This window comes from Photobacterium minamisatsumaniensis (assembly GCF_050336695.1).
Classification (GTDB): Bacteria; Pseudomonadota; Gammaproteobacteria; order Enterobacterales; family Vibrionaceae; genus Photobacterium; species Photobacterium minamisatsumaniensis.
This window is the reverse complement of record NZ_JAKJSI010000017.1, coordinates 115,344-166,468: the sequence shown is the minus strand read 5'-3', so window position 1 is coordinate 166,468 and position 51,125 is coordinate 115,344. Positions and strand designations below refer to the sequence as shown.

Annotated in this window: 40 protein-coding genes and 4 pseudogenes (1 of these 44 only partly in view); 19 read left to right on the top strand and 25 right to left on the bottom strand. The window is 42.2% G+C overall.

Features of this window, described 5'->3' with window-relative positions; genetic code table 11:
- The 4 genes from L4D78_RS09410 to L4D78_RS09395 form a co-directional block, all read right to left on the bottom strand.
- Positions 1-955: L-lactate MFS transporter (locus L4D78_RS09410; protein WP_428466672.1), on the bottom strand; the 955-nt coding region annotated here is incomplete at its 3' end.
- Between the two features lie 174 nt (positions 956-1,129).
- Positions 1,130-2,083, bottom strand: a complete 954-nt coding sequence (locus L4D78_RS09405) for a PfkB family carbohydrate kinase (RefSeq protein ID WP_428466671.1) — start codon at positions 2,081-2,083, stop codon at positions 1,130-1,132.
- Positions 2,073-3,095 carry an ADP-ribosylglycohydrolase family protein gene (locus L4D78_RS09400; RefSeq protein ID WP_428466670.1) on the bottom strand — a complete coding sequence of 341 codons (1,023 nt, stop codon included), beginning with the start codon at positions 3,093-3,095 and terminating at the stop codon, positions 2,073-2,075. The genes L4D78_RS09405 and L4D78_RS09400 overlap by 11 nt, the downstream gene beginning before the upstream one ends.
- 112 nt (positions 3,096-3,207) lie before the next feature.
- The gene (locus L4D78_RS09395; protein WP_428466669.1) at positions 3,208-4,488 is read right to left on the bottom strand and encodes a nucleoside permease; all 1,281 of its coding nucleotides are present in this window, start codon (positions 4,486-4,488) and stop codon (positions 3,208-3,210) included.
- Between the two features lie 463 nt (positions 4,489-4,951).
- On the opposite strand from L4D78_RS09395, the gene fabG reads away from it, so the two are divergent.
- Positions 4,952-5,731 carry a 3-oxoacyl-ACP reductase FabG gene (gene fabG / locus L4D78_RS09390; RefSeq protein WP_428466668.1) on the top strand — a complete coding sequence of 260 codons (780 nt, stop codon included), beginning with the start codon at positions 4,952-4,954 and terminating at the stop codon, positions 5,729-5,731.
- Positions 5,732-5,811: 80 nt separating this feature from the next.
- Here fabG and L4D78_RS09385 read toward each other — a convergent pair whose 3' ends face one another.
- The 3 genes from L4D78_RS09385 to L4D78_RS09375 form a co-directional block, all read right to left on the bottom strand.
- Positions 5,812-7,443 carry a polysaccharide lyase 6 family protein gene (locus L4D78_RS09385; protein WP_428466667.1) on the bottom strand — a complete coding sequence of 544 codons (1,632 nt, stop codon included), beginning with the start codon at positions 7,441-7,443 and terminating at the stop codon, positions 5,812-5,814.
- 62 nt (positions 7,444-7,505) lie between these two features.
- Positions 7,506-8,762, bottom strand: coding sequence for an alginate lyase family protein (locus L4D78_RS09380; protein WP_428466666.1), 1,257 nt, complete (start codon positions 8,760-8,762; stop codon positions 7,506-7,508).
- Positions 8,763-8,790: 28 nt separating this feature from the next.
- Positions 8,791-10,569 carry a sodium:solute symporter family protein gene (locus tag L4D78_RS09375; RefSeq protein WP_428466665.1) on the bottom strand — a complete coding sequence of 593 codons (1,779 nt, stop codon included), beginning with the start codon at positions 10,567-10,569 and terminating at the stop codon, positions 8,791-8,793.
- Between the two features lie 679 nt (positions 10,570-11,248).
- On the opposite strand from L4D78_RS09375, the gene L4D78_RS09370 reads away from it, so the two are divergent.
- From L4D78_RS09370 to L4D78_RS09355, 4 genes and pseudogenes are all read left to right on the top strand, one after another.
- Positions 11,249-11,419, top strand: a complete 171-nt coding sequence (locus tag L4D78_RS09370; RefSeq protein WP_428466664.1) for a hypothetical protein — start codon at positions 11,249-11,251, stop codon at positions 11,417-11,419.
- A pseudogene (locus L4D78_RS09365) lies at positions 11,398-11,460 on the top strand (hypothetical protein); the annotation flags it as partial. The gene L4D78_RS09370 and the pseudogene L4D78_RS09365, both read left to right, overlap by 22 nt.
- A 249-nt stretch (positions 11,461-11,709) precedes the next feature.
- Positions 11,710-12,044, top strand: a pseudogene (locus L4D78_RS09360) (transposase); the annotation flags it as partial.
- Positions 12,041-12,250, top strand: a pseudogene (locus L4D78_RS09355) (oligogalacturonate-specific porin KdgM family protein); the annotation flags it as partial. The pseudogenes L4D78_RS09360 and L4D78_RS09355, both read left to right, overlap by 4 nt.
- Positions 12,251-12,397: 147 nt before the next feature.
- On the opposite strand, the gene L4D78_RS09350 reads toward L4D78_RS09355, so the two are convergent.
- The gene (locus L4D78_RS09350; RefSeq protein WP_428466663.1) at positions 12,398-13,189 is read right to left on the bottom strand and encodes a porin family protein; all 792 of its coding nucleotides are present in this window, start codon (positions 13,187-13,189) and stop codon (positions 12,398-12,400) included.
- Positions 13,190-13,227: 38 nt separating this feature from the next.
- A complete protein-coding gene (locus L4D78_RS09345; protein WP_428466662.1) occupies positions 13,228-14,151 on the bottom strand; it encodes a polysaccharide lyase family 7 protein in 924 nt (307 codons plus the stop codon).
- Positions 14,152-15,110: 959 nt separating this feature from the next.
- On the opposite strand from L4D78_RS09345, the gene L4D78_RS09340 reads away from it, so the two are divergent.
- Positions 15,111-16,667 (top strand): polysaccharide lyase 6 family protein, encoded by a 1,557-nt coding sequence (locus tag L4D78_RS09340; protein WP_428466661.1) that lies wholly within the window; start codon positions 15,111-15,113, stop codon positions 16,665-16,667.
- Between the two features lie 736 nt (positions 16,668-17,403).
- Here the strand turns inward: L4D78_RS09340 and L4D78_RS09335 are convergent.
- The 3 genes from L4D78_RS09335 to L4D78_RS09325 all read right to left on the bottom strand — a co-directional run bounded on the left by L4D78_RS09335 (position 17,404) and on the right by L4D78_RS09325 (position 22,673).
- Positions 17,404-19,155, bottom strand: a complete 1,752-nt coding sequence (locus tag L4D78_RS09335; RefSeq protein WP_428466660.1) for a hypothetical protein — start codon at positions 19,153-19,155, stop codon at positions 17,404-17,406.
- Positions 19,156-19,560: 405 nt separating this feature from the next.
- Positions 19,561-21,465: a methyl-accepting chemotaxis protein gene (locus tag L4D78_RS09330; RefSeq protein ID WP_428466659.1), complete on the bottom strand. Its 1,905-nt coding sequence runs from the start codon at positions 21,463-21,465 to the stop codon at positions 19,561-19,563.
- 251 nt (positions 21,466-21,716) lie between these two features.
- Positions 21,717-22,673 (bottom strand): IS1595 family transposase, encoded by a 957-nt coding sequence (locus tag L4D78_RS09325; protein WP_428466658.1) that lies wholly within the window; start codon positions 22,671-22,673, stop codon positions 21,717-21,719.
- 76 nt (positions 22,674-22,749) lie between these two features.
- On the opposite strand from L4D78_RS09325, the pseudogene tnpA reads away from it, so the two are divergent.
- The 4 genes and pseudogenes from tnpA to L4D78_RS09305 form a co-directional block, all read left to right on the top strand.
- Positions 22,750-23,025: pseudogene (gene tnpA, locus L4D78_RS09320) on the top strand (IS66 family insertion sequence element accessory protein TnpA); the annotation flags it as partial.
- A 57-nt stretch (positions 23,026-23,082) separates the two neighbouring features.
- Positions 23,083-23,364: an IS66 family insertion sequence element accessory protein TnpB gene (gene tnpB / locus L4D78_RS09315; protein ID WP_428466657.1), complete on the top strand. Its 282-nt coding sequence runs from the start codon at positions 23,083-23,085 to the stop codon at positions 23,362-23,364.
- Positions 23,365-23,448: 84 nt separating this feature from the next.
- Positions 23,449-23,589 carry a hypothetical protein gene (locus tag L4D78_RS09310; protein ID WP_428466656.1) on the top strand — a complete coding sequence of 47 codons (141 nt, stop codon included), beginning with the start codon at positions 23,449-23,451 and terminating at the stop codon, positions 23,587-23,589.
- Between the two features lie 214 nt (positions 23,590-23,803).
- Positions 23,804-24,535, top strand: coding sequence for a FadR/GntR family transcriptional regulator (locus tag L4D78_RS09305; protein WP_428466655.1), 732 nt, complete (start codon positions 23,804-23,806; stop codon positions 24,533-24,535).
- A 79-nt stretch (positions 24,536-24,614) separates the two neighbouring features.
- On the opposite strand, the gene trmY is transcribed toward L4D78_RS09305, so the two are convergent.
- The 4 genes from trmY to L4D78_RS09285 form a co-directional block, all read right to left on the bottom strand.
- Entirely contained in the window at positions 24,615-25,211 is a 597-nt protein-coding gene (gene trmY, locus L4D78_RS09300; RefSeq protein WP_428460292.1) for a tRNA (pseudouridine(54)-N(1))-methyltransferase TrmY, read from the bottom strand.
- A gap of 425 nt (positions 25,212-25,636) precedes the next feature.
- A complete protein-coding gene (locus L4D78_RS09295) occupies positions 25,637-27,385 on the bottom strand; it encodes a sodium:solute symporter family transporter (RefSeq protein ID WP_428466654.1) in 1,749 nt (582 codons plus the stop codon).
- A gap of 73 nt (positions 27,386-27,458) precedes the next feature.
- Positions 27,459-29,609 (bottom strand): heparinase II/III domain-containing protein, encoded by a 2,151-nt coding sequence (locus tag L4D78_RS09290; protein WP_428466653.1) that lies wholly within the window; start codon positions 29,607-29,609, stop codon positions 27,459-27,461.
- Positions 29,609-31,750 carry a heparinase II/III domain-containing protein gene (locus tag L4D78_RS09285; RefSeq protein ID WP_428466652.1) on the bottom strand — a complete coding sequence of 714 codons (2,142 nt, stop codon included), beginning with the start codon at positions 31,748-31,750 and terminating at the stop codon, positions 29,609-29,611. Before L4D78_RS09285 ends, L4D78_RS09290 begins: the two co-directional genes overlap by 1 nt.
- A 310-nt stretch (positions 31,751-32,060) precedes the next feature.
- Here L4D78_RS09285 and L4D78_RS09280 point away from each other — a divergent pair, with 310 nt between their 5' ends.
- The 4 genes from L4D78_RS09280 (at position 32,061) to L4D78_RS09265 (ending at position 35,901) form a co-directional block, all read left to right on the top strand.
- The gene (locus L4D78_RS09280; protein WP_428466651.1) at positions 32,061-33,827 is read left to right on the top strand and encodes a sodium:solute symporter family transporter; all 1,767 of its coding nucleotides are present in this window, start codon (positions 32,061-32,063) and stop codon (positions 33,825-33,827) included.
- Positions 33,828-33,915: 88 nt separating this feature from the next.
- On the top strand, positions 33,916-34,245 hold the full coding sequence (locus L4D78_RS09275) for a cupin domain-containing protein (protein WP_428466650.1): 330 nt from the start codon (positions 33,916-33,918) through the stop codon (positions 34,243-34,245).
- Between the two features lie 68 nt (positions 34,246-34,313).
- On the top strand, positions 34,314-35,246 hold the full coding sequence (gene kdgK / locus L4D78_RS09270; RefSeq protein WP_428466649.1) for a 2-dehydro-3-deoxygluconokinase: 933 nt from the start codon (positions 34,314-34,316) through the stop codon (positions 35,244-35,246).
- Positions 35,247-35,277: 31 nt separating this feature from the next.
- Positions 35,278-35,901: a bifunctional 4-hydroxy-2-oxoglutarate aldolase/2-dehydro-3-deoxy-phosphogluconate aldolase gene (locus L4D78_RS09265; protein WP_428466648.1), complete on the top strand. Its 624-nt coding sequence runs from the start codon at positions 35,278-35,280 to the stop codon at positions 35,899-35,901.
- 475 nt (positions 35,902-36,376) lie between these two features.
- Here the strand turns inward: L4D78_RS09265 and L4D78_RS09260 are convergent, their stop codons facing one another.
- The 5 genes from L4D78_RS09260 to L4D78_RS09240 all read right to left on the bottom strand — a co-directional run bounded on the left by L4D78_RS09260 (position 36,377) and on the right by L4D78_RS09240 (position 43,364).
- Positions 36,377-37,123: a 3'-5' exonuclease gene (locus L4D78_RS09260; protein ID WP_428466647.1), complete on the bottom strand. Its 747-nt coding sequence runs from the start codon at positions 37,121-37,123 to the stop codon at positions 36,377-36,379.
- A 28-nt stretch (positions 37,124-37,151) separates the two neighbouring features.
- Positions 37,152-39,029, bottom strand: coding sequence for a putative nucleotidyltransferase substrate binding domain-containing protein (locus tag L4D78_RS09255; RefSeq protein ID WP_428466646.1), 1,878 nt, complete (start codon positions 39,027-39,029; stop codon positions 37,152-37,154).
- A gap of 388 nt (positions 39,030-39,417) precedes the next feature.
- Entirely contained in the window at positions 39,418-40,299 is an 882-nt protein-coding gene (locus L4D78_RS09250; protein ID WP_428466645.1) for an NAD(P)-dependent oxidoreductase, read from the bottom strand.
- A gap of 317 nt (positions 40,300-40,616) precedes the next feature.
- Positions 40,617-42,695 carry a DUF4962 domain-containing protein gene (locus L4D78_RS09245; RefSeq protein WP_428466644.1) on the bottom strand — a complete coding sequence of 693 codons (2,079 nt, stop codon included), beginning with the start codon at positions 42,693-42,695 and terminating at the stop codon, positions 40,617-40,619.
- Positions 42,696-43,088: 393 nt separating this feature from the next.
- Positions 43,089-43,364 (bottom strand): hypothetical protein, encoded by a 276-nt coding sequence (locus L4D78_RS09240; protein ID WP_428466643.1) that lies wholly within the window; start codon positions 43,362-43,364, stop codon positions 43,089-43,091.
- A gap of 426 nt (positions 43,365-43,790) precedes the next feature.
- Between L4D78_RS09240 and L4D78_RS09235 the strand changes: the two genes are divergently transcribed.
- Positions 43,791-45,905 carry a methyl-accepting chemotaxis protein gene (locus L4D78_RS09235; protein WP_428466642.1) on the top strand — a complete coding sequence of 705 codons (2,115 nt, stop codon included), beginning with the start codon at positions 43,791-43,793 and terminating at the stop codon, positions 45,903-45,905.
- Between the two features lie 66 nt (positions 45,906-45,971).
- Here L4D78_RS09235 and L4D78_RS09230 read toward each other — a convergent pair whose 3' ends face one another.
- From L4D78_RS09230 to L4D78_RS09220, 3 genes are all read right to left on the bottom strand, one after another.
- On the bottom strand, positions 45,972-46,421 hold the full coding sequence (locus L4D78_RS09230) for a dCMP deaminase family protein (RefSeq protein ID WP_428466641.1): 450 nt from the start codon (positions 46,419-46,421) through the stop codon (positions 45,972-45,974).
- A gap of 100 nt (positions 46,422-46,521) precedes the next feature.
- Positions 46,522-47,709, bottom strand: coding sequence for an MFS transporter (locus tag L4D78_RS09225; RefSeq protein ID WP_428466640.1), 1,188 nt, complete (start codon positions 47,707-47,709; stop codon positions 46,522-46,524).
- 92 nt (positions 47,710-47,801) lie between these two features.
- On the bottom strand, positions 47,802-48,260 hold the full coding sequence (locus L4D78_RS09220) for a cytochrome c (protein ID WP_428466639.1): 459 nt from the start codon (positions 48,258-48,260) through the stop codon (positions 47,802-47,804).
- Positions 48,261-48,398: 138 nt separating this feature from the next.
- On the opposite strand from L4D78_RS09220, the gene L4D78_RS09215 reads away from it, so the two are divergent.
- The 4 genes from L4D78_RS09215 (at position 48,399) to L4D78_RS09200 (ending at position 50,757) form a co-directional block, all read left to right on the top strand.
- Positions 48,399-49,019 carry a cytochrome b/b6 domain-containing protein gene (locus L4D78_RS09215; protein ID WP_428466638.1) on the top strand — a complete coding sequence of 207 codons (621 nt, stop codon included), beginning with the start codon at positions 48,399-48,401 and terminating at the stop codon, positions 49,017-49,019.
- Positions 49,020-49,044: 25 nt separating this feature from the next.
- A complete protein-coding gene (locus L4D78_RS09210) occupies positions 49,045-49,473 on the top strand; it encodes a MarR family winged helix-turn-helix transcriptional regulator (protein WP_428466637.1) in 429 nt (142 codons plus the stop codon).
- 121 nt (positions 49,474-49,594) lie between these two features.
- A complete protein-coding gene (locus L4D78_RS09205; protein WP_428466636.1) occupies positions 49,595-50,272 on the top strand; it encodes a type 1 glutamine amidotransferase domain-containing protein in 678 nt (225 codons plus the stop codon).
- 44 nt (positions 50,273-50,316) lie between these two features.
- Complete coding sequence (locus L4D78_RS09200; RefSeq protein WP_428466635.1) at positions 50,317-50,757, top strand: VOC family protein; 441 nt, start codon at positions 50,317-50,319, stop codon at positions 50,755-50,757.
- A gap of 220 nt (positions 50,758-50,977) precedes the next feature.
- Here L4D78_RS09200 and L4D78_RS09195 read toward each other — a convergent pair whose 3' ends face one another.
- A protein-coding gene (locus tag L4D78_RS09195; RefSeq protein ID WP_428466634.1) for a LamG-like jellyroll fold domain-containing protein crosses the window boundary here: on the bottom strand, positions 50,978-51,125 show its 3' end. 2,378 nt of this gene lie beyond the right edge of the window; 148 of the gene's 2,526 nt are visible here — the last part of the coding sequence; its start codon lies beyond the right edge, outside the window; the stop codon is at positions 50,978-50,980.

Below are 51,125 nucleotides of genomic sequence, written 5' to 3'. Positions count from 1 at the left end.
CCCCAACAATTAACCAAAAACTATTGTCATAGTTTGCAAACAACATCATGTTGATACCTTGCAGGGCAAAGGCCAGCGTCAGTGTTCTGACCCCACCAATTTTGTCTGATAACAACCCCGTTGCCAGTCGTCCACCTGAATTAAATATGGCTAGGGCTACGACCAAATAGGCAGCATCGGTAATGTCAGCCTGAATCGCAGCAATCGATGTAATATTAGCAATCACCATTAAGCCCGCGGCGGATGAAAACGCATACATTAGCCACAAAATATAAAACTCACGCTTTTTAACCATACTACGCCATGGAACATCGAGTGTAGGCTGTTCATTGCTTGCAGACGCGTTTATTCCATTACTCGGTTGTTGGGGGGCTTCTGGCACATAGCCTTTGGGCGGATTATCAATAGTACATGCCAGTGGAAAAGCTATCGCCAGCAGCGCAAAGCCTAAAATCAGAAAGCTCTGATTAATACCGTATTGCTCAATTAAATAAGTAACGAGTGGCGCAAGGTAAATAGAAGCAACGCCAAACGCCGTTGCAATTAACCCATTCACAATCCCTTTGCGAGATGGATGAAACCACTTCATTGCAACTGGGTTTAAGCACGCATAGCCAAATCCGATTCCACAGCCGGTCAGTACACCAAATGTGACACTTAGCACCACGGGTGACAACGTCACTGATGACAACAACATCCCCGCACCTGCCAGCAAGGTGCCAGTCATTAAGACTTTGCGAGGACCGATTTTATCTTGGACGACACCAGCGGCCAACACTGCAAGTGAGAGTACAACAATTGAAAGCGTATAAGGAAATGAGGCCTCTGCATTCGTCCAGCCTTGCTCAACCACTAATGCATTTTTAAAGACACTCCAAGCATACAAAATACCAATGCATAGATTAACGCCACAGCTCGCCAATAGAATACGAACGGCTTTCGCTTTTAGATTCATAAATATAACCACGGTATACCAGCTAATACCTAACAGAAGAAGCAACAGCTCATCACCACATACGGCAGCTTATTCAGATAGGTATTATTTGAAGTAAGTGAAAGAAAGAGAAGCACAAAATCGGGCTTCTCTTTCTTATTTGTTTATTTGAAGTAGTGACTAACTCAAATGATATTAATAACGTAATAAGTAATCAGATATTTCTTTTTGACTTGGCGCGCAATCACCACCTTGATGGCTAACAACATAGGACGCTACAGCATTACCAAGGAGCATGGCATCAGGCAGTTCCCAACCAGAAGCGAGTCCGGCGAGTACTCCACCAGCATGAGAATCACCGGCACCAATGGTATCAACAACATTGGCTTTAAATGGCAGCACGCAACCCGAGGTTTTTTCATCTGCAAACAAAGCGCCATCACTATCAATGCGTAGAATCAATGGACACTGGTATTTTTGATACCAGCTCTGAGTAAAGGCCTCTGATGACACCATACCTAAAACTTCAGCTTCTTGGCGGTTTAGAGATACTATCGGTTTCAATGCTAGCAAGCGAGAGAATAACTGAGGTGGGACATCAGCAATACGAGGACCGAAATCAACAAATATATCCGTTGCTTCAGGCTGACTCTCTAACCACGAAACTAATACATCACCGGACTCAGACGCTAACTGATAACCCGACACATAAATCAATGCATCATCATTCAATTCGATACTGGTCAGTAAATCAGTATCCCACTGGTTTTCAACCCCACTTACCGAGATAAAGGTACGTTCACCGTCGGGTTCAACCAACGCCATGCACCAGCCATTATCTGCACGCTCGTTTCGTAGCATGCTGACAATACCTTTCTCCGCCATGGATTTCTCAATTAAACTCGCCCAATTACCTTTGCCTAATGGCAGCGCATTAAGTGACTCAACCCCAAGGCGATTCAAGGCAATGGCAATATTTAGTGCGCACCCACCAATGTGCAGTCCTTTCTCAGCAACTTCGATATCACCTCCCCGCGTTGGCAACGCGGGAGTATCAGTAACGATATCAATAACAGCCGCCCCAATTACGCACAGCTGGCGCTGATTACGCAATGTAGGAATGAGCTGCAATAATGCGTTATGAGGCATAATTGCCCTCCTTAGCGGCACGAAGCTCGGTAAAGGCTTTGCTGTATTTGGTAAAGTCTAACTGATTGGCAGCATCAAGCTGGGCTTTCAGCTCAGTATCAATGCTATCTATACCGTTAATCGCACCACAAATTGCCGTGGCCATTGCGCCAATAGTATCGGTGTCGCCTCCTAGGTTGGCACATAGAATCGCACAACGGTTAGGGTCGGTTTTCGCAAGCTCTACCATCGCAATAGCAGCCGGCACCGATTCAATGGTACTTGTACCTGTACCAACAAGATCGTAGATCTTCTGCATTGTCGTTTCGACACCCGTTGTCTCACGTACTACTGATAAAGCTAACTCTATACGCGATCCCATTGATGCACTGAATGTGGTGATGTTTCTATTCTGAGCGGCATTAGCAATCGCAGGTAATTGATCGCTAATATTTTGCCAGCTTTCGCCATCAACCGCTTTTGATACCGCCCAAGCAATTGCAGTAGCACCAGCAACTGCAACATCAGATTTATGCGTCGGGCTAGATGCCAACCATACTTGCTCTATAAAATCGTCAAGTGAACACGTCGGCATCAAACAACCCAATGGTGAAACGCGCATTGCCGCCCCATTGGTTACACCATTATTCTCAAGCTCAGCAATTGGCGTGCCTGCCTTAATCGCTTTCATTGCTGCTTTTGAAGAAGGCCCAAAAACATTCTTGTTAAACGCATCAAAACCATCGGCCCAAGTCATCACATTACGAGCGATTACATCTGGGTTTATTTGACCTTCACACTCTAAAATCGCATCGGCAAGGGCAAGGGCCATTGATGTATCATCGGTGAAATGACAGGCTTCAAAATAACACGCTGCATTATTTTCTGCTGGACCCGGAAGAAAGCGGTCAATCCAACCGAAGTGTGCTTTTACACGGGTGCGAGGCCATAGTTCAGAAGGCATTCCCATTGAATCACCCAAAGCCTGACCATAAAACGCACCAAGAATTCGATTTTCTGTATTGTTATTCATTCTGACTACACCTAAAAAACTAAAATTTGAACGTCGCCCGCCTTAAACTAACCAGTCTAATTTGAGATAAGGCGGGCGGAATACCAGCTACGTATTCACAATATTACTAAGGTTATGCGTTAGCTGTTTTTTGCTTTACTTCGTTATCGCCTTCAACTGAAATTTCGCTGATCTCGCCATCTGATTCGCGGAAGAAGAACATAAACACAACGAGGATGACAGCTATCATGACGCCACCGAAGCCCCACATACCTGACCAATTAAACGTCAATCCATTAACCGGCTCTTCGTAAGCAAACATCTTCTCCATCATCACACCACCAAGGCTATAACCCAGTAGGCTACCTAAACCCTGACAACAAAGCGTAATTAAGCCTTGTGCGGCGGTACGCATGTGTTTTGGTGCTTTTTTGTCTACATAAATGTATGCAGTCACGAAGTAGAAGTCATAGCTCACACCGTGAAGCAAAATTCCTGCGAATAGTAATGAGTACAGGTACCACTGATCAGCACTACCGTAGACAAAGAAGCCATAGCGGACAGCTGCGGTAAATAGACCAAGCATTAATACCTTTTTAATACCATATCGTTTGGTAAAGAAAGGTAGCGCTAGCATAAAGAAGATTTCAGAGAACTGGCCTAAAGACATCCAACCAGTAGCATTACTCATACCAACTTCTGTTAAGTAACCGTTGGCAAAAATGTAATAGAACGCGAGTGGCATGCTGAACATGAAAGAACAAACAAAGAATGCTAAAAAGTTTTTGTCTTTCAGGAGCACGAGTGCATCTAGACCAAGCATCACTTTTAAGCTCAGTTTACCTGTGCTTTGTGGTGGTGTGTTTGGCAACGTCAGTGCAAATACGCCTAACAGTGCCGAGCTTGCTGCAGTCACAAGTAGCGGGATATTCGTTGCCGAGATGTCACCGTAGCCTAACCAACCCGGTAAGAAGCCACAGACAATACCTGACGCAATCCAACCGATAGTACCAAGCACACGAATACGCGGGAAGTCACGCTCTACATCTTCTACATGTGAGAATGCAATCGTATTCGTCAACGCAATTGTCGGCATGTACGTTAGTGCATACAGCAACAATATCGGGAAGAAACTAGAGAACTCCGTTTGCTGCGCAGCGAGGTACATTAACCCAGCTCCCGCGAGTAGAAGTGCTGCTAACACTTTCTGGGCGGGGAAGAATCTATCTGTAATTGAACCAACCAAAATCGGAGAGATAATCGCCGCAATAGCCGTACATGCATACGACCACGCAATTTCTGTTGGGGTAAATCCACTGGTATTCAAAAACTGCCATAAGGGAACAAACCAAGCTCCCCAGATGAACCATTCAATGAACATCATGAATGACAGCTTTGTATTTGTTTTAGTCATTATTATTTCCTTTAGTAGTAGGGCAAGACCAAAGTTATTACTAAAGTAATACCAAAGCAATACCAGATAGCTCGAAGAGTGATCACTGTTGTATTTTTAATATTAGAAATATCAACAAACAATGACTTAGCTTTACTTCTCTTCTCGGCTATTTGTTAAGTGTAGGATTCAAAAAATGGAACTGACACGCTTTACCCTCTATAGGGGGTTGGGCTACAAGATAAACAACTTTGGCTGTTCACGCAGGGAGTCTATAGAAGGCACACTGTGAGGCTAACAATTAAACACATCTAAATCGACTATCGCCGCACCGACTTTTAATAGGTGGGAGCTATATGCTAAATCCATATATAACAGTTACTTATTACCATAAGTTGAATTAAGAAATTCTTACAAAGTAGCTAATGCAATTATACTGCCACTACAATAGCATGCACTCAAACACATAATGAGAGAGTCAGACATGCTTACACCAATTAAAGATCAAGTTGTTATTGTTACAGGCGGCAGCAAAGGCATTGGCAAAGGGATCGCACAAGTCTTCGCTCGCCAAGGGGCAAAAGTAATAATTGTGGCTCGAGGTAAAGAAGCGTCACAAGCCGCCGCTGAAGAAATACGTAACAATGGCGGCTCAGCTGAATACTATCTTGCTGATGTAAGCAACTGGCAAGAGATGAACAAAATGGCAGAATCGGTCCGTGAAACACATGGCCGTATAGACGTACTGTGCGCCAATGCTGGTATTTTCCCACAGACTAGCCTAGCTGATATGGACCCGGAAGACTGGGACTTAGTGATGAACACCAACTTAAAAAGCCTATTTTTAAGTGTGAAAGCCGTAACACCATTTATGAAGGAACAGGGTAAAGGGCGCATTGTCGTGACTTCTTCTATTACAGGCCCTGTTACTGGTTTTCCAGGATGGTCACACTACGGTGCATCAAAAGCAGGCCAGTTAGGATTCATAAAAACAGCGGCCATTGAGCTTGCACGCTCAGGGATTACAATTAATGCCGTAATGCCTGGGAATATTTACACCGAAGGTCTGCAGGATTTGGGGCAAGACTATCTGGATACGATGGCCTCATCTATTCCACAGAACCGCTTAGGAAGTGTTGACGATATTGGTAATACCGCCCTATTCTTTGCCTCAGATGAAGCGGGCTATATAACAGGGCAAACAATCGTTGTGGATGGCGGTCAAATTTTGCCTGAATCTTTAGAAGCGCTTGACGGTCTATAAATAGATTAAGCCAAAAAATGTCGTGCTTAAAGCACGACATTTCCTTTATCTCTTAATAAATGTACTTAGAGGTAACTTGATTATTGGAAGCGGTAAGTCGGCCCTACCTCATCAGCAGTTAGTACATTTAGTTTGCTCACATCAGCACCAACGCCATCAAATTGATAAAAACCGTTGACCATTTTATAGCTTGGCTTCTCTGTTGAAATCCCCACAGGCAGAGCGTCCATACCGTGCGTAGCACCGTAGTACACTTCATCGCTATACGAAGGGTTCGTTAATTCAGCCTTTGGATCTGCGCGCAATGATTGCAGATTATCTTCTACGTTAAATACAACATTTTGACTAAATGCAACCTTATCACCAGTAAATGTATTCTCAACTTGGCTATTATCAAACAGGCTTACACGGTGAGTTTGGTTACCATGTACCATGCCATATTCAACATCAACCAACGTATTGCTTTCAACTGATATATTTTTCGGTGTCCACTGCTTATTCAGCTCTTTGCCTTTGACTGACTGATCGAGTACTTCACCATCTTGAACATTGATGATACCGGTATTAATGACTACCCCACCGCGAACGTCAGCATTACCCGCAATTTGGCCACCAGCACCACGTAGACCCATTAGGTAGTTGTTACGAACAATATGATTTTCATCATAAATACGGATGCCACCAGTATGTTGCTTATGGTTACCGAGTACGACATTATTTTCAACGATGTTGCCTTTACCATGACGTAACGAGATCATCGAAGCGCTTTCAAAAATGGTGTTTCCTGCAATTCGGTTTTCGCCCGATTTAACAGAAATCAGCTCTCGCTCGCCATCTGAATCAACTAACAAGTTATTAATGAACTGAGTACGTGACGGCCACTGACTGCTCTTTGAATCACCAATGCGGATCGCTTCCCAGCTATTCCCGTTGTAACGAACAGCTTCTTTAATATCGAGTTCGTTAAACTGGTTTTTCTTCTGAGAATAAAAAATATTGTCAGAGATAATATGATTATCGGCCTTATCATCGATATTTTTCTGAATACCAATTAACGTGCCACGCTTATGTTTTCCTTCAAAGCGATTGTTAATCACCTTGCCATCTTTACCCCATAGCGAAACCCATAAGTATTTAGGGTACTCACTGCGGCGCTCATCAGGCTCATAAGCATAGTCTTCAATGAAATAATGGAATGTCGAATTCTTTAGTGTATTCCGGTTACCTTCAAGCTTAATGCCACCCATGCGTTCTGCTGGGCCGCCTTCAGTAAACACTAGGCTGTCTAAAGTAATATCGTCGCCTTGTGTGATTAACTGAACTAAACCAGTAAATAATGCCGTACCTTCTTGTGCCGCTTTTACAGTCACGCCATTAGCCGTTATTTTTACCACACCTAAATTGGCATAACGTCCAACTGGTATCTCTACAACATCGCCATCTTTAGCGTTCACTAATTGATCTTTTAACGCAGCGACAGCAACATCACTTACTTGCGGAATATTACTAATATCAACCAATGTTCGAGTTGTACCAGCAACAAGCTGTTCGCTACTCAGTTCTTCAAGAACCATGGCTGATGAAAGTGTTGTATTTGCAGTCACGACGTTTTGTTGTACTGATGCTACATCACTAGTATTTGCCGCAACCTGAAAAGTAGCCAAAGACATTGTTGCAGCAAGAGCTGCAGCAATTGGGGTTAGTTTATTCATGGGAAGTTCCTTGCTCTGGACTAAAACAGCCCAGAGCGTTCATTGATAAGAAGGTTTAGCGATTACAGTTTTGGATAAAGCAGGTATGCATCGCGCTCTGCCCAAACTTGTGAAAGGTTGCTCAAATCTGCATTACCAAAGCCAATCTGCTTAATCACGTCATCATAGTAATTCGTGCCCCAAGCAAGATCTGCTTTACGGTAAACGGTTAGCATGCGATATGTTTGGAAACGCCCTTTCTTCACATCATTATCTTTATGTGGCCACTCTTCTGCTTTCTGGAACTGAGCAACATAATCAATACCCGATTTCATGTTACGCCCTCGGTAGTCATGATTCCAAATATCGACATCCATCTTGTCACCAAGCTGCGCAAGATATGCCATTGCATCCAAGTTAAAGTAGCTATAGTGGTATCCGCGCGTACGCGCTAATTCTTCTGGCTGCGTACCTTTGCTATCAAGCTGTTCACGGATACGCCACTTCGTGTTAGCAACCGCCACTTTTGCGATATCTTCACGGCCTAGATAGTAAGCAATACCCGCAATTTGTGCCTGCATCCACGTTCCATGATTATTGGGTGAATACATCTCAGCAGTACCTTGCTCTGACGTAATTAACCAATCAAGGAAGTCTCCTAACCATGCACGCATCGCCACATCATCTTCAGCAGTCCAATGCTCTGAGGTCTCAAGCAAAGACAATGCATCAACTAAACGGTCTGAAAAGCTGCGTGAATCAATCATGCCACTTCGGCGCTGATCATCGACCCCAGGTACTGCTTGCGCATAACGCACATTTGGGTTCATGCGAGTGTCGGAATTAATGAACCAATGACGCAGCATTTTTGTTGCTTGCTCTGCGTATTTCTCTTCACCCGAGAAATAGTAAGCAACCCCAAGCGCACGTACAGAGCGGGTAAATAAACCAATCCGAACAGAGTCTGTGGCATCCGTTTTTGAATCTGGGTTGGTATTCCCATCATGACGGATCCAAGGTAGACCATCTTTAGTATCTGGATTTGGCCACCAATATGGGCTTATCGAGAAGTAATCATTTTTATCACCACTTGGCGGTAGTAACGTTTTATCTGTGACAGAAAGTAGACCAACAGACATTGCTGATTCAGCTTCTTCAATTAAACGCTCATAGCTTGCTTGTGCTTCAACCGTTGCAGTGTCGTTGTGAATACGCGCTTTACTTTCTGCAATCAATTCTGCATCAAAGAAAACGGTATTTGGTAAGGCATCGCTCGCATATAAAGGCGCTGCAAACATTGCGCTGGCTATCACAACACTACTAATTGCTTTGTTCAACATTTTGAAACTCCGATATTCAAATTGTAAATTATTTTTGCTCTGTCGCTAAGTCTGCTGATTCAACCGAATCATCAACAGCTTTAACAAGCAACAAACCAACAGCTAATACAATGGCACCACACAATACGAAGATCAGGCGTCCCCACATTGGGTTAGGTAGCACGAACATCGCCATTACACCCACACCTGCGACAGCAATCAGTGAACCAAGCATGCGACGTTGTTTATTATCTAATTGCTTTTGTTCAGTTGATTCAGCAACAATTGGTGTTGCAAGGTTATTGAAGAATCGATCAACATCGTTCTGGCGCTCTTCTGGAAGAGGCTTATAGAACACCGTTGTCAGAATAAAGAAGCCAGCGGTGAATACCAGGTGAGCAATTAGGCCAATAGCAACTTTCAAGTCTGACCATTCACGGCCTGTTAGCGGCTCTAGGTTAAACCAGCCCTGTACCATATCTGCAGTAATAACAAAGCCAACAAAATAAGAAACAATACCACCGACAACAAGCGTACCCCAGCCAGCCCAATCCGGTGTTTTCTTAATGAAGAAGCCACAGAAAGCAGGAATAGTCATCGGGAAACCAATCAATGCACCGACATACATCATGGTGTCAAACAGGCTAAGTCCTTTGAGCGAGTTGATGAACAGAGCAACCAGAATAATTGCAATACCAAAGAACGTTGACGTTAGTTTAGAAACAATAACTAGCTCTTTTTCATTCGCGTTAGGACGCAGAATTGGCTCGTAGAAGTTCTTAACAAAGATACCCGAGTTACGGTTTAGGCCTGAATCCATTGAAGACATGGTTGCAGCAAACATTGCAGCAATCAGAAGACCAACCATACCCGCTGGCATATATTCCTGAACGAAATATAAGTAAGCAAAATCACCGGCTTTAGAACCCGCATCTGGGTATTGAGCGACTAAGTCAACACCTTGGCCCGCGATAAACCATGAAGGCATGAACCAAATCAGTGGACCCATTGTCATGAGGATACAAGCTAATAACGCTGCTTTTTTTGCATTTTTTGAATCTTTCGCCGCTAGATAACGGTATGAGTTCAACATGTTGTTAGTAATACTGAACTGCTTGAAGAAGATGAAGAACGCCCAAAGACCAAAAATGCTCAAGTAATTTAGATTGTTACCAGAAACAAACGAAGCACCTTCTTGAACCGGGAAGTTATTAACAATTTCACCAACGCCCCCGCCTTGGATTATCGCAACAACAGCACAAGTTACTGTTACAGCCATAATAATGACCATCTGCATAAAGTCAGATGCGATAACCGCCCAAGAACCACCAGTAACCGACATAATCAACACAACAAGACCGGTCAAAACAATCGTCGTGGTCATATCAAAGCCGAAGATACCTGACGCTATAATGGCAAGACCATTTAACCAAATACCTGCAGTAATCACACTGTTAGGCATGCCAGACCAAGTGAAAACTTGCTCGTTATGCTTACCGAAACGTAAACGAATAGCTTCAATGACTGTAACCACCCGCATTTGACGGAACTTCGGTGCGAAGTATAAGTAGTTCATCAGATAACCAAAGGCGTTTGCCAAAAAGATTATCGCAACGGCGAAGCCATCGTCATAAGCTTTACCTGCAGCACCTGTAAATGTCCACGCACTAAATTGCGTCATAAATGCTGAAGCACCTACCATCCACCACAACATGCTGCCGCCTCCACGGAAGTAGTCACTGGTAGTATTCGTAAACGTTCGGAACATCCAACCTATTGCAATCAAGAATAGAAAGTAGATGCCGACGATACTTGTATTAAGATCCATCGTTATTGTCCTTTGTAGTTTTAATGTCTGTATTCACTATAAAAAAAACCAACCAGAACTTGTACTACAATAAGCTTTATACGTGATCCGGATCTCTAATAAAAACAAACAAAAGTAATACAAAACATTTAAATAACTAAAAACATACACTTAAATTAATTCATCAACACCTACCCCTTCGCGATAAACATACAGAAATAATTATAAGTATTATTTAATATGATCTTAATCACACAACAAATATACCAACCAATAAATTATAAAATAAAACACCAAACATAAAGCATTGATAAATATTCATTTGAATATTTAGCGTGCGCCAAGTCACACCGATAGCGATCACAAAAGCAAAGATACCCACTATGAAGATAATAAACAGCTTAATAATATTGTATTACTTTATTCGTAATGATAATTAGGATACCTATATTATGTTTAAACATTCTCGCCTAATGCTTCTTGTCGGTTCAGCACTTATTGCTGGTCAAGTTAGCGCTGCTTCTATTGATGTACGTCATGAATACAAAGTAAGCGTCTAATTACCCCCCACATTCAAATCACAATAATACTTTGTCATAGTTTTTCCAATCTAACGGAGGAACTATGACGCAATCAGAAACGCTATGTTCCCTTCAGTTGTTGCTGTACTTAAAGTAAGCGTCAACTGGAGGGAATGTTTATGCTCCAAGCTCACTTTCGTAAACTAGTCATCCAACTGGGTGAACTAACCGACAGCCAATTCACCCATGTTGAGATGTTACTCAAAGGGACAGACCCAAGCTCCCATATCATCAGGGACTTAGAGCAACGACTTGTTGATAATCCTGAATGCCCTCACTGCTATCTCTGATAAATCGTCACGGGAAAGTAAATGGTATGCAGCGGTATCGCTGTAAGAACTGTTTGAAAACCTTTATGGCAACAACGGGAACACCGTTGGCACGTCTTCATTACAAAGAACAATGGGGTCATTACATGAAATGCATGCTGGAGAGCAAAGTACTTCGTGTCAGTGCCAGAGAGTGCGGTATTAATCTCAAGACCTCATTCCTATGGCGACACCGATTTTTGGAACTACCTACAACCCTGAACGCATCAGGGCTTGAAGGCATTATCGAAACCGATGAAACGCTGTTCCCCTATTCAGAGAAAGGTATTTTAGGTCAACTTTTCAATCGTTTATCAAGCATCGCTGATTTTGAATGGCTCTTCTTAGATGGCTCTATTGTTCGAGCCCACCAACATAGTACAGGTGCGGCTACTGAAAGCTCTGAACAAATAGGAAAAAGCCGTGGAGTCAATTCAACGAAAATTCATTTAGCAGTGGATAGTGGCGGCTTACCKATTTGCTTTGATTTATCAGAAGGTCAACGGCACGACATAGTGCATGCCGAAAGTTTAGTTGAGCAACTCGATGAAGTTAATACCACGTTTGTGATAAAGGATATGACAGCAAAGATCAACACGCCCTAATTATGCTGAAGATTTCCTAGGCGACTCTTGGCCAGGTTCTCAAGATAACGACTATGAGTGGGACTACAATTTTAAAATTGGTTACAAAGGGAAAGACTGGAATTGGAGACCTTACATTGAACTAGATAACATTAATTGAAGTAGTTCGTGTAATCCTGATTCTACACGCCAGTTACGTAGTCGTGTGGGTATTACTTACAGCTTCTAATATACGTGTAGAACGAAGAACCAATCGATTTCTCTTTCATTAAGCTATTTACCATTTAGAAATCTGATTTTTCAATAAAAAAACGCTCTAATCAAAGCTGATTGGAGCGTTTATTTACACTATGGTTTCGTTGCTGTTAGCTGCAAACTAGAAGCGATAATCCGCACCTAAACGCCATACGAAATCATCGTTCCAGTCTTTACCTTGAGCATCACCTCTGTGGATATCACGAGTTGATACTTTACGGATACCAGCTCTTAGGCGCCATTCGTTGTCGAAACGTTGTTGTACTTCAAACGTGTGACGGATACGGTTGAAACCACCTTCGCCTCGCAGAGTGTAGCGTGGTTGATAAATGTACGATACCGTTGCTTCACCCACTTTGTAGTGCAGTTCGTTAGCTACTAGGAACTGTGTACGAGATTTACCATCGTCCCATGAGTTTGAACCTTCACGTGCATCATGGTTGATATCAGTAATTTCTGAAACCAAATTCCACTGCAGATCACCAAATCTAACACGGTTACGGAAACGAAGTTCACCACGGAAATCGTTATCACGCTCGTCAGCATCTGCATAGTAATCAGCACGAATACGAATATCACGCAGTAACCACTCCGGTGTGCCCAATTTTGACACTGTCGATTCTAAACGAACACGTCGGTCATCAAGACTGGTGTCCATTTCGTCCGACTCACGGTAGTTTAAGTCCATCGTTAGGTGGTCATTAAACTTGTAACCAACATAGCCTTCCACACGGAATCGAGAATCGTTATCATCCTTCTCGATACCAAATCGAACATTATTGTCTACTTGAATGTCTACACCAGCTTCGATTGTATCTGTGTAGTTTTGGCCAAAATAGATCTGACCTTTTGCGCCCGCGATTGCGGTTGGTGCTGCCATTGCTACAGCAATTAAAATTACAAGCTTTTTCATTTTTTATTTTCCTGTATGGGTAATTTTTTTATTATTAATTAGTGTTCTAACTTAAGGTCGTAGATAGTAACTTGCGTGATTTCGTCTGCTTCACCTGTGCGGTTTTGTATATAGTTACCCGCTTTGAAGTAGAACCAGTCGTTTTCGTAGCCGTAGTTACGCATATCTACAGTTTGTGAAATTTGGTCTCGTCCTTCGATGTCGAACGTTACTGTTAGGTCATTGCCGGAGTAATCAATCTCGTAAGAGAACTTCTCACCAAGAGCCACACCATGATCCATCGTTTTAGGAGTTTGCTTTTCTCCATTGCGCCAGAATGTTGGGCGTGGATCGCCAATGAGTGGAAGTAGAATATCACCGTGTACTCGTAGGCCTGAGTCACGCTCTGGTTCAATTAACAGATAGATAGAGCCAGTGTTCCAATGCGGCATTTTGCGGTACATGATTTTCACTGGCTCATCGTGTTCGCCGTGAATCTGACCGATGATTGTGCGACCAATCTGCCAGTCAACACCAGTTGTCGTTACTTCGTCTACCGAAATAGTCACCGACATCTTTCCGTTTACACCACCCGCTTTTTCTTGATTGCTTTCCGTTGCTGTATCTACAACCCAGTTGTTTTTGTTAATACCGCGAGTAGAGATAGAAGTATCACCACAACGCATCATTTGGCGTAGCTCCGAACGAATGTACTTTGTATTTTCAGATGTTTTTACACCTGCAATTGGGGAGCGGAATACAACACCATCACCAGCTTCGTTAACGAAGAAGTAATCAGAGTTGCTTGCGCCTTCTGCAATTTCTTTTTCACTAAATTCTGTTGGGCGATCACCACCAGTCAAAGAAACTGGAAGTGTTACTTTCCAACAAGAAAGGTCTAGAACATCACTAGGAGTTTTTTCTGCCATCGCTGGTGCAGATACCGCTGCTGCAATAGCAGTAATAAGAGCAAACTTTTTCATTATCTATTTTCCTAAACATTGGACTAAAAAGTTAAGATTATGTAAACAAATAAACAAACAATAAGACAAATAAGCGACAGTAAGTATTGGCTTATCTGTTCCAAAGTATGTTCATCAGCAAATAATAGTTATCAACATATCGTGAGTGCTTTTGGGGAAATATATCTAAATCACCATGTACATTTAGCTCTCGCGTTGGAATGTACGCATATAATAATACAAAGAAATATCGCGCAAATTGGTACTGTTATTTTTGTGACGTAGGTAGTGTGTTAATCAGATTTTGTGTGTTGTGGCGCACACTATTAGTGCGTTTTTTGAAATTGTTATGAGTATTAAGGGTGTGAAATTATGAGACTAAATTTGTCTTTATGTTTCCTTGTATTTCCTTGTATTTCCTTGTGCCTCCTGACTTGTCTTGGGTTTTATTTTTAAAAAACAATAACTTAACTTGTTGCTCTATCGGTGATTGCTTTGTTTCAATGAGGCTTTTTAGGTTTTTCTGTGTGCTTGCTTTCATACTTCAGATAGGGGTGGTTTAGTTTTTACTAGGGGTGTGTGAGGGCGGTTTAGACAAAAATTTTTCTAGTTTCAGATGAAAACTCTAAATTTAATTTCTGTCGTTTCCATTCGTTATAGGTGTTTTTCTGTAGGGTTTATCATACAAATTTGACGGTAGTACATAGTTCACATTAAAATAGTGATTTTGTGACATTCACACTTCGTTTGATTTTATGAAAATTGATAACTGTCACGGTTTACAAAGCAGGCACCACAGTATGAATGGCAACAAATCAACCCTAAGCTGTTGATACCAAACAAAATAACACGCAACACCTCACGCCCTATCTTGTTCAGAAAACTGAAACTAAATATTTCAAATGTACCTCTAAGATAAAGATCACAGTTTTATGGATAAAAACATATAAGAATAAAATAATACAAATGTGAGGTATCTAATGAAAAAATCGTTTTTGGCGGCTATTGTGCTGTCAGCATTCATTTTTGGTGCTAGTGCAAGCAGCATCGACCCATCAATGATCGAAGATCGTGGGCTAGACACACAAAGCTACTTAGCAGACTGGGACAAACCTGTAATTACATCAGATAGCATTGCTGCTGGCGATGCCGTTAAGTTGAAGCAACAACTGCTCAACTTAAAAGACGGTGATGAGCTGGTGATTCCATCTGGTAAATATGAGGATATGGGCCAATTTGAGATAACGGCAAGCAATGTCACGATTCGAGCTCAAGAGCCAGGAACAACTTGGTTTACAGGTTCGATTCAGATAATCCTTCGCGGAAATGATATTACTCTGGATGGCGTCGTATTTACTGAAGGTGGGCCAGCCGAACGCATGGGTGGAATCATATTCCGTGGGGATAACAATAAACTAGTGAACTCAACGCTCTACTACTTCATTCATGGGTTTGACTACCAACCGGATGAACGTCGTACTGAGTACCCTAAAGTACTGTGGATTGCGATGTACGGTAAGAACAATCAGCTGATCGATAACACTTTCGAAGGCAAGCACAAGCGTGGCACTCTAATCGGCGTGCAAAAAGCTTCGAGTGACGAAACCGCGGATAAGCACCTCATTAAGGGGAACTTGTTCTACAACCAGCAGCATAACCAATTCAATGAGTTTGATAACTCTGATGCCATTCGTTACAACTCAAACTCTTGGGAAGCTATCCGCCTAGGTGATTCAAAAAGCTCTATTTTCCCTTCAGAGACGACCATTGAGGGTAACTTGTTCTTACAAATGGACGGCGAAACTGAACTTGTCTCACTTAAGTCCGGTGGCAACACCGTCAGAGGAAATACCATCATTGATAGTTCGTCTATGATTTCACTTCGCCACGGTATTAACAACACAGTTGAAGATAATGTGATTCTAGGCAACAACAAAGACCGTAGTGGTGGTATTCGTCTATACGATGCCGGGCATAACATTCGCAATAACTACATTGAACGAGTGATGGGAACCGGAGACGTTCGTGGTGGTATCGCAATCAACACGGGGATTACCGATGTTCTGAAAGGGGAAAAGCTGGATAACGATGTGAAAGGTAAAGAGCTGAACAAGCAAGCCACTCCTTACCAAGTAAACATTGAGAGCAACACTATTATTGACTCTCGCCAAAACTTCTTATACTCAGACAAACGCCACCGTGTAAGCCTATATGACAACTCTCAAGTCACCACGGTTTATGCTGGCACTGACGTAACATTCAAGAACAACATCTCATACGCACAAGCATCAGGCACACTAGCTCTAAAAGCTAACGATTCTGTTGCCGCACTGGTCAACCCAACGTACGACAATAATCTGTACATGGGTACTATCGAAGGTACAGAGTTGCCATCGAAAGGCACAGTAAATGATGACCCTAAGTTTAAAGTTGCAGAGAATGGTCTTCTTGAAGCGACTAACTTTGACGGTGGTGCACGTGGCCTGACGGTTTTATCAATTAATGATACTGGTGCTTCTTACCGCATTAGTGAATAATTAGCCACAATGCTGAGGTTTCTTATCAAACCTCAGCATTGATTGAACCGCTCAATAGACATTCCTTTACCCGCATCAACTGCTCTTAAACCAATATTTAGACACCTTTAAACCAGCGAAAGGGTAACAGTCACAGTAATAGTCAAAGAGCCAATTGACCAACTATTCATGAGATACCATTTCATAGGTCCTATTCCAATAGCTTGCTGAACTCGTCCCTACATAACTCTATAAAGAGAACTTGCAACAGTGAGCTTATTTAAGATTACCTACTCCCGAAGAATAGCAGCTTAAAGTAACACTCATTTGAATACTAAATCCAACCCGTCACCTATATCACGTAACAATTAGTTATTTAAACTGCCTTTATTTTTATAATGGGAGTAAATCCTATTTTACGTGTGGTATGGTTCCTACAAACTGGCGGCCCCAAATTAAGTCTATTATCTCGCAACACTACCCTATTTTTAATGTAGCCGTTAAAATTTTCCTCGCATTGTTTTCAGCTCGTGATTAAGCTACAAAAACAATAAACCAGAATAGTAACTCTACCCTTCTTTAACTCAAACATCTCAGTTGCGATATTTCTAAAACCCCTCCCCTTTTCTTGATAAGTTGTATGACAAGAAGACATTGTGACTCGAATAGCGTATAGACGAAAAATCCCAATCAGTACCTGACTGATTGGGATTCCACTCTTACTAGTCTTTGAATTTGGCGTTAAGCCAAGTATGGGTTAAAACAGTTCTGAATCAAGGTCATCAAAGTAAGAGTATGTACCTGTAGAACTATTGTCACCGTTGTAGAGAGCAAATAAAGTCGGTGCTCCGGTTCTGTTCTCTGCTTTTAGACCTGTGTACTCAGTGCCATCAACCTTAACAGTTACATCACCCGCTGAGTCCCAAGAGATTTCAACGTCTACCCATGTGTCTTTAGTGTATGGATGCAAAGCTGTTAAGCTACCCGTCTCATCTCTAAATCTGACGTCAGATGAACCAAATGCGAACTCAGTAAAACGCTCACCTGATGATGCGCTAGTAGAGTTACCCAAGTATAGGTAAGTTGACTTCACATAACCGTCTGCAGGGATATAGACCGAAGTTGAAACAGAGCCACTTTCTGCCGCACCGTTAGAAAATTCACGTGAAACAACCCCTTTTGTTTCTGTACTAAAATCACTGATGTAAAGAGACTTAGTACCCGATTTAGCTACGTCATCGCTGATCTTCGCTTCTACTGTGTCCCCATCAACACCGGAAGATACAGTGTAAGCTGGATTTGCAACGTCGATTTGTGTACCTACAGTGTAAGACTCAAAATCATCCGTTACCTCACCAGGCTCTCCGCCTTCATCTCCCACAACTTTTACGACAGCTTGGTTGGTATTGCTGTTGTAGTACGACGCATTGACAAGGTCATAACCCGCACCATACTTTTCGAAGTCGTCTTCGAACACCACAACATATTCATCTAACTCATTTTTGGCATAAATTGTTAAGTTGTCGCCAAGCAGCTCATAGTGAGTGGTATTACTGTTATCGCCGAGCTTAATATCAATGGTTGTAACGCCATTAGAAGGGTCTTTTACTGGGAACGAGTCAGCGTACTGAACACCATTGATAGAGAATGAGAACTCATCGATTTCCCATGACATTTCAAGTTGAAGTGTCTCACCAAGTTCAAACTCCCCGTCTATAGTTTGAACTGTACCATCTCCGTCACGGTAACGAATAGACCCTTCATCTAACACGACTTCACCGTTAAGGTAAGAGTTTGAAGCACTCTCAGTGAACAAAGAAACGTAACCCCAGTTACCACCTGTATCATCAGGCTGCTCAGTATCTTCATCAACTTGATAAACTAAGTCGAGTGTGATTTTACCAGACTCAATAACCGTCAGATCGGTTGCTTCAGAAAACTTAACTCGTAAACGACCGGTAGAGCTTCCTTCAGGGTTAGTATTGAGGATTTGTACAAAGCCGTTGTACCCAGCCCCATCGTTAGCTGCTGTTACAGCATCTTTTACCGTTTCATCTTCTGAGTGATCTTCTGCTGACAAGTCACCGTGATTGGAATCAGTATCTGTGATAGTTAGAACACCGTCCTCAACCGTGTAAGAGCCAGTAACTTCCTCAAAGTTTTCTAAGTCATTTGGATCTGGGTAATAGTTAAATGTAATCGTACCCTTTTCAATATCTTCCTCAAACTCAGAAGCATAAATAGTGTAGGTACCAGGGTTAGAGCTATCGCTATAGTATCTTTGAGTAGAACCATCAAAAATATAGATTTTTGGTAGCTCATCACCACTGAACATCGCAGGCGTACCTGCCGCATTAATCTCCCAGTATCCACCTTTTAGACGTGATTCTGGTGTTTCAGGTGGTGGTGTTTCACCCCCACCATCATTATCAGAGCTCGCACCATAGTTACAACCAGTTAACAGGCCAGCAGAAAGTGCAACCGCAAATGCGATTTTAGTTGCTTGCATTGTATAAACATCCTTATATTTTATTTATAGAGTACATTGACTAATTAAATATTATTGTAATACAAGTATTATAATCAACGCCCTATCCTTGATATAATGATACTTATCACGATTAACTATTGATTTAAAAGAAATAATGATAATGCGGTCACAGGTTTACTTCGCAGCCTTTCAGAATAAAATATATCTAACTTTACATACAAATAAAGCGATAAAGAGCGAGGCTTATGTTCCTATTTGAATATGTAAGTAGTAGAGATATAACTCGCTTAAAAGACTCAATTTTACATCTTCTTAGCTATCATTCAGACATACAAAAAATAAAGGGAACGAAACCTTTCCCTTATTATCACTGCAATATACTGAGTCTATGATTGCCCTAAACCCATTTAAATTGGGTCATAGCTACACTTTAAAGCGACCAATCGCCTCATCAACACTGCTATTGAGAACTAACACTTGCTCCGATTCATCCACTTGAGTCTGACTTAATGCGTTCAAATTCGTGACAAGATCATTGATCTTATGAATGTTCACATTGATGCTCTGAATCACCGTGTTCTGCTCTGTCGCTGAATTATAAATTTCGCCGTTAAACTGGCTTATTGTTTCAATCTGCGTATCCAGTGTTTGCAGCATCTCAACCGCTTTATCCACTTCAGAGCGGGTATTTTCACAATGTGTTTTGGTCTCTTCGATTGAAGTCACCAACCCACCAGATTTATCCATCAGTTTAACCAAAGCCGATTCGATCTCTGATGTACTCACCTGCGTACGATTTGCGAGTGCGCGTACCTCATCGGCCACAACTGCAAAGCCGCGTCCATGTTCACCCGCTCTAGCCGCTTCAATAGAAGCATTCAGTGCCAGTAAATTGGTCTGTTCAGCAATGCTACCAATCACACTTACGATCGACTGAATACTGTGGGTTTCATTCGCCATTTCGTTAATATTGTCGAAGGTAATACCAACCTGCTGCTCAAGATCGACAATATGTTGCTGAGTCATCGAGTTAATTTGTTTCGCTTGGTCACTCAGCGCTATCGCTGATTGAGCTGCTTCAGCCGCGGAATCTGTGTGTTTTTCGACAACCAGAGATGACTGTGACAACTCATCAATCGCCGTAACAATTTGGGTCGTTTCGCTGGTGTGCACATTGAGAACGCTATGCGCTTCTTTACAACTGTCTTCAATACTATGCGTTTTATCACCAAGACGAGCGGTAGAAGTAGAGACTTCGATCAACATGTTCTGTAGGCCATCGATAAAGCGATTGATCCCTTTTGCAATATCCGCAAGATCATCACTTCCTTTCACTGAAAGCCTTTGCGTCAAGTCTCCGTTTCCTGCTGAAAGCTCTGAGACAAGCGCTTTAAGCGAAACAATTGGTCTATAGATACGATGTAAAACCAGTACGATGGCGATTGCAGTTAGAAGCAATGCAACAATGATTGTCATAACCGACTGTTTTGTTGCTTGGCCCAACTCAATGAGTGCAATGGACTTATCGACAAATACAATCATTTCCCAAGTCGTCTGACGACCAAGCTCAATAGGCATGGACGTGACCAAACGATCACTATCGTCAACGTAATAGTCAACAAACGTGCCCGTTGATACTTTTAGGTCTCTTAGAACAGATTCAGAGATACGTGATTGAGATGAAACGCTGTCTAAAGTAGAGGCTACCACCATCCCTTGACTATCAACGACGATCGCCCGCGCATCGCCAATTGCCTCTAATTCGAGTAACTTATCATGTACATCATCAAAACGGATGTCAGCCATGATCACACCATCTCGAAGTGCATACATAACGCCAATCATGGGTATCTGATCTGACTTAGTGAAAAATACGTCACTCAGAGATAGTCCACCATTAGACTTTGCATTACTGTACCAAGGGCGAGTTGTCGGGTCATATAAACTCTTGATGCCCACACCATTTGGGAAAGACTCAGATGGTCTTGAAGTAAACGAAGAACCATCATCGAAGCCAACGACAACCTTATCTATACCTCCTAAAGACTGTGCTAAATAGACAAGATGTTCACCTCTTATCTCTTCAGCTTCCCCACCATGATACTGTTTAGCCAGCGCATTTACCGTATCGATAGTTCTTTGAACCGTTGACTCAAGTTCGTCAACCTCTTTTGCCAAAGAGTGATTGATGTCACTCAAGATCTTCTGATTAACTTGTTCACTCAATTGATTGTGAGACAAATAGCCTACCAATGACAACGACAACATCGTCGTCACGATAGCAGCGATAATGATTTTAGATTTAAATCCTAGCTTAGAAATATCCATACGAGCTAGAACTCCTTTTTAAGTGTATTTTTAGCCTCGAGGCGATTTAATTAAATATTATTGTAATACAAGGGTTATAATCAACGCCCTATTCTTGATAGAATGATACTTATCACGCTTAACTATTGATTTAAAAAAAATAATGATAATGCGGTCACAGGTTTACTTCGCAGCCTTTCAGAATAAAATATATCTAACTTTACATACAAATAAAGCGATAAAGAGCGAGGCTTATGTTCCTATTTGAATAGCTATGTTCCATTTAACTGTTGCTGAAGACTTAACATTTTGTTTTCGTTAAGTTCTTCTGTAGCATCCATGTATCGATGCCAACTAAGGTAATGATCTAAGTATTTTGTCGCCACTCCATGGAATCGTCTCATCCAACCCTTTAAGCGGCTGTGGTAAGCGTTAACATTCTGAATGTGAAATACTTTATCGATTACCTTAATTCCTGCTGATACGTTAAGCCTCTTATGGATCAAGTCATTACGTAGAGATATAGCGACATACGGTTTCAGTCCATCGGTGCACTGAACACTATCTTTTTGCAGCTTTCCTTTCAATTCGTTGGCTAAAGCCTCTTCTGACACATCAGGTAGAATCGCTTCAAAGGTATGTTTACCTCGATCTCGAACTGTTAGTACTGGAACCCAGTCTTCTTTAGAGCGACCGCGTTTAGATGCTTTCATTCCCCGCTTTCTGGGTTTTCGTGTCAATGTCCTTGAGCCTTTCTCTGAATAGGGGAGCAGCGTTTCATCGGCTTCGATAATGCCTTCAAGCCCTGATGCGTTCAGGGTTGTAGGTAGTTCCAAAAATCGGTGTCGCAATCGGAATGAGGTCTTGAGATTAATACCGCACTCTCTGGCACTGACACGAAGTACTTTGCTCTCCAGCATGCATTTCATGTAATGACCCCATTGTTCTTTGTAATAAAGACGTGCCAACGGTGTTCCCGTTGTTGCCATAAAGGTTTTCAAACAGTTCTTACAGCGATACCGCTGCATACCATTTACTTTCCCGTGACGATTTATCAGAGAGCTATAGCAGTGAGGGCATTCAGGATTATCAACAAGTCGTTGCTCTAAGTCCCTGATGATATGGGAGCTTGGGTCTGTCCCTTTGAGTAACATCTCAACATGGGTAGATTGGCTGTCGGTTAGTTCACCCAGTTGGATGACTAGTTTACGAAAGTGAGCTTGGAGCATAAACATTCCCTCCAGTTGCCGCTTACTTTAAGTACAGCAATAACTGAAGGGAACATAGCGATCAGAAAAACAACAACACTGGACAACAATCATTACTCAGCAACAGGAAAGTGATCTTTCCATTCCACACTTTTGCAAAGAGCACGATATCAATTACGCCACTGTTCACTATTGGTTAAAAAAGCTTAAACAAACCGACGATGAACAAGTAGCCCACCAAGTGGTCATGAATGATCACCCATCTTTCAGTGGGAAAATGGTTGTCGCGCACTTGCCTAACGGACTCCGAGCAGAGCTGCCAACGTCACTTTCATCGGTTCAGATTCAAACATGGCTTAAGGCGCTGCAATGATCCCAAGTGGCGCTGTCTATTTTGTCTCAGGTATTACCGACATGAGAAAGTCGATTGATGGCCTCTCTCATTGTGGCAGATGTGCTAGAAATGGATCCATTGAATCGCGCATGGTTCATCTTCTGCAACCTAGGGCGAGATAAAATCAAAATCCTGTTCTGGGATACCAATGGTTTTTGGCTCTATTACCGCCGCTTAGAAAAAGGTCGCTTCAAGTGGCCAAGGCCAACGGCGTCTGGTCATATCCACATCTCTACCCGACAACTCAACTGGCTACTCTCTGGGTTAAAACTTGAAAACCCGCAAGCGCATCAACCTTTATATGGGCGAGAAGTGTGAGCTAGAATGTTGATCATCATATTGGGCTTGAATGATCCTTTTTCGCTGTCAAACTAGGTGAAATGTTGAATTAAGAGCCCTAACATGACCGAACTTCATGGTGATGTAGAACAACTCAAAACGATGCTGCTTAAGCTTCAGGAAGAGAACTGCGCTCTTAAAAAGTCCGTCGATACTCAAGCAGAAGAAGTCGTTGAGTTAGAAAAAACACTGCACCAATTTTAAATGATGTGTTTAAAATATTTTTTAGTCACATTAAATGTAAAATATCGTCTGTAAACAATGGGTAAGTCACACATTTACATGCCAATTGCTACATGAAAATCTGACCAGTATCGGCTTTTTTATTATCAGAATAAAAAAGTCTCAAGAATGCCAAGGATAGAAGGTATACTGTAGTCATATAGTCATACATAAAATAGATAAACCAAGGATTTTCATGTCTTCTAGTTTTTCCGTCATAGCCGGTTCCAAACGTAGTCTGCATGTTCAAGTTGCCCGTGAAATTGCTCGTCGCATTCTTTCTGGCCAACTTGAGCAAGGACAAGTAATCCCTGGTGAAATGAGCCTCTGTGAACAATTTGGCATTAGCCGTACTGCACTTCGTGAAGCGGTGAAATTACTGACTTCAAAAGGCTTACTTGAATCTAAGCCCAAGATTGGCACAAAAGTACTTGACCGTACTAATTGGAATTTCTTAGACCCTCAATTACTTGATTGGATGGATGGATTGCAAAACTCCGAAGTCTTCTTCCACCAATTTCTTGGCCTACGTAAAGCAATTGAACCCGAAGCCTGTGCCCTTGCAGCACGACATGCCACGGCAGAACAACGTATCGAGTTATCTGAAACATTTCAGCAGATGTCTGAAATTGCTGAAAGCTTCGATAAGAGCCGTTGGGCTGAAGTTGATATGCGCTTCCACCGCCTGATCTTCCTGTCTACAGGCAATGACTTCTACCTACCATTTGGTAATGTATTGGCAACCATTTTCATGAGTTTCATTCACCACTCGTCGAAAGATGGTGGCGTTTGTATTAATGAACACAGAGCCATTTACGATGCAATCATGGCTGGCAATGCTGATAAAGCACGTCAGGCATCGCAACAACTCCTACAAGAGGAAAAGCACCGCTTACCTTCTGAAGTTGCGAAAGAAGAAACAGTTTAAATTATTTAAACCTGTTAAAAAGGCGCTGAATTTATCATTCAGCGCCTTTTTCATTTTATTCAACTAATAATCACAAAGACTATTCTGCCAAGTCCAATTCATTATGGATTAACACTACGCACTGGGATGCAAAGAGCATTTTAGGACCTAAACTTATCTTCTCGGCCCCCAAACGCTTTAAACTGTTATAGCTTTTCTTAGGCATCGGCATATGATCTGTCAGTAAGAAACAAGAATTTGCAGCGAATTCAATATCTCGAATTGAATCTCCCTTCTTGTCCATCATATAGAGCTGATAGTCTTCGGCGAGTTCTTTTACCAATGCTTCGAAACTAATCGTACGAATACTTATACCCGGCTCAACATTCAGTTCTTGTTCCTTACCCATGAACTTAGAAGCATCAAGTGCTTTGGTTATCTTGTCAAACCACGCTTGTTCGTGAAAGCCATTAATTTCAGTAAGTTCATTAGCACTAAAACGGATAGTTCTCGAATAATCTTTCGTGCTTTCTAATACCAAATAGACTTCGACATCACTTCGATGTGACTGCGCAACAAAGATTGTATTCATCAATGTGTGGGCCAAAATTTCAGTGTGAGCACTTTGGCCAACGCCAGCAAGAAACGCTTCACTCTCTGTTGGAGCTGATCTTGCTCTTAATACAAACGCACGCATAGATAAAATTCCCAAACTTTTATTCATAAAATCGTGCGTGATTATCCCAGCTTTACCAAAGGATGTAACGGGATTAATGAGTTCTGCAATAGGAAAGCTTTGCTATGGCCATATTACGAATAAAAAAAAGCCTGGAAGACCAGGCATTTTAATTATAGATAGTTGATAACTATCTTTTCACACAGATTCGTTTCAATTAAAGTGCCCACTTACAATAACTTCAATGGTTAATTCTTCGCTCATTGGCTCCACAACAGCAAGAATGACCAACAATAGCTATTAATAGCAAAGCACATTAACGATTGTTTAAAAGCGTGAATGAGTGTCACTTTTGATTGATGAATCCATTATACAACCACACCACTTGTATTACAATAATGCAAATTGAATTATAAGAGCTAATGGAATAAGAATCATACACAAAACTATGTCTGCGCTTCCGCTATTTTAGGGCGATGCTTCAAACCAAAGCCCGATAGAAGAATCAAACCACCAATGAGCACAAATGCCCCTCTGTCAAGCATCTCATTCGGTAGCAATGCCATTATCATAACAGCGATACCAAGCCCTTTTGTTAGCCACCCAAGGTAGGTGCCTTGACGATAATCAACACTTGCTTGCTCTGCAGCCTGGATTGGCGTATTCATATTTTCACACAACTGATTCAATTCATTTAGGCGATGTTTATCCACTCCTTCTTCTTTATAAAAAAGAGCTGTCGCCACAAAGAACCCACCAGTAATAATGACCTGTGCCAGCACAGCAACAACGACAGTAAGATCAACGATTTCTCGAGTAGTAAAGCTTTCTGCATCAAATAGCGGCAAGAGCCAATTTGGATCAAATGCAAATTGCATAAAGCACGAAACGGTCAAACCAACCAATAGTGTCGCCCAACCAGACCAATCGGGGGTTCGTGTGACAACAACGGCCAATAAAGCTGGAATAGCTAAAGGAATTTGAAGCAGTGCACCAAACAGCATCATCAAATCAAAAAAGCTATATTCCTGCATTGATGCAAAAAATAACGCCGCTAAAACCGCCAGTACACCATTGAGCACCGTACTTAACTTGCCAACAAACATCTGCTGCTGATCTGTCGCCTGTGGATTGATCACCGATTGATAAACATTTCGCACAAAGATTCCGGCGTTTCGATTTAACGCTGTTGTTAACGGAGCAATAGTGGCTGCTATCATCGCCGCTAGTACCAAGCCTAATACGCCAGCGGGCATATAATGTTCGATAAAATATAAATAAGCAGCGTTATTTGCATCATTACCTAAATTTGGATAAATCGTTGATAAGTCTACCCCTGTAGTGGCAGTGACCCAAGGCGGAATAAACCACATCACAGGCCCGATAACAAATAGAATGCCCGTTACAAATGCGGCTTTGCGTGCTTCCTTTTCATTAATAGTCACTAGGAATCGGTAGCAAGACATTGCGTTATTGGTACTGATAGTCTGCTTGGTCATAATAATTACAATCCACAACAGAAAAATCTGCCAGTAACTTATATTATTCCCCATGATGCTCTCTGCAGGGAAATCACTGGCTAACTGAATAGGCCCTCCTGCAGAGAACAGAGCATAAGCACCAACAATCAAGGTGATAGACATTAATAAGATAAGCTGAATAACGTTGGTTGCCGATACCGTCCACGAACCACCACTGACGGATATTAGCGTAACAATTACCCCTACCCCGATAATCGTTACTTTAAGGTCAATACTAAATACAGCTGCGACGAAAATAGCTAGGCCATTTAACCAAATTGCAGCTGAAAGTGTCGTTAGCGGAAATTGAAGCCAAGTGTATATTTGTTCTGAGGCTTTACCAAACCGTAAGCGGATCACCTCCATGGCAGTGTCGACTCGTAACTTCCGGTATCGAGCAGCAAAAAACCATGCCGCGACAAAGAACCCGATGGCATTTCCCCAAAAAATAAATAACACCGGCAACCCATCTTCAAACGCTTTTGCTGCTGCGCCAGTAAACGTCCAAGCCGAAAATTGGGTCATAAACGCTGTCGCGCCAGCCATCCACCACATCATTGCACCTCCCCCACGGATAAATCCGGAAGAGGTGCGAGAAAAGCGTTTAAAAATTAAAGCTGCTATTAAGATAAAAACAAAGTATCCAGATACAACCAACAAATCTAAGGTTTGCATAATTCTCCATTACTTTCCAAAAATCAGAAACGCAAAAAGCCGGGCTAAACCCGGCTTATTTATTTTCAATCAATTACAGTTGTGCGTATGGGCCATCCCATGTGAAGGTTTCACCTTCAAACGTCACACTGTGTGCTTCCTTCTGTTTTCCACCGGTTTGGTTAGAAACCGCATAAGTCAGTACCTGACCATCAACCAGTTTCAAGCGAACAACTGAAGCAACATCATCCATACCAACCACTTCAACACTCGTCACTTTACCGCGAGCATCAACCGATGCCTCAACAGCTTCGTTAAAGTAACCGTGTGTTTCTAGCACATTGGCAAACAGGTGAGATTTTGCTTTCTGGCGAAGTACGAACATTGGCTCAGAACGTAGATTAAAGTCAGGATCATTCGCACCAAGACGGCCGAAGATCACTTCACCATTATCACCCGCTGAGCTAACAAGGCTGTAGTAGCTGTTGTCATGCAACCAGCTAACCAGCGTGCTGCTAGAAACTTCACCCTGTGCAACTTGCCAGATATGCTGGTAACCATCGCTGTCGCCCATCGGCTTCAAGCTAGCGTTGCCTTGGTATTCGAAGTCGGTACGGATGATCTGACCTTTGTGGTGAACAGGGAAGTCATACTCATGCTCGTCTTCAGTGATCAATCGGTATAGGTCGATAACCAGTGGGTTCTCGATACCGTCCACTTTCGCCAACAATACGCTGCGCTGCATATCAACACCCGCGTAGTATTCACGTACGATGCCGCTCATCCCCTGAAAATCTTCATTGTCAGTTTTGAAGAAATGCAGCTCGCCGTTACGCGATTCAGCCATTGCAGTGTTGAACTCGTTTTGAGTCTTACGATCAACAACCACGGTATTGTGCGCAATAGTCTGCTTACAGTAGCTCTTGTTCTCAGGAATGTAACGACCACCAAACTTAGGCTCGATGTTCACCCAACGGCCAAAGCCGTAGTCGTGAAGCGTTTCATGGCCTTTGTTGAATACGCTTAGATGCAAGCCATCGTAGTGGCCGTGATCTAGCGCAGAGTGGTACTGGTGATCAGAGCCGTGTTGACCAAACCATAGCAGTGCCATGGTGTCTTCATTTTTGCTATCACGGTGACGCAGGATAGTCAGGCCACCCTTGTCGCCATCAGGACCGTCAGTTACAAATAAGCTACCCCAGTTGAATGCAGGAATAGACGCTTCTTTCGCTACCGCGTCAGACAATTTCTTGCCAGAGATATGTACCCACACGTCTTGCTGGTGAGCAGCCATCGCCAATAGGTTCGCATCTTCTTCGTAACGGCCAAAACACGCACTGGTACTAATCAATACGCCTTCATCATTGATGTCCATCGTTTTTGACGAGTCGTTCAACGCAGGTAGCGTACCATCAGGGAATGCCGTCGACATAACCGAATAGCTCGTTGTTTTAATTACACCGTCTTTATGTGCAAAAATACCCACTTCCGGTTGACGACGCTCAATTGTCTCGGCGAACAATTGAATTGGGCGTAAAGAGAAACGGTGGTAATAAGGGCCTTCCATGTAGTAGCCATCTGGCGAGAACAGCTGAGAAAGCTGAGCTAGGAAGCCACCGCTTACGCTATCGCCTTTCAAACCATAAAGTGCTTTATCGACGATGTCTTGGTTTTGAATTGCATAGCCACAGATACCCACACCAGCGACAGCCCATAAACCATGGTTGTGAATGATATCGAAATCGTGGGCGTAAGTGTCTACAAACATATCAGCCATGATCTGGAACAGATCATTTTCGATCAAGCGACGCTCATCGTCAGATAGTGTGTGATGAATACAGCTGTATGCACATGATGAATATAGCATCCACATGTTTTCATTCAGTGTTTGGTGAAAGATACGGCCTGGGTGGTTACTATCAAGGCTAACGTTCAACTCAAGTTTTGGGTACACTTCAGCGTACGCAACTAGCATGTTACGAATATAATCACGGTACGCTTGGTTTTCTGTGATCAAAAATAAACGACCAGCAATGTCCATGTGAATATAGTTTTGCTTATGGCGATTATGCTCATAGCCTCCACCTTCACCATGTCCAGGTACTTCAATACCAGCTGTTGCCATGTACGTTTCTAATAATTCAATATCACGAGCAAGTGCTTTGCCCATTAGTGTATCTTTACCAAGATCTTCACGAAGAATCGCAGCTTCATCAAAGCTAATTAATAGAGGTTGGTATGTCATTATTTCGTCTCCTGCTTAACAGCGAGGAATCCTTTCCAGCTATAAGTTATGTGGTTAATTTCAATTTGGTGTTCAGTCGTCTCTGTAACATCCGGTAAATTGCTGACCATCACTGTCAAACAAATACTTTCGCCAGTAATCTGAACCACTGAACCAATCTCGTTGTGACCAATCACTTCAATGTTATGAAGCTTACCGCGAGCATCTACTGACGCTTCAACGGCTTCGTTGAAATAGCCATGCGTTTCTAATGCAGAAGCAAAAAGTATGTCTTTGCCTGTTGTACGCATAAGAAAACTTGTTTCATGGCGTAAATTGAATTGCGGATCATTTGCACCCGTTTGAGTAAAAATCACTTCGCTGTCGGTAGTTGCGCTTGTACCAAGCCATGTGTAGTAGCTGTTACCCTGTAGCCAGCTAATCAGTGCACTATCTTGTATTTCGCCGCGAGCAAGGTTCCATAGGTGCTGGTAACCGTAATTATCGCCAAGTGGATGCAGCTCAGTATTCGTTTTATAGTCAAAATTGGTACGTATGATCTGACCTTGGTACTGGTGCGAATAATCATATTGATGTGCTTTATCGCTGGTTAAGCGATAAAGATCGATAAGCAATGGGTTTTCTAGTGAGTCAGTTTTTAGCATCATCACAGTACGCTGCATATCCGTATCAGGGTAATGATCATTAGCAAACGCACTCATCGCCTGTAGTTCTACACCTTCGCCAATAAAGAAATGTGGCGCCCCGTGTGCACTATCAGCACGATCCACCTCAAAATTATTCTGGCATTGCTCGTCAACCGTAACTGCGTTGTGGTTGATAGTTTGGCGTGCGTAGGTCTTGTTTTCATCAAGGTAACGGCCGCCAAATTTAGGTTCTATATTTACCCATCGAGCAAAGCCATACTCGCGTAGTACTTCTTGGCCACGGTTAAAAAACGTAATACCCAAAGTATCAAAGTGGCCATGCCCCATCCCATGCTGGCCATAGTTCATCACCAGCTGGCTTATGTCTTTGTCTTTACCTTGCATTCGTAAAAAGCCTTGAGCACCGCAGTCCCCTTGAGCACCTTCATTCAATTCAACACTCGGCCAAAATGGAAGCTCTACATTTTCTTCAGCTTGGTGAGAGCGAGATAACTCAAGACCACAGGCGTTCAACCATACTTGTTGCTGAATATCAGCCATACCAAGCACGTTTTTATCGAAACCGTAGCGCTTAAAGTACATGCTTGCAGCAACCACCACACCCATATCGGTTATACCCATAGTGTGCGATGAATCATTAAGCGCTGGAAACTGGCCATTTGGGTACGCTGTTGACAGCAAAGCTTGAGTTGTTTGCTTAATGACCTGCCCTTTATAGTTATAAATATCTAACTCTGGCATGTGGCGGTGAAGTACTTCAGCAAAAACCGCTAATGGACGAATAGCAAAACGGTGGTAATAAGGCCCTTCTATATAGTAGCCAGAAGGCGAAAATAGCTGTGATATTTGAGCTAAAAAGCCACGAGACTCACCATCACCATTTAACCCAAATACTGACATATCAAGGTACTTACGTTCACCAATTGCTATGGCGCAAATACCAACAGCAGCCACAGCCCAAATACCATGATTATGGATACGGTCAAAGTCGTGGTCATATTTAACTGTCGACATTTCAAGCATCGGTTTAAATAAATTATCGATAATGTGACGACGTTCTGTCTCAGATAGCCAATCGCTAATACAGGAATAACCTAAACTTGCATACATGAGCCACATATGTTCATTCAGAAGCTGGTGAAAAATACGACCTGGTGGATTGGTATTACGCTGAATATGGAAACCAAACTTCAGATACTTGTCTGCGTACTCTGTAAGAAGAGAAGCCGCAAACTTTGCATATTTCTCATCTTCGGTGATCAAGAACAAACGACCAGCTAAGTTTATGTATTGGTAATTTTGCTTATGTTTATTGTGCTCATAACCTCCAGCTTCACCGTGCCCAGGGACATCTATCGGCATTAGCATATAAGCATCAAGTTCTGCCTGTAGCTTCGCGATAGTTTTCCCTATCAATGACGAACTACCAATTTCTTTTTGTAAATCAGTTAGTTCGTCATGAGTAAATAAAACTGGCTGTGTTGTTGTGTTCATATTGACCTCAGGTTAGAGATACTACCGACCTCATCGATTGATATAAAATAATACAAATACATAAAGACTTCATCTTCATATCGATAAAACAAGACATAAGTCACAAATTTAAAGTCGAATAACAACCACAAGAAACAGAACAACTTATTTTTTTAAAATCAACACCTTAAACAACAACCAGCATCTGTGAAGCACGAAGATATAGAAAAATAAACATGACGACCATCACGAAACAAGAAGCCTTGTATTACAATATAACTTTTCGAGGCATAAAATACGCCCAGTTCGATAACTTAAGGCTGAAAAAAAAATGACCATTGATACTTTTGTAGTACTGGCCTATTTCCTATTTCTAATCGCAATTGGTTGGATGTTTAGAAAATTTACCACCAATACCAGTGATTACTTTAGGGGGGGCGGTAAGATGCTGTGGTGGATGGTTGGTGCCACTGCATTTATGACGCAATTTTCAGCATGGACGTTTACTGGTGCAGCAGGGAAAGCATTTACAGATGGATTTGCAGTCGTCATCTTGTTCTTAGCGAACGCATTTGGTTATTTACTTAACTATCTGTATTTTGCACCGAAATTCCGACAATTACGTGTAGTAACAGCAATTGATGCTATTCGTATGCGTTTTGGTAAAACCACTGAGCAATGGTTCACTTGGGCAAGTATGCCTGATAGCTTGATTTCGGCGGGTGTTTGGTTGAACGGTCTGGCTATTTTTGTAGCTGCTGTTTTCAACATTCCAATGGAAACAACGATTATCTTTACTGGCATCGTACTGATGGGCATGGCTGTAACAGGTGGTTCATGGGCTGTTATCGCATCTGACTTCATGCAGATGTTGGTAATTATGGCTGTAACCATTACTTGTGCAATTGCTGCCTACTTCCACGGTGGTGGTATTACTAACATTGTTGATAACTTCCAAGGTGATTTCTTGGTTGGTAACAACATGAATTACATTAGTATTTTCATTCTTTGGGTTGTTTTCATCTTCATCAAACAATTTGGTGTAATGAACAACAGTATCAATGCTTACCGTTATCTTGCAGCTAAAGACAGTGAGAACGCACGTAAAGCGGCAGGTCTTGCTTGTATCCTAATGGTTGTTGGCCCAATTATTTGGTTCCTACCACCTTGGTATGTTAGTGCATTCATGCCTGATTTTGCAGCACAGTACGCATCAATGGGTGACAAAGCCGGTGATGCTGCTTACCTAGCATTCGTTCAGAACGTTATGCCAGCGGGTATGGTTGGTCTACTAATGTCTGCGATGTTCGCTGCAACCATGTCTTCAATGGATTCAGGCTTGAACCGTAATGCCGGTATTTTTGTTTGTAACTTCTACCAACCAATTTTCCGTCAGAACGCGACACAGAAAGAGCTAGTACTAGTAAGTAAATTAACCACTATCTTGATGGGCTTCATTATCATCTCGATTGGTTTGTATATTAACTCACTACGTCACTTGAGCTTGTTTGATATCGTACTAAACATTGGTGCATTAATTGGCTTCCCAATGCTTATCCCTGTACTACTCGGTATGTGGATTCGTAAAACCCCTGACTGGGCGGGTTGGTCGACACTCATCGTTGGTGGTTTGGTCTCTTACGTATTCGGTATCATGCTAAAAGCACACCATATCGAAGCTCTGTTTGGCCTTGAGCAGCCCCTAACAGGTCGCGAATGGAGTGATTTAGTTGTCGGCTTAAGCTTAGCAGCACACGTTGCCATTACAGGTGGCTTCTTCATCCTAACAACTCTGCTCTACAAAGGCCGAACGGCTGAGCGTGAAGCTGAAGTTAATAAGCTATTCGAAAACTGGAATACCCCACTGGTTGCTAGTGGCGAAGACCAGCAATCACTGGATACTAAACAGCGTTCAATGCTTGGTAATCTAATTACGACTGCAGGCTTTGGTATTCTAGCAATGGCTCTGATTCCAAATGAACCATCAGGCCGATTACTGTTTATTTTGTGTGGATCTATCGTGCTAACAGTAGGCATCTTGCTTGTGAATGCTTCAAGAAAAAAGCCTGAGGCGGCTGCCGAGCTAAGCACCATTTAATCCTAATAACAACAAAGGGAATGACCCTTTGTACCCTACTTATATTTGTAATATTTTAATACTTAATGTTTTTTTGGAGAGTCACACAATGTTTTTCGATATCAACAACACACCATGGGAAGACCTAGGCGACGGTATTAAGCGTAAAATCGTTGGTCACACTGAAGAGCTAATGCTAGTACACCTAAACTTTGATAAAGGCGCTATTGGTCACCCCCATGCTCATGATATTCATGACCAAATTGGCTATGTTGTTGAAGGTAGTTTCGAAGCAGAAATCGACGGTGAGAAGCGTATACTGAAGAAAGGTGATGCTTATATCGCGAAAAAGCTTGCTGTACACGGTGCTGTTGCACTTGAGCAAGATAGCATCCTTCTTGATGCATTCTCTCCTGTTCGTCAGGACTTCTTGAAGTAATTACCCTGTTTACCCTGATGGGAAGGCTGTTCCCCAATAACCTTCCCATCACCTTTCCCGGAGTTAATATGGCCGCGTTTAAAATTGCCATTATTGGTGAGTGCATGATCGAGCTGCAAGAGAAACACTCTCAGCTTAACCGTGCTTTTGGTGGTGACACACTAAATACTGCTGTTTACTTGTCTCGCCTGACCAAGGACAAGGATATCCAGACGACGTACGTCACTGCGCTAGGTACTGACAATTTCAGTGAAGAGATGATGACTGCATGGAATGCAGAAAGCATTGACACTAGCAAGATTATCCGTCTTGCAGACAAGCACCCTGGCTTGTACTACATCGAAACCGATGAAACTGGTGAGCGTAGCTTCCATTACTGGCGAAATGATGCTGCAGCAAAATACCTGTTAGAGCAGCCTCAAAGCCAAGCGCTTCTTAGCGAATTAATGGATTTTGATGCTGTGTACTTAAGTGGTATCAGCCTTGCTATCTTAACAAAAGAAAGTCGTGACCAACTGTTCACTTTCTTAGAAGCATTCAGTGCTAAAGGCGGTAAGGTGTTGTTTGATAACAACTACCGTCCAAAGTTATGGCAAGATAAAGAAGACGCAAAAGCGGCTTACTTACGCATTCTGTCATTAACTGACATTGCCCTTTTAACATTTGACGATGAGCAAATGTTATATGGTGATGAAACAGTTGAAGATTGTATCGCTCGCACACAAGCTGCTGGCGTAAAAGAAATTGCGATCAAACGTGGTAAAGATGCCTGCCTTGTTGTTGAACAAGATTCACACACGTTTGTACCAGCTTTAGTTGCTAAATCTGTTGTTGATACAACAGCAGCTGGTGATTCTTTCAGCGGCGGCTATTTAGCCAAGCGCTTTACTGGTGGATCAGCGACCGAAGCTGCGCATGCTGGACATCAAGTCGCTTCAACGGTTATTCAGTACCAAGGTGCTGTAATTCCCGCTGATGCAATGCCAAACATTTTCGCTTAATCGATATTCTGACCAATATTCAGGAACTATTATGAGTAATCTAAACGACCAACTTGCCGCACTAAAAGTTATTCCAGTTATTGCACTTAACAATGCTGAAGACGCAATTCCTCTAGGCCGAGCGTTAGTTGAAAATGGCATGCCTTGTGCTGAAATCACACTACGTACAGAATGTGCAATCGAAGCGATTCGCATCATGCGTAAAGAGTTCCCTGAGATGCTAATCGGTTCAGGTACCGTACTGACTAACGAGCAAGTTGACGCATCTATCGAAGCGGGTGTTGATTTCATCGTAAGCCCAGGTTTTAACCCACGTACTGTTCAATACTGTATCGACAAAGGTGTTACTATCGTACCAGGTGTTAACAACCCAAGCCTAGTTGAGCAAGCAATGGAAATGGGTCTTCGCACGTTGAAGTTCTTCCCAGCTGAGCCTTCTGGTGGTACTGGCATGCTTAAAGCACTAACAGCCGTTTACCCTGTTAAATTCATGCCTACTGGTGGCGTAAGCTTGAAGAATGTAGATGAATACCTATCTATCCCTTCTGTACTTGCGTGTGGCGGTACTTGGATGGTTCCAACTAACCTTATCGACGAAGGTAAGTGGGACGAACTGGGTAAGCTTGTTCGTGATGCAGTTTCAAAAGTTCAATAACACCCCCAGTTATTGTTTTCCTGATTTAGTCGATCATTTTTGTACTGAGTTGATTAACCTCGTTAAATAGACAACGTACTTTTCTACATTAACAATTTTTTGTCCCAGCCTTGAACTGGGACTTTTTTTATCTTTTTTTCATGTCGTTGGCGAATGAACCGGTCTTAAAATAATAATTGGCACTGGCTCTGGCATCCTATCCATCGTTCGATACAACTCCATATATTGAACACGAATATGCTCTTGTTCAATACTTGCAGGAGTATGCTGAACAGATGTCGCTGTCGGAGTAGAAGCGCAACCAACAGTGAAGAAACAAAGAAAGGCAATTAAAAAGCAGCATCGCATAAGACAAACTCACTTAGCCATCAATCAACAAGCCATAACAACGGTATATTGCTATAGAGCAGTGGCAGGACTATTTGTCTTAAGTGTAATGCATCTTCTCATTGTTAGGATCGAGACGAAGGTGTCTCTAGCTGCTCAGCGTAAGGTCAAAGTGTTTTACATCATAAACTTGGCTAAGTTTTGGCTCTTCCGTACCAAACATTTTCTTCACCATAGCTAAAAACAACTCCCCTGTTGCCACTGCATCAATTAAAGCGCCGTGACACGGGTATTGCGGTAACCCATAACGCTCACGTATAGAAGACAGGCGGTAGTCAACTTCTTCTTTATTATGCATATAAATCGCCATCGACTTTTCTAGCAACAAGGTATCTAACCACAAAACGGGTGGAAAAGTGATGCCGTAACGTGTCTTGACATAATTTTCAATAAAGAACTTCTCAACGGTCAAACCATGCACTAACACAACCTTACCCTGCATCCGTTCAAACAAGGCTTCCATCGCCGTATCTAGGCTTTGCCCTTGTTTGAGCATTTCCGGTGTAATGTGATTGATTATCGCTGTTGTGGCATTTATCCCACTACTGTCTTTTATGTAGGTCTCATGGCTTGTTTCTAAGCTGAGAGCACCGAGGCTGAGCTCTACATAACCAATGCTTAAAATTTGATCGTTATTCGGAGACAGTCCTGTCGTTTCAAAATCAAGCACAAGAAAATCTACGTCGTTTAAACTAAGATCATTATCTACCCAACGAGTATTCGCTAAGGATTCAATGACTGGAGGTAATTCGCCTACCCTTTGCTGCCCTAGCCATTTAACTCTCGCTTTCTCTAAACGATTAAGTGGCTTAAACATTGAAAACATACTTTTCATGAATCAGTTTCCTTACTTTTACAAAAGGTTAAAACTTGCCATAACGCAGCTTTACAGCTTCTTGCAGTTCAGAAACTATCCTAAAGGCATCCTTGAGATGTTTTCGTTCAAAGTTGCCAAACATATCTGGGGAAATATGGTTATTCGGCGTTTCCCCCTTTTTCATTGCATCTAACTGATGGGCATAACGGACACGGGTAATGAATCGATAGGCGCCAATAATGTCCTTGAAACTATCTTCACTTAATTCCCCCTTTTCATAGGCATAACGGAACCGTTCTTCAGTCCCAGTTAACGAGCCCCCTACAGACAAACTATAAATCCTCGCGAGATCGACAATTAAGTTAAGTGCATATTTTTTTATATTTAGCGTATTCGTGTGTGCACCGTTTTTCTCAAGTACAAATTTATTAAAGATCCCCAACGGAGGGTTAGTTGAAGTCGCATCATTCACTAGAATAGTTAAGAATGAACGGTTCTCACCTAGCACTTGATGAAGGTGTTCTTGAAGTTGCTCTGACAGCGCATGTGCGCCATAAATTGATCGTACCTCAAGGAATACACTAATATTCAGCAAGCGCTCATATTCAGGATTTGAAGCCCATTTACGGTAGTATTCTTTCCATACCGATAATGGCTGACACCATTTCCTTACTGAGGCCATATAGTTACCACTACACAAGCTATAGCCACAGGCATCCATCCATTTACACACATCCATCGCTAATAACTGGAAATACATCCGGTCTTCATCGGTTACGTCATCCGATAAAATAATCGCATTGTCTTGATCTGATAACTGATGTATTTCATTTCGCGCATGTGAGCCCGCAACGACCCATGCATACTCACAAGGGGCTTCACCAAGTCGAGCTTCCACTAGCTGAAGGATTCTACGATTAAACGCATCCATAATCATCGACATGACTTGACCAATAATATCTGAACCAACGTTCCCTTCTACGAGGGCTTCAAAGATACCCTGCCGCTCTGGTGTTAGCTCTGCTAATCCATCCAACGAGTTTGTATATTTGATTTTTTCGATCAAAAAGATTGCCTGAACTCTATGTTCTTGCACAAGGTGTGTTGTTGTTAACAAGCCGACAACTTGATCATCTTTCACCACGGGTAAACTACGAACATTATGTCGCATCATCTTTGATGCCGCTTTCATGACCAAATCATCTGGTGCAATAAGCATGGGGTTCAAGGTCATCACATCACGAATCGGTTTATCGGTATTCATACCAAGCGCGAGAACACGCTTGGCAAGATCACGATCAGTAATCACGCCAGTAATCTTACCTTGTTCGGTAACAACAGCCATTGAAGAGCGCTCTTCAACCGTCATGGCATAAGCCACTTTTTGAATCGTCATATCAGCAGAGACTACTGCAACCTTACCGCTAGCAACTTCTGATACTTTCTTGAAAAATAAACCTTTTTCATCATCAGACCACACAACACTCAGTGCTGACTGAATTCTGACTTGTGCTTGAGCGGCAAAGTGTTGAGCATACTCAGGGTAAGATTCCAAAATGATTTTTAGCTTGTGATGTGGCACGAGGTACAGCAAGGTATTTTCCATTGCTGTTGCTACATAAGCCATTTCATCTTGACTGTTTGTGCCCTCTTCTGTTTTGAGAAAGCTGAAACCAAAAATATCTTCTTCGCCTAATTTTGCACGTAGTACCCCATTTGTCTTGCGCTGCTCCATCGAACCCGTTCGGATCAGATACAAGTACGACTCTTCTTGTTCGGTACTAAAATGAATACGTTCACCCTGTGCCATATAGGTGATTTTAATAGAGGCCGCTATTTGGCGCTGACAATCAGAAGGCAACTTATCAAAAGGATCAACGTGAGCAATAAAATCAACGATATTGGGCAACAGGGCTTGGGGCATAGAATTGACATCCAAATAAATAGTTATGAAAGCAGTCTCAACAGAACACTTTATCATTCCTATAATAATACAATTACACACTAACTACTGCATCCAACATTAAAAAGGTCGTCATCAGCGATCTTCATAATCTTACGTTTTTATTATTGGTTGCGCGAGGATACTCTAGTTAAATTAAATAATAACGGTATGTTAACTTTGGCTAAAAATTTGTTCGATTAGAAAATACCGTTAGATACTCAAACAAAGAAACGGTAAATACAAGGGAGGAAATTTAGGAAAGTAATGATAGAAAAATTCATTGACTAAAGCATTAATATTGCAAGGATAAACCTCACTACAGCGTCACTGTATTACCAGCTAAACACCATAGCAAGGTTTTATCGAATTACTTCTCTAGTTTAGTGAAGTAGTCGAAGATTACTGGTACATCGTTTTGGCCTAGGCCTGCATCAACTGCAGCTTGTAGGCTCTTAGAAGTACCTTCAGCGATTAGAGACTCAGTACCTAAGTCTTTAACTAGCTCTAGGAAGTAACCAAGGTCTTTGTTTGCGTTAGCAACAGAGAAACCTAATTTCTCTTCGCCGTCTACTGCGTAGAACTTACAGAACTGCATGAACGGAGAGTTAGAAGGACCCGCTGACATGATGTCAAACAGTTGTTGACCGTCAACACCTGCAAGCTTAGCAACAGCAAAAGCTTGAGACATAGTAGCAACAGTCGTCATACCCATGAAGTTGTTAACAAGCTTAGTAACGTGACCTGAACCTAGTTTACCTAGGAAGAATACGTTTTCGCCTTGATCTTCTAGTAGAGGTTTAACTTTCGCGAAAGTAGCTTCGTCACCAGCAGCCATGATGTTTAGAAGACCATCTTTAGCGTGTGCAGGTGTACGACCTAGAGGAGCATCGATCATACCAGCGCCTTTCTCAGCTAGAGCAGCACCGATTTTGATAGTAGAAGCAGGGATAGATGTACCGAAGTCAATTAAAGTAGAACCTTCTTTAATACCCGCTAGAACACCGTCTTCGCCGTAAACAATCTTTTCAACAACAGCTGAAGTTGTAAGGCAAAACTCAACAACATCAGAAGCCGCAGCTAATTCTTTTGCAGAAGTGAATTGAGTTGCGTTACCACGAGCAAGTACAGCATCAACTGCATCTTGGTTAAGATCCATAACGTTTACTTGGTAGCCACGTGTTTGTAGGTTCTCAACCATGTTGCCGCCCATAAGACCAAGGCCAATAAAACCGATGATAGGCTTTGTCATGTTTAACTCCTAAAATACTATTGTATGATTATATGTTCTGATGATATATGTTTGTTCTCATTTTTGCAATTGCAGAATGACTTAAAATATCACTAGATCTGAATTAATTAATATGCAATTTGAAAGAAGGCCCAAGGAACATCCATAAACAGTAACTAAAACAGTATAACTACCTATTAAATATAGATGGGGAACTTCATCACTTCGCTAAGTGTGTTTGCTCTTACGAGTAGTAAATGGCCATACAAGGGCTCTAGGTCAAATCACCTAGAGCAATCTTTTTAACCAATAGAAGGTTTACTAACCGATCAATGTGATTACAGAGCGATCGTTACCGTTTCGCCGTCAACAGTAAGAAGAAGCGTGTTGCCTTCAACCTTGTACGACACGTCAACTTGCTCACCGCTGTTCTTATTAGGAACAAGAAGCGTCAGGATGTTGTGCTCTTTGGCAGCCTTGAATTCCACTTCAACATGACGGTGAATATCTAAGTCTTTGAACTCGTACTCGTCAACGTCACCGAAGCCTTCAACGTTCTTAACAGAATGAATGTTGTCTGAAGCTTCGTTGATAAAGTTCACGTCTAAGTGCGCGATATCACCACGGATAGCGAATGATTTCTCAGCTACTTCGTTAGCGAAAGTCGTGTGCATTAGCCAAGTCATGTCTTTCTCTTCAGAAAGAGTCGCCTTGTCTTGCATCACGAACACTTTACCTTTCACGAACCAGATTTTACGTTTGTACTCTTCTAGTTCAGGAACAAAGAACTTGTATGAAGATGTTGCATCACCTTCAACCATTTTCACATCAGATTCTGTGTCGTAGTCAGAGATGTTACCGCCAGCTTCGATACAGTAGCTATCTTGGTGACCTTCGAATTTGGTGTTCTTGTTTTCGCCGTACTGACCTTTACCACCGAATAGCGGTAGGTTTTTAGAGAACGTGTGACGACGCCACTTCGTGTGCATATCTACACCGAAACCACCGTAGTAACCAGTGACTGATGCTAGCGTTTCACCGAATGCGTGCAATGTGAACGCATTTTGGTCAGCGTGCGAATGGCTGATAGAGCCAAACGGGCTACACTTGAAGACCATATGAATGTGCTCATCACGTTCAGTCATCTTGTTGTGGAACGCTGCCCAACCAGTGATTGGGAAGACTTTTAGCAGCGGATCGTTTGACGGTGCTTTCTCTTCTGGTGCATCCCAAAGGATGTTAAAGCGAAGATCGTCGTAACCAAAATCCCACCAACCGAAGTTGTAGAATTTAGTGTGCGCTTCAGTATCACGACCTTTAAGTTGGTTGTAGTACCAAACATACTCAGGCTTTTGGTTAACACCCGCGTAGTGTTTGATATTGTAAGCCAGTTTTAGACCCGGGAAATCACCGATAGAAGATTGGTCACAGAAGCTCGCGCGCTTAGAGTGAACAGGCATACAGTAAAGAGGGAAATCACCAGTGTTTTCGTAGAATGTTTTATTGAACATGTCTACACCAGTGTAAGCTTTAAGCAGATCGAACGCTTCGCCTAGGAATGCAGTTTGTGTATTCCAGTAATCAGGACCTTCAGCCCAACCACCATCTACACCGCCCCATGGTGGGTAATGTACTGCGTAATACTCTAGTGCGTACGCAATGTACTCACCCGCTTTCGGGTGATCGTGATAAAGCGCGATACACGTTGGGATAATTGCAGAAGAAATTGAACGTACACCATGACTGTTTAGTGGGTTGTTCAATAGATCAACCGTTACTTTCAGGTGGTGCATGATTTCGTCTAGACGAACAACAAGCGCTTCACGTACGATCGAGCGCTCTTCTTCAGTAAAATCAGCGTGTAGCCAATCATAACCCCAAGCCATCGCTGCGATTACGCGGAATGCTGCTTCATCGTTGTAACCACGAGACGTTACGCCATCTGGATCGTAGGTCGCTAGTTGTAGCGTCCAAGCTTTCGCTTTAGCGATAAGTTCTTTGTCTTCTTTTACGATACCCGCGATAGCCAGGTTACGTGTAGCGTTAAGTGCCATTTGGCAATCAACGTACATTTGACGCCAGTAAGGACGCCAAAGTGACGCTTTACCAACGGTTTCTTCAGGGTAAGCTTGTGGCTCATCGAACGGTGCCGTTTCTAAGAACTTAGCCGTTGATTTGTTGAAGAAGTCATCGAACATGCAATGAGATTCATCTGCCTGAACTTTTGTACGGAATTCTACTAGATCTTTACCTTGAACAAGAAGACGTGGACGTGCTTCAGAAAGGTTGTCTAAGAAAGAAAGATCGAAGTCTCTTTTTTGAACTTCAATAGGTAGCAGGTCAACTAAGTTACCCGCTGATGTATCATTTTCGAGCTTCATCTTTCTGATAGCATCAAGCGCTTTGTCGTTGCTCATACGAACTCTCTATATAAGTCGGTTAAACGGATTAAACTCACCAATTGAGCCTATTGTAATACAATAAGATTAGAAGTTCACGATTTTGAGGGTAACTTTTATCTTTTTGTGATCTGCCTCTCGAATGATCATAAGTACATTCAAGTAGCTCCGTCGAATTCGAATACTTACTACTTTAATAGTGTTATTGAGGGTCGGTTCAATTAAGTCACTTTTTACACTTCACAGACTCGCATGAAGCATATTCACATTGAATTAAGAAAATTAAATATAATTGAAGAGCTTAACTTAATAAAAAAGAAGGGATATGTGGGTGACTCTGATTATTCCTGCTGCCAACAAAAATAAAGGTCCCCCATGATGGACGACCTCCTAGTGTTCGTTTTTCGATGCTTAATTCGCTGTTTTATAGTGATATTCAAAAACAGATTCGCTGTTATCATTGGTCTTACTATTAATTTGATGCCCTGCGACCATCGATTTATCACCAGATGTTTTAAGCTGCATATCAAGCACACTCATCTCAGTATTATTGGTTTGAGTGAGAACATGTGAAGATACTACTGACTTATCGCCAGCCGTAGAAAGGTGAAAATCCATCTCGTCATTAGCCACTGCTGATGTCGTAAGAAGTAGTAAACCAATATGTACGATTGCTGATTTTTTCATTATAAGTCTCATTCTAATTCTGTTGATGTAAGGGCTGTTGTCTTCGCCCCCACTAAACAATTGGTTGTCATTAAAAAGCCGCTTTATAAATACGCTGAACGGTTATAAGTGCCCTTCAATCTATGGAATAAATAGTAACAACCTGAATGAAAGTTAATGTCTACTGGTGTAAATCAATGCAAAAGTACTCCATTACAAAGCAAATAGCTCTGTAAATCCTTACGTTTATTGGACAACATCTTTGTCCATTTTCCTTACTGAGTTTCAGTTGCCCAGATTGGTGCAAGTAAACTGCACGCGCCCCTTTTTGGTGCGTAAATTAATTCAACGCCTTCGTTTATCGCTATATCCGTATAATTATTACTGGCTTAAAAATTGCTTATCTCATTAAAAATGAGTTGAAAATCATAATCAAAAGGACTTGATATGAACCTAACCGATAGGGAAAAACGATGGTTGCCATGGTTTGGTAAAACCGGAAAGATCGCGATGCAACGTGCATGGCGACTTAACCGTTCAAGGCGAGATGATTTAGCTCAGGCATTTGATAGCATCGCCAACACACGCGTTAACTTACTCAAAACTTGGGCACAAAACCAGTGGGGTTTCATCAACGACGCTGCTTTGTATTTAGAGAGTAAATCAGAGAACTCACGGCAGGATACACTAGCCCGATTACTTAAGCGTGGGACTGATTTTTCTGAACTCTTTATAACGAATGTCAACGGTGAAATTATTCATTCTTCATACGTTAAACAAATCGGTCACTCTGTTTCTTGCCATAAAGCGCATAAGAACGGCCTCAAAGAGGCTTATTTACACGGGCCTTATCTAGATAAAACCACGCTACAGATTGGCCCTTCAAGCTCAACATTTCATGATGAAGTGACTTTAATGTTTTATTTACCACTGACAGAAAACAGTATCATCACCGGGTGTTTATGCGGGCGTGTGCCAAATGATGTTATTGGCGACATCATTCAAAGAGAAGCTGGCCATATATACAATGAGTCTGGTGATAACTATTTATTCATGGTCAATGCCTATCATGACACTTCAATTAAACCCGGTGTCGCCCTATCTCGCTCACGCTTTGAAGATAATTCGTTTTCTCATGGAGACAACCTTAAGCAAGGTATAGAAACACAATGGGGAACCGTTCGTATTAAAGCGCATACTGAGTTTGAAATCATGTTTACGGATCCTGCGACGAATGAACTGCACCCTGGCGTTAGAGAAACGATTAGAAATGGCAGTAATCTATTTATTGATTATCCGGGTTATTCTGATTATCGCCATATTCCGGTAATTGGAAAGGGCGTTACCTTTTCGCTTCCAGGCTCACCTGACCGCTGGGGCATGATGTGTGAATCTGACCTAGAAGAAGTTTATCGCCATCGTTCATTACGCTATTCATTAACCCAAAAATACCTCAGCTGCTTATTATTATCGACGGGTTTACCTTTTGCGCTTACTTTAGGTTTTAACCTCTCTCTCCCCTTACAACTGCTCGCATTTGGCGTGACTGCGATACTTAGCAGCATACTATTCCATCAATTTGGAGCTAGCCCTATAGCTCAAGGGCTAAAAGAAATGACTCAAGTCATGCACGTTCTCGCAGAGGGTAATGGAAACCTTACTCAACGATTAAATGCGAAAGATTTTAAGCCAGATGAAAGTGGTGATTTAGGTCGCTGGACCAACAGCTTTATCGACAACCTTGAAGGCACGGTTACCGAATTACTCTTTGCCACAGAAGAAGTAAAACAAGTCTCTGAATCCATGTTTAGACGAAGCCAAACCCTTTCCAGTACCAGTCAAGAAACATCTATCGCCATTGAAGCAATGCTCACGCTCTCGCAACATCAAACAGACCAAATAGAAGGTGCAAGTGATTCAGCACAAGACATTGATACCTCCATGCAACAAGCGGTTGAGAGCGCAGAATCTGAATACCATCAAGCGTTAGAAAATGCAGCTTCAATTAAGTCTATTGTTAAAACATCGGCAAGTAGTGTAAATGATGTTAACCATGAGATGGCGAAAATCAATGATATTGCCTCTATGATTACGGCGATTACTGATCAAACTAACTTATTAGCACTAAATGCAGCCATTGAAGCAGCAAGAGCAGGTGAACATGGTAGAGGATTTTCAGTCGTAGCCGACGAAGTAAGAATCCTGGCAGATCGGACATCGCAAGCCGCTAATCACATAGGGGATATAATGAAGGAGCTTCATCAACGTTCAGCTACCGCCGTCACTCATATGGAGCAAGGGCTAATCAATGTTGAACAGTCGACAATTACGGTTGATTATGCGAAACGCAGTGAAGGCTTGCATCAATCGGTTTCAGGCCTATTCACAACAATCAATCAATTGGCTGAAAATAGCCAAAAACACCGAGAAACGGCTGATGGCGCAAAATATACGACAGAACAACTGGTCGTTGCCTCACAGCAATTATCTCGCCGTAACACGTTACTTAAAAATAGCTTACAACGTCTAGACCAGTTAACAAACCGCTTTGAGCTGCAATAAGAAACTATGCCACTGAGTTTAAAAAAGGCTTACCTTTGGTAAGCCTTTTCAAAATCAAATCGCTCTTTATTTGTCTTTAAGAGCATCAAGCGGTAACCAATTCACTGCTACCCCTGACTGAGTAAACATGTCTTGGCTCACTTTAATTTTATCACCCCAACGAGATAGAAAGTCTTCTGTTTGTTCTGGGCAATGTACCGTTGATATACCGGTTTGAATAATTTTTGCCGCGCAATTAGGACACGGAAAATGCGTAACCCAAATATCACAGTCAGCCAGATCACGCTTAGCAAACAAAATTGCATTTTCTTCAGCATGAAGCGTTTTAAGCAACTTCATTTCGCGATCATCGATATCAGCGCTATCAGAGATACCATGTGGGTAACCATTAAAACCGACAGATACAATACGGTTACCTTTGGTGATTACCGCACCAACCTGCGTGGATGGATCTTTACTCCAAGAACCGACCAATTCGGCCATTTGGAAAAAGCGCACAGCCCATTTTGAAATCATGTTCTTTACCTTTTCTTATTGATAATGACTATTTTGCAGAACTTCATTACATTGCTCAAGCATGATTACAAAAGATTATGTAATGATGTAGCAACAAAAGTTACCGCCACGCTAATATGCGTACTTCATTACCTTCTTCTGGTTTCTCTGGAATGTTTAATGACAGTAATAGCGATACACCAGCCATTGCTGCGCCAACCAAAAATACAGTTGCAGGAGAAGACAGCCATAGCAAGCCAAACGTCACTGGAATCACAACTGCAGCGATATGGTTAATGGTAAATGACACCCCTGCTGTTGAAGCCATGTCTGCAGGATCTGCAATTTTTTGTAAGTATGTTTTCATTGCTAACGCTAAGGCAAAGAACAGGTGATCGATAACATACAGTGCCGCTGCATATTCAGCTTGCTCAACAAAAGCATAGCCAACAAATACACCGACTAAACCAATGTACTCAAATGTTAGTGCTTTTCGTTCACCAACGCGACCGATAAAGCGGCCAATTTTTTTGGCAAAAAGCCAATTGAATAGATAGTTAATTAAAAACAGTAACGTGATATCAGCCGCTGAATAACCAAACTTTTCGACCATTAAAAAACCCGCGAAGACAACAAATATTTGTCGGCGGGCACCGCTCATAAATGTAAGCGCGTAATATAGCCAATAACGCTTTCTTAAAACTAACTTCTTTGTTTGAACGGTTTCACTTTTAAACTGCGGAAAAGCCAAGGCAATAAACACCAAAAGCACAAACGCGGCAGCGCCTGTAATCAAATATACCCATTTAAACGCGAGATTAAGCTGCTCTAACAATACCCACATAACCCCATAGGTACAAAGTGACGCTAATGCACCAACAGAGATTAGCTTACCCAGTATTTCAGGGGCTTCATCTTTATTTAGCCACTGTAAAGATAGCGATTGTTTCAGCGTTTCAAAGTAATGGAACCCTGTCGACATCAATAATGTCGTCATTAACAGGCCCGAAACAGAAGGAAAAAAGCCTGTTATCGCAACACCAAGAGTCAACATTGCCAGCGACAACAACATGAATCGTTGTTCGTGTATAAACAACAAAACAAACACCGCAGTAAAAGCAAGAAACCCCGGAATTTCTCTCACACTTTGTAGTAAGCCTATATCGGCTCCTGTAAAGGCAGCCTCTTCTATTACAAAGTTATTCAACAATGCCTGCCAACTCGAAAAAGCTATCGGTACGATTATCGATATAATAATGAGAAAGTTTTGTGGCGTACGCCACTCATCAGACCTTAACTTGCTGAGCATGGGGAAACCCTAAAGAGAATAAGTACCCATACTCTAACGGATATTTACAAAATACTTAACATTGAAATGATTAAATAATCAAGTTCATGTTCTTACCACAATGAACGGTATTGACGGTGACAAGCACGACACGTTGACTCTGCTTGCTTTAGTCCACGCTGAGCTAATACTGGATCTTGATTTTCCGTTGCCTCGTTCAGTAACACAAACCCTTGTGCCATATCATCTAGCATGCGGTCAAACTGACTTTTATCCTGCCAAACTTTTTCTTTCGACTTACTACCTTTACTGCTTCCTTCAGGGAACAAATGTACTAAATTCGTTGCATTTTTTTCTAAGTTACCAGCTATCTCTGATGTAAGAGACCAATCAACATTACCCGCTTTAAGCTCACGACTTATTTGCTTGGATCCTTGTTCAATGGCACGAAACGCTGCTTGTCGCTCTGCAATTGCAGTATCCGTTGAAACTGGATCCGCAGAAGCCGCCGTAATTTTTGCACCGCAAGCTATAACTAAAGTCATTACTGTCAAGAATCTTACATTTCGCATTTCTATGTCCTCTATGTAGTTATGTCACCCTCACAAGGTGACGAAACTAATTTACATCGCAACTGTTGCAATTGCAATAGTTGCGATGTAAGTTAGTCCCGCATTAAAAGTGAATACAAGCAACGAGGCATAAACAACATGAAAATCTGGGATCTTCCAACACGCCTATATCACTGGCTACAAGCTATATTATTTATCGGATTAACATTTTCTGGGTTCACTGGTAATGGGCCGCATGAGCTCTTAGGACTTGGCTTATTTTGCTTAATTGCCTGGCGTATTGGCTGGGGACTCATCGGTAGCGATACAAGTCGATTCAAACAATTCATTTATTCGCCACAAGCCGTTGTTAAGTATTTTAAAGGTCGCCACCCGGCAACAGTTGGTCATAACCCAGCAGGTGGCTGGATGGTAGTTTTAATGCTCACGGGACTGCTTATACAGTGCCTAACAGGGTTAATGCTCGCTGGTTTCTTTGACTCCTTGCCTATTCTGAGCACTGTTTTAACTGATAACGCATTTATGATTGCTGGCACTTTTCATGGCCTACTTGCCCGCTTGATGCCTGTACTGATATTGCTTCATCTCGCAGCCATCATCCTATACAAGCTAAAGAAAAAGCCCTTAGTCTGGGCAATGATTTCCGGGAAGCAGAAACTCACGCTAGCTCAGCAGCTTTCATTTGCGTCAAACCGTAAAGCATTGATGCTGTTTGTTGCCTCACTATCAGTTACAATGACAATAGTTGCCTACTCTTAAATCATTTCAAACAGGCTAAACCACAATGAGTGAAAAATTTGAGCGTCAGTCCAGCTTCGGATGGATGATAAATGTTGTCGCTAACCGCACAGCAAAGCAGTTAGATACCGAATTAAAAAAGCACGGATTAACCATCGCCCTGTGGCCAACCATGATGTGCTTGTGGGAAGAAGAAGGTGTGACTCAAACCGAGATCTCCCAGAAATCTAAAGTAGAAAACTCTACGACCACCCGTACCCTAGATAAACTTGAAAAGATGGGACTAGTAGAGCGTCAGGACGACCCTAACAGTCGCCGTTCTTTTCGGATTTACTTAACCGATGCAGGTCGATCACTTAAAGATGAGCTGTTACCGATACCTACAGCGATAAATAAAGAAATGCTTAGTTTGCTTGATGCCAATGAACAAAAAGAAATGATACGCCTACTACAAAAAATGATGGCGGCAATGTAACTGTTCATACCCATGCCGATAACGACGTTCTTTATCGGCATAGCTTCCCTACCGTTAACCGCTCTCTTTTTGATAACTTATACTATGCTTTCGCTGTAATTCTAACCTTAAAGGTTTCATTATGGTAAAGGCACTCATCGTTCTTACTAGCCACTCCGCAATGGGAAGTACAGGAACACAAACAGGTTTTTGGCTTTCAGAGCTCACGCATCCTTACTACGCACTGGTTGATCGCGGGATCTCTGTCGATATAGTTTCAATCATGGGCGGTGAAGCCCCAGTTGATCCTAAAAGCTGGGACGAGGAAGACGTTAGCAACGCTCGCTTTCTTGCTACACCAGAACTTGTCGAGCAGTTAAAAAACAGCGCTTTGCTTTCAGATACGACCCCTTTGGATTACCAAGCCATTATATTCGCAGGTGGCCACGGCACCATGTGGGACTTCCCTGACAATGAACATGTTCAACGTGCAGCGATCAGTATTTATCAGAAAAATGGTATCGTTGCCGCTATTTGTCATGGTCCTGCCGCTTTAGTAAACATGCGCCATTCCAATGGCGATCACCTTATAGCCAATAAAAAAGTCACTGGGTTTACCAATCAAGAAGAAGAAGCCATAGGCTTAACGGGCGTTGTCCCGTTTTTATTGGAAGACCAACTAAAAGCGGCAAATGCGCAATTTATTGCGGCCGAAGCATGGTCTAAAAATGTGGTGGTTGACGGTAACTTAGTAACCGGACAAAACCCACAATCCGCTTCAGGCGTAGGTGATGCCGTTGCTGAATTACTGTTAGAATAGTCGCCACAACAATAAACCCAAGTGACTAACACATAGGAAGAACAATGGAATTTTTACACACAATGGTACGTGTGCACGATCTGGATGCATCACTCGACTTTTACTGCAACAAGCTAGGATTAGTTGAAACGAGCCGTAAAGAGAGCGAAAAAGGACGTTTTACCTTAGTGTTCCTTGCCGCTTCTGGTGATGAGGCGCACGCACGCACGAACAGTGCACCATTAATTGAATTAACCTATAACTGGGATACTGAAGAATATACTGGTGGACGTAACTTTGGTCACCTCGCCTTCCGCGTTGATAACATTTACGACCTATGTGCCCATCTGCAAGCAAGCGGTGTCACTATCAACCGTCCACCACGCGACGGACATATGGCCTTTGTTCGCTCTCCTGATGGTATTTCTATTGAACTATTACAAAGAGGTGAAGCTCTTGCACCCGCTGAACCTTGGGTTTCAATGGAAAACACAGGCAAGTGGTAGTCACTAGCTTTAGTTAATAACAAAAACGTCAACGATGGTAGGCTGATAAATTATGGGTGCTGGTTATTCAATTAATTACAAACTTTATTGTAATGTTAACCATGACCTATTTAACCTAAGAAGGGTTTTCTAGCTCAGTAGATTCCTCTGTCCCCCTAGGTGCCACTAGACTAACATCAAAAAAAGAAGTGCCAGAAACTCTGGCACTAAGCTTTAAAATTTAAGGCGCATGATACTTATCTTCTACCCTGATGTAGTCAATAACGATTTGACCATCAACTATATTCGATGTTGAATTACCGATAATAAGAGCATCAAAGTATCCTTCTTTTGAAGCTATATTCTTGTCTATGATCTCACCATTTAGC

Bases quoted from the DNA above. Each gene is read 5' to 3' on its own strand.
- L4D78_RS09225 (WP_428466640.1), bottom strand. From the start codon at position 47,709: ATGCTCAGCAAGTTAAGGTCTGATGAGTGGCGTACGCCACAAAACTTT.
- L4D78_RS09385 (WP_428466667.1), bottom strand. From the start codon at position 7,443: ATGAATAAACTAACCCCAATTGCTGCAGCTCTTGCTGCAACAATGTCT.
- L4D78_RS09220 (WP_428466639.1), bottom strand. From the start codon at position 48,260: ATGCGAAATGTAAGATTCTTGACAGTAATGACTTTAGTTATAGCTTGC.
- L4D78_RS09255 (WP_428466646.1), bottom strand. From the start codon at position 39,029: ATGCCCCAAGCCCTGTTGCCCAATATCGTTGATTTTATTGCTCACGTT.
- L4D78_RS09380 (WP_428466666.1), bottom strand. From the start codon at position 8,762: ATGTTGAACAAAGCAATTAGTAGTGTTGTGATAGCCAGCGCAATGTTT.
- L4D78_RS09265 (WP_428466648.1), top strand. From the start codon at position 35,278: ATGAGTAATCTAAACGACCAACTTGCCGCACTAAAAGTTATTCCAGTT.
- L4D78_RS09400 (WP_428466670.1), bottom strand. From the start codon at position 3,095: ATGAATAACAATACAGAAAATCGAATTCTTGGTGCGTTTTATGGTCAG.
- L4D78_RS09340 (WP_428466661.1), top strand. From the start codon at position 15,111: ATGAAAAAATCGTTTTTGGCGGCTATTGTGCTGTCAGCATTCATTTTT.
- L4D78_RS09275 (WP_428466650.1), top strand. From the start codon at position 33,916: ATGTTTTTCGATATCAACAACACACCATGGGAAGACCTAGGCGACGGT.
- L4D78_RS09235 (WP_428466642.1), top strand. From the start codon at position 43,791: ATGAACCTAACCGATAGGGAAAAACGATGGTTGCCATGGTTTGGTAAA.
- L4D78_RS09370 (WP_428466664.1), top strand. From the start codon at position 11,249: ATGCTCCAAGCTCACTTTCGTAAACTAGTCATCCAACTGGGTGAACTA.
- L4D78_RS09405 (WP_428466671.1), bottom strand. From the start codon at position 2,083: ATGCCTCATAACGCATTATTGCAGCTCATTCCTACATTGCGTAATCAG.
- L4D78_RS09245 (WP_428466644.1), bottom strand. From the start codon at position 42,695: ATGAGCAACGACAAAGCGCTTGATGCTATCAGAAAGATGAAGCTCGAA.
- L4D78_RS09200 (WP_428466635.1), top strand. From the start codon at position 50,317: ATGGAATTTTTACACACAATGGTACGTGTGCACGATCTGGATGCATCA.
- L4D78_RS09395 (WP_428466669.1), bottom strand. From the start codon at position 4,488: ATGACTAAAACAAATACAAAGCTGTCATTCATGATGTTCATTGAATGG.
- tnpB (WP_428466657.1), top strand. From the start codon at position 23,083: ATGGCCTCTCTCATTGTGGCAGATGTGCTAGAAATGGATCCATTGAAT.
- L4D78_RS09205 (WP_428466636.1), top strand. From the start codon at position 49,595: ATGGTAAAGGCACTCATCGTTCTTACTAGCCACTCCGCAATGGGAAGT.
- L4D78_RS09310 (WP_428466656.1), top strand. From the start codon at position 23,449: ATGACCGAACTTCATGGTGATGTAGAACAACTCAAAACGATGCTGCTT.
- L4D78_RS09305 (WP_428466655.1), top strand. From the start codon at position 23,804: ATGTCTTCTAGTTTTTCCGTCATAGCCGGTTCCAAACGTAGTCTGCAT.
- L4D78_RS09345 (WP_428466662.1), bottom strand. From the start codon at position 14,151: ATGAAAAAGTTTGCTCTTATTACTGCTATTGCAGCAGCGGTATCTGCA.
- L4D78_RS09250 (WP_428466645.1), bottom strand. From the start codon at position 40,299: ATGACAAAGCCTATCATCGGTTTTATTGGCCTTGGTCTTATGGGCGGC.
- L4D78_RS09335 (WP_428466660.1), bottom strand. From the start codon at position 19,155: ATGCAAGCAACTAAAATCGCATTTGCGGTTGCACTTTCTGCTGGCCTG.
- L4D78_RS09285 (WP_428466652.1), bottom strand. From the start codon at position 31,750: ATGAACACAACAACACAGCCAGTTTTATTTACTCATGACGAACTAACT.
- fabG (WP_428466668.1), top strand. From the start codon at position 4,952: ATGCTTACACCAATTAAAGATCAAGTTGTTATTGTTACAGGCGGCAGC.
- L4D78_RS09215 (WP_428466638.1), top strand. From the start codon at position 48,399: ATGAAAATCTGGGATCTTCCAACACGCCTATATCACTGGCTACAAGCT.
- L4D78_RS09325 (WP_428466658.1), bottom strand. From the start codon at position 22,673: ATGCTCCAAGCTCACTTTCGTAAACTAGTCATCCAACTGGGTGAACTA.
- L4D78_RS09230 (WP_428466641.1), bottom strand. From the start codon at position 46,421: ATGATTTCAAAATGGGCTGTGCGCTTTTTCCAAATGGCCGAATTGGTC.
- L4D78_RS09280 (WP_428466651.1), top strand. From the start codon at position 32,061: ATGACCATTGATACTTTTGTAGTACTGGCCTATTTCCTATTTCTAATC.
- L4D78_RS09240 (WP_428466643.1), bottom strand. From the start codon at position 43,364: ATGAAAAAATCAGCAATCGTACATATTGGTTTACTACTTCTTACGACA.
- L4D78_RS09290 (WP_428466653.1), bottom strand. From the start codon at position 29,609: ATGACATACCAACCTCTATTAATTAGCTTTGATGAAGCTGCGATTCTT.
- L4D78_RS09375 (WP_428466665.1), bottom strand. From the start codon at position 10,569: ATGGATCTTAATACAAGTATCGTCGGCATCTACTTTCTATTCTTGATT.
- kdgK (WP_428466649.1), top strand. From the start codon at position 34,314: ATGGCCGCGTTTAAAATTGCCATTATTGGTGAGTGCATGATCGAGCTG.
- L4D78_RS09260 (WP_428466647.1), bottom strand. From the start codon at position 37,123: ATGAAAAGTATGTTTTCAATGTTTAAGCCACTTAATCGTTTAGAGAAA.
- L4D78_RS09350 (WP_428466663.1), bottom strand. From the start codon at position 13,189: ATGAAAAAGCTTGTAATTTTAATTGCTGTAGCAATGGCAGCACCAACC.
- L4D78_RS09330 (WP_428466659.1), bottom strand. From the start codon at position 21,465: ATGGATATTTCTAAGCTAGGATTTAAATCTAAAATCATTATCGCTGCT.
- L4D78_RS09210 (WP_428466637.1), top strand. From the start codon at position 49,045: ATGAGTGAAAAATTTGAGCGTCAGTCCAGCTTCGGATGGATGATAAAT.
- L4D78_RS09295 (WP_428466654.1), bottom strand. From the start codon at position 27,385: ATGCAAACCTTAGATTTGTTGGTTGTATCTGGATACTTTGTTTTTATC.
- trmY (WP_428460292.1), bottom strand. From the start codon at position 25,211: ATGCGTGCGTTTGTATTAAGAGCAAGATCAGCTCCAACAGAGAGTGAA.